Annotated in this window: 40 protein-coding genes and 2 pseudogenes; 13 read left to right on the plus strand and 29 right to left on the minus strand. The window is 48.9% G+C overall.

Annotated features, from left to right (window positions below; genetic code table 11):
* The coding region (locus IEW26_RS28735) for a Rossmann-fold NAD(P)-binding domain-containing protein (RefSeq protein ID WP_505846458.1) at positions 1-819 on the plus strand (819 nt) is incomplete at its 5' end.
* A gap of 1,371 nt (positions 820-2,190) precedes the next feature.
* Here IEW26_RS28735 and IEW26_RS28740 read toward each other — a convergent pair.
* The 10 genes from IEW26_RS28740 to IEW26_RS28785 form a co-directional block, all read right to left on the minus strand.
* The gene (locus tag IEW26_RS28740; protein WP_188594843.1) at positions 2,191-3,843 is read right to left on the minus strand and encodes a hypothetical protein; all 1,653 of its coding nucleotides are present in this window, start codon (positions 3,841-3,843) and stop codon (positions 2,191-2,193) included.
* 1 nt (position 3,844) lies between these two features.
* The gene (locus tag IEW26_RS28745; protein ID WP_111268478.1) at positions 3,845-4,630 is read right to left on the minus strand and encodes an ABC transporter ATP-binding protein; all 786 of its coding nucleotides are present in this window, start codon (positions 4,628-4,630) and stop codon (positions 3,845-3,847) included.
* 386 nt (positions 4,631-5,016) lie between these two features.
* Positions 5,017-6,522: an RICIN domain-containing protein gene (locus tag IEW26_RS28750; protein ID WP_373288605.1), complete on the minus strand. Its 1,506-nt coding sequence runs from the start codon at positions 6,520-6,522 to the stop codon at positions 5,017-5,019.
* Between the two features lie 286 nt (positions 6,523-6,808).
* The gene (locus IEW26_RS28755) at positions 6,809-7,456 is read right to left on the minus strand and encodes a PepSY domain-containing protein (RefSeq protein ID WP_188594844.1); all 648 of its coding nucleotides are present in this window, start codon (positions 7,454-7,456) and stop codon (positions 6,809-6,811) included.
* 128 nt (positions 7,457-7,584) lie between these two features.
* Positions 7,585-8,433: a PepSY domain-containing protein gene (locus tag IEW26_RS28760; protein ID WP_188594845.1), complete on the minus strand. Its 849-nt coding sequence runs from the start codon at positions 8,431-8,433 to the stop codon at positions 7,585-7,587.
* Between the two features lie 81 nt (positions 8,434-8,514).
* Entirely contained in the window at positions 8,515-9,906 is a 1,392-nt protein-coding gene (locus tag IEW26_RS28765; RefSeq protein ID WP_188594846.1) for a sensor histidine kinase, read from the minus strand.
* Positions 9,903-10,655, minus strand: coding sequence for a response regulator transcription factor (locus tag IEW26_RS28770; protein ID WP_188594866.1), 753 nt, complete (start codon positions 10,653-10,655; stop codon positions 9,903-9,905). The genes IEW26_RS28765 and IEW26_RS28770 overlap by 4 nt, the downstream gene beginning before the upstream one ends.
* Positions 10,656-10,709: 54 nt before the next feature.
* Complete coding sequence (locus tag IEW26_RS28775; protein WP_188594847.1) at positions 10,710-11,354, minus strand: SDR family oxidoreductase; 645 nt, start codon at positions 11,352-11,354, stop codon at positions 10,710-10,712.
* 257 nt (positions 11,355-11,611) lie between these two features.
* Entirely contained in the window at positions 11,612-12,793 is a 1,182-nt protein-coding gene (locus IEW26_RS28780) for an NAD(P)/FAD-dependent oxidoreductase (protein ID WP_111268467.1), read from the minus strand.
* Positions 12,794-12,816: 23 nt separating this feature from the next.
* Positions 12,817-13,263 (minus strand): DUF1641 domain-containing protein, encoded by a 447-nt coding sequence (locus IEW26_RS28785; protein WP_111268468.1) that lies wholly within the window; start codon positions 13,261-13,263, stop codon positions 12,817-12,819.
* A 750-nt stretch (positions 13,264-14,013) separates the two neighbouring features.
* Here IEW26_RS28785 and IEW26_RS28790 point away from each other — a divergent pair.
* Entirely contained in the window at positions 14,014-14,190 is a 177-nt protein-coding gene (locus IEW26_RS28790) for a CsbD family protein (RefSeq protein ID WP_188594848.1), read from the plus strand.
* A 191-nt stretch (positions 14,191-14,381) separates the two neighbouring features.
* Here IEW26_RS28790 and IEW26_RS28795 read toward each other — a convergent pair whose 3' ends face one another.
* The gene (locus IEW26_RS28795; RefSeq protein WP_188594849.1) at positions 14,382-15,383 is read right to left on the minus strand and encodes an NAD-dependent epimerase/dehydratase family protein; all 1,002 of its coding nucleotides are present in this window, start codon (positions 15,381-15,383) and stop codon (positions 14,382-14,384) included.
* A 153-nt stretch (positions 15,384-15,536) separates the two neighbouring features.
* Between IEW26_RS28795 and IEW26_RS28800 the strand changes: the two genes are divergently transcribed.
* On the plus strand, positions 15,537-16,070 hold the full coding sequence (locus IEW26_RS28800; RefSeq protein WP_229730093.1) for a cupin domain-containing protein: 534 nt from the start codon (positions 15,537-15,539) through the stop codon (positions 16,068-16,070).
* A 109-nt stretch (positions 16,071-16,179) separates the two neighbouring features.
* Here the strand turns inward: IEW26_RS28800 and IEW26_RS28805 are convergent, their stop codons facing one another.
* The 9 genes and pseudogenes from IEW26_RS28805 to IEW26_RS28845 form a co-directional block, all read right to left on the minus strand.
* Complete coding sequence (locus IEW26_RS28805) at positions 16,180-16,839, minus strand: TVP38/TMEM64 family protein (protein ID WP_188594850.1); 660 nt, start codon at positions 16,837-16,839, stop codon at positions 16,180-16,182.
* Positions 16,840-17,172: 333 nt separating this feature from the next.
* A pseudogene (locus IEW26_RS30890) lies at positions 17,173-17,619 on the minus strand (HNH endonuclease); the annotation flags it as partial.
* Positions 17,620-18,377: 758 nt separating this feature from the next.
* Complete coding sequence (locus IEW26_RS28815; RefSeq protein ID WP_188594851.1) at positions 18,378-18,527, minus strand: hypothetical protein; 150 nt, start codon at positions 18,525-18,527, stop codon at positions 18,378-18,380.
* Positions 18,528-18,741: 214 nt separating this feature from the next.
* Positions 18,742-19,917: an acyltransferase gene (locus IEW26_RS28820; protein ID WP_111268471.1), complete on the minus strand. Its 1,176-nt coding sequence runs from the start codon at positions 19,915-19,917 to the stop codon at positions 18,742-18,744.
* A gap of 219 nt (positions 19,918-20,136) precedes the next feature.
* Positions 20,137-20,625, minus strand: a complete 489-nt coding sequence (locus IEW26_RS28825) for a GyrI-like domain-containing protein (protein WP_145404750.1) — start codon at positions 20,623-20,625, stop codon at positions 20,137-20,139.
* Positions 20,626-20,893: 268 nt separating this feature from the next.
* Positions 20,894-22,246: a cryptochrome/photolyase family protein gene (locus IEW26_RS28830; protein WP_188594852.1), complete on the minus strand. Its 1,353-nt coding sequence runs from the start codon at positions 22,244-22,246 to the stop codon at positions 20,894-20,896.
* Positions 22,247-22,271: 25 nt separating this feature from the next.
* Positions 22,272-23,435, minus strand: a complete 1,164-nt coding sequence (locus IEW26_RS28835; protein WP_188594853.1) for a response regulator — start codon at positions 23,433-23,435, stop codon at positions 22,272-22,274.
* Positions 23,436-23,546: 111 nt separating this feature from the next.
* Positions 23,547-26,663, minus strand: coding sequence for an ATP-binding protein (locus IEW26_RS28840; RefSeq protein WP_188594854.1), 3,117 nt, complete (start codon positions 26,661-26,663; stop codon positions 23,547-23,549).
* 601 nt (positions 26,664-27,264) lie between these two features.
* The gene (locus IEW26_RS28845) at positions 27,265-27,681 is read right to left on the minus strand and encodes an SRPBCC family protein (RefSeq protein WP_188594855.1); all 417 of its coding nucleotides are present in this window, start codon (positions 27,679-27,681) and stop codon (positions 27,265-27,267) included.
* Positions 27,682-28,026: 345 nt separating this feature from the next.
* Between IEW26_RS28845 and IEW26_RS28850 the strand changes: the two genes are divergently transcribed.
* On the plus strand, positions 28,027-28,794 hold the full coding sequence (locus tag IEW26_RS28850; RefSeq protein ID WP_188594856.1) for a class I SAM-dependent methyltransferase: 768 nt from the start codon (positions 28,027-28,029) through the stop codon (positions 28,792-28,794).
* Between the two features lie 1,307 nt (positions 28,795-30,101).
* On the opposite strand, the gene IEW26_RS28855 is transcribed toward IEW26_RS28850, so the two are convergent.
* The gene (locus tag IEW26_RS28855; RefSeq protein ID WP_188594857.1) at positions 30,102-31,136 is read right to left on the minus strand and encodes an NADH:flavin oxidoreductase/NADH oxidase; all 1,035 of its coding nucleotides are present in this window, start codon (positions 31,134-31,136) and stop codon (positions 30,102-30,104) included.
* Between the two features lie 543 nt (positions 31,137-31,679).
* The gene (gene thmT / locus IEW26_RS28860) at positions 31,680-31,874 is read right to left on the minus strand and encodes a 2-hydroxymuconate tautomerase (RefSeq protein WP_110899102.1); all 195 of its coding nucleotides are present in this window, start codon (positions 31,872-31,874) and stop codon (positions 31,680-31,682) included.
* Between the two features lie 282 nt (positions 31,875-32,156).
* Between thmT and pepT the strand changes: the two genes are divergently transcribed.
* Positions 32,157-33,395 carry a peptidase T gene (gene pepT, locus IEW26_RS28865; RefSeq protein ID WP_188594858.1) on the plus strand — a complete coding sequence of 413 codons (1,239 nt, stop codon included), beginning with the start codon at positions 32,157-32,159 and terminating at the stop codon, positions 33,393-33,395.
* Positions 33,396-33,837: 442 nt separating this feature from the next.
* On the opposite strand, the gene IEW26_RS28870 is transcribed toward pepT, so the two are convergent.
* Positions 33,838-34,530 carry a Crp/Fnr family transcriptional regulator gene (locus tag IEW26_RS28870; RefSeq protein ID WP_188594859.1) on the minus strand — a complete coding sequence of 231 codons (693 nt, stop codon included), beginning with the start codon at positions 34,528-34,530 and terminating at the stop codon, positions 33,838-33,840.
* A gap of 290 nt (positions 34,531-34,820) precedes the next feature.
* Here IEW26_RS28870 and IEW26_RS30675 point away from each other — a divergent pair, with 290 nt between their 5' ends.
* Positions 34,821-35,660, plus strand: coding sequence for a methyl-accepting chemotaxis protein (locus IEW26_RS30675; protein WP_111273664.1), 840 nt, complete (start codon positions 34,821-34,823; stop codon positions 35,658-35,660).
* Positions 35,661-35,805: 145 nt separating this feature from the next.
* Here IEW26_RS30675 and IEW26_RS28880 read toward each other — a convergent pair whose 3' ends face one another.
* Positions 35,806-37,242 carry an alanine/glycine:cation symporter family protein gene (locus IEW26_RS28880; RefSeq protein WP_188594860.1) on the minus strand — a complete coding sequence of 479 codons (1,437 nt, stop codon included), beginning with the start codon at positions 37,240-37,242 and terminating at the stop codon, positions 35,806-35,808.
* 396 nt (positions 37,243-37,638) lie between these two features.
* Between IEW26_RS28880 and IEW26_RS28885 the strand changes: the two genes are divergently transcribed.
* Entirely contained in the window at positions 37,639-38,568 is a 930-nt protein-coding gene (locus IEW26_RS28885; RefSeq protein WP_145404847.1) for a response regulator, read from the plus strand.
* 233 nt (positions 38,569-38,801) lie between these two features.
* On the opposite strand, the gene IEW26_RS28890 is transcribed toward IEW26_RS28885, so the two are convergent.
* Complete coding sequence (locus tag IEW26_RS28890) at positions 38,802-38,978, minus strand: aspartyl-phosphate phosphatase Spo0E family protein (protein WP_111273654.1); 177 nt, start codon at positions 38,976-38,978, stop codon at positions 38,802-38,804.
* Positions 38,979-39,346: 368 nt separating this feature from the next.
* Complete coding sequence (locus IEW26_RS30680; protein ID WP_308423581.1) at positions 39,347-44,545, minus strand: rhamnogalacturonan lyase family protein; 5,199 nt, start codon at positions 44,543-44,545, stop codon at positions 39,347-39,349.
* Positions 44,546-45,036: 491 nt separating this feature from the next.
* On the opposite strand from IEW26_RS30680, the gene IEW26_RS28900 reads away from it, so the two are divergent.
* Together IEW26_RS28900 and IEW26_RS28905 are read left to right on the plus strand one after the other, a co-directional pair.
* Entirely contained in the window at positions 45,037-45,660 is a 624-nt protein-coding gene (locus tag IEW26_RS28900) for an acetate uptake transporter (RefSeq protein ID WP_111273656.1), read from the plus strand.
* Positions 45,661-45,909: 249 nt separating this feature from the next.
* Positions 45,910-46,422 carry an acyl-CoA thioesterase gene (locus IEW26_RS28905; RefSeq protein ID WP_110899134.1) on the plus strand — a complete coding sequence of 171 codons (513 nt, stop codon included), beginning with the start codon at positions 45,910-45,912 and terminating at the stop codon, positions 46,420-46,422.
* Positions 46,423-46,447: 25 nt separating this feature from the next.
* On the opposite strand, the gene IEW26_RS28910 is transcribed toward IEW26_RS28905, so the two are convergent.
* Positions 46,448-47,524 (minus strand): anthranilate phosphoribosyltransferase, encoded by a 1,077-nt coding sequence (locus tag IEW26_RS28910; RefSeq protein ID WP_188594861.1) that lies wholly within the window; start codon positions 47,522-47,524, stop codon positions 46,448-46,450.
* A 19-nt stretch (positions 47,525-47,543) separates the two neighbouring features.
* A complete protein-coding gene (locus IEW26_RS28915) occupies positions 47,544-48,137 on the minus strand; it encodes an ANTAR domain-containing response regulator (RefSeq protein WP_188594862.1) in 594 nt (197 codons plus the stop codon).
* A 603-nt stretch (positions 48,138-48,740) separates the two neighbouring features.
* Here IEW26_RS28915 and nirB point away from each other — a divergent pair.
* The 3 genes and pseudogenes from nirB to cobA all read left to right on the plus strand — a co-directional run bounded on the left by nirB (position 48,741) and on the right by cobA (position 52,383).
* The gene (gene nirB, locus IEW26_RS28920) at positions 48,741-51,182 is read left to right on the plus strand and encodes a nitrite reductase large subunit NirB (protein ID WP_188594863.1); all 2,442 of its coding nucleotides are present in this window, start codon (positions 48,741-48,743) and stop codon (positions 51,180-51,182) included.
* Positions 51,183-51,201: 19 nt separating this feature from the next.
* Complete coding sequence (gene nirD, locus IEW26_RS28925; protein ID WP_111273660.1) at positions 51,202-51,519, plus strand: nitrite reductase small subunit NirD; 318 nt, start codon at positions 51,202-51,204, stop codon at positions 51,517-51,519.
* Between the two features lie 62 nt (positions 51,520-51,581).
* Positions 51,582-52,383 (plus strand): annotated as a pseudogene (cobA, locus tag IEW26_RS28930) (uroporphyrinogen-III C-methyltransferase).
* Positions 52,384-52,464: 81 nt separating this feature from the next.
* Here cobA and IEW26_RS28935 read toward each other — a convergent pair.
* The gene (locus IEW26_RS28935; protein WP_111273662.1) at positions 52,465-53,103 is read right to left on the minus strand and encodes a TetR/AcrR family transcriptional regulator; all 639 of its coding nucleotides are present in this window, start codon (positions 53,101-53,103) and stop codon (positions 52,465-52,467) included.
* A 197-nt stretch (positions 53,104-53,300) separates the two neighbouring features.
* Between IEW26_RS28935 and IEW26_RS28940 the strand changes: the two genes are divergently transcribed.
* Complete coding sequence (locus IEW26_RS28940; RefSeq protein WP_111273663.1) at positions 53,301-54,068, plus strand: SDR family NAD(P)-dependent oxidoreductase; 768 nt, start codon at positions 53,301-53,303, stop codon at positions 54,066-54,068.
* Positions 54,069-54,292 lie beyond the last annotated feature (224 nt).

Genomic DNA, 54,292 nt, shown 5'->3' on the forward strand with positions numbered 1-54,292 from the left:
CCGGGCGTTGAGGCGAATCTAACGGGTGAGGGCAGGCGCGGGATGCATGATCAGGGGACTCAACCGGGCGTTGAGGCGAATCTAACGGGTGAGGGCAGGCATGCGGGGGAGGTGTTGGATGTGCGGGCGCTGCGCTTCCGCGCACTGGGTCGCTGTCTGGAGCGGCTGAACGGACGCTTCGTGACAGGTCTGGATCTGGGCACCACGGCGTCAGACATGGACCAGATCCGGGTGGAGACAGCATATGTGACGGATACTACAGGCTCGCTAGGCGCAAAAGATGACTTCACCGCCGACATGACCGCCTATGGCGTGTACATCGGCATTGTCACTTCACTGCGCCATGAGGGCGTAGCCGCTCTGCAGGGCATCTCCGTTGCCGTCCAGGGACTGGGCAAGGTCGGGTATGCCCTGTGCCGTTACCTGCACGCAGCCGGGGCACGGCTGATCGTGGCAGACGTTGTACCGGAACGTGTACAACGTGCCCTTGTGCAGTTCAGCGGCGCCATTTCGGCCGATCCGGCCCGTATTCACGCCGCTGACTGCATGGTGTTCGCCCCCTGTGCCTTGGGGGGCGTCATAACCCCGGCGCGCGGCATCCTGTACGCGCCTGACTATGTGCTGAACGCAGGCGGCATTATTAGCACCGCCTGCGAACTGCAGGGCGCCGGGCCTGACCTGATCCGCCAGAAGGTGGCGGGGATTGCAGGCACGCTCGGCAAGGTATACGCAGAAGCTGCGCGTTCTGACATCTCCACCCTGGAAGCAGCAGACCGTCTGGCTGAAGCCATTCTGAGCACAGGCCAGGCCAGCCAGTAAAAGCAGCACAGTCAAAGCATGCTCAAAATCCTATCTCACCACAGTTGAAGCACCCCAGCTACGGGTCACATAGGCGAATACCAGAGCTAGTGAAAATGCTATGTGCCACGCAATATGAGGAATGCCTGCTCCCCAACTTGTTACTACATCACTTCATACGCTATGGCAATCTCGGGGGGAATTATTAGGCACTTTCTTTTTATCGCTGACCGGCATTCTAACGAATCCTAGAAACCTTATTTTGCCCAAAATAGGCTCTTTGGAATTCTAACGATTCGAGGAGACGCTATTTCAGTAAATTAGCCCGTTTTCGCCCTGTTTCAGGCGAGTTTGGGTCAAATAGCGTCGCTGTGAATCGTTAGATTTTAAAAACCCAAAAAACTAGACAAATAAGCTCTCTCCGAATCGTTAGCGCATCGGGCGACAGGCTGCTCATCATGCACCTACCCGGCGGCGCTTTACTCTAATTACTTGACTTCATATACTCCATTCCACTACAATCCGCTTGCTTGCTTAGCTATTCGCTTTGCTTAACGACTTTGCATTTCGCTTTGCTTTTGCACTGTTTTCGCTCTGCTTTTCTTTTCCTCTACTTTTGCTTTGCTATTTACCCTACTTTTACTCTACCGCGCTCTGCTTTGACCCACTTTTCTCTGCTTTTGATATACTTTCCCATGCTCTTCCTCTGCTTCCGCTATACTTCCCTATCCTTATCCTCTACTTTTGCTTTGCTTCTGCTCTGCTTTTACTCTACTACACTCTACCTTGATCCACTTTGCTTTGCTCTGATCTTATTTTAAATTGCTTTGCCTCACTTTTTGCCTGTTTTTTCGTGACTGAGTTTACCCCACCGCTAACCTGTTATCTGAATTATCCATAGCTATTTGACGTTAGTTTTCAATCCTTACCTTTAGTACGCGTATGCGGTCCCTCGTCAATCTCCAATCTTTAATCTTCAATTTTTAATTTCTAGTCTTTAATCATCACTCTCCGGTCTTTTGTCTCTAATCTTCGTTCTTCTGTCTTCGTTCTTCTGTCTTCAGTCTTCGTTCTTTGGTCTTCAGTCTTTGATCTTTGGTCTTTGATCTTTGGTCTTTGATCTTTGGTCTTTGATCTTTGGTCTTTGATCTACAGCCTAGTCTTGCCTTGTCTCTAGACCTTGTCTTTCCTCCTCAACCTTCTGTCATTATCCGTTCCGCCCCCGCAAGGAGCTGCCAGAACAGGCATAGTAACTAAGAATAGTTTTCAAACATGAAACTATAGTCCTTATCCTTTATTCATTAATCTTTATCCTTTCATTCATTAATCCTTATCCTTCAGTCCCCAATCTTTATTCGTTAGTACTTATCCGTGCCCTTACCCACCAGTCGCTCAGACGTTCCCCGGCTTCTTCACCTGATAGAGCAACCTCCACAGCAGCACATTAGCCACAATTAAAATCACACCGTAAATCCAGATGCCCCCGGGCAGCGATTTAAACCACACATGAATTCCCCAGAGCATAATTAACACCGGTATAACGATAAGCGCGTACCAGCCGCCTGATTTCTGTGCCATACTGAAGGATTCGGAGAAGGGCGGTGTTCGTAACAGCAGCTTGCCGGACAACGGAACCAGTGCTGAGGAAGCAAACAAAATGATAACAAGGTCAGGCAGGATTCGAGCACCGAATACCCAGGTAAATACAACAGCATTAAGCAGAAACAGCGGTAAAAACAGGTTATACAGGAATGCCTTCAAAGTGCCTTGATATAATACGTTCTCATTGGCTATCGGCACCGCACGGAACACCCATGCCGCCTTGTACTGACCCGAATATCTCAGCACGGTTACCGCAGTTACCACCATAAACAACATAATATACAAGGTGTATGCAAACTCACTTTGACGAAATTCAGCCCAGGTGAACGTTTGCAGCGCAGTTAACCAGAACAGATAAGGAAGCACAAGGGCCAGAGCCAGTACAGGATATACCTGCAGCTTGAACTCACGTTCATTACGCATCAGGCTGGCTGCCAGACGAAAACAAGCCTGCTCCTCTCTGGAGCGGCTGACCAACTTCGCCATGATTCGATCCCATCCTCCCCGGCGACGGCTTGAGGTCTGGCTGACGTGGGCCATTTTTTCCAAGTATAATTCGAAGGATGGCATCAGCTTCACATAGATGATCAGGCATATCACCGGAACGACAACAGCCAGTGCAGTGAACGTATAGATCCACCCGCTGCCTCCACCCGCAAATAACCATTCATATGCGGCTGCGTACCAGATCGGAGGTAAAAACAGCTGCCACCATTCAGGCGTAAAGACCGCTTTAAAATCAATAATTTCGAATGAGCGGATAACAAATTGATATCCGATCGCAATACTTACCGATAACAGAATCTGTATCATATTGATGGCATCCTTCAGCTTTTCCCCGTCCATGAATTTCATCATTAACAGGTAGATCAGGGAAGTGGAGAACAGAATCAGCATATTGATCAGAATAAGTTCAATAAGAAAGACCAGAAAAAATCCAATTCCGTGTTTAACAAGTCCTGCCACCAGCGGCGCAGCTGTCAGTGAACCGCTGAGCAGCAGGAGATACACTCCTGTATGAATAGCCCGTGCCATTCCCACGGTCCGTGCATTCACCGGTTTGGTCATCACAATATTGCGATCCCGGATATCCAGCAGCACAGATGAGAAATCCGAAATCATAGAACTCATAATCATAAACATCAGGATGCCGTACACAAGTCCCATCTGCAGCATGAAATGACCTGTGTTCCAGATGACAAAAGGAACCATAATGATGCCCATCAGGGCATACAGCCAGAGGGAGCGGATATAGTGATTGCTATCTGCATTATCCTTGCTCTTGGCCCTTGCCGACATGATGGTAGGGACCCTGCGCTGATCCATCTGAAATTTCACTCGCAGAATAAGGCGGAGTACATCGTAATCTGCTCCTGTCCTGGCGATGATTGGCCGGAAGCGATCCAGTATTTTCAACGTACGGAAGTCGGAGGATTCCGCCATATCATTGCACCTCCTGTACAATGGACACAAAGCGCTCCGCAATCGCTCTATGCTCATTAAAACCTGTCAACTGATTGAACACTTCCTCAAGTGAGCCTTCCATCGACTGCTCCTGAAGCTGCTTGAACGTACCATCCGCCACCACACGCCCCTCGGCAATGAGCACAATCCGACTGCTGATCTTCTCCACAACATCCATAATGTGTGATGAATAGAAGATGGTTGTACCCTTGGCGGATAGCTGTGACAAAATCTCTTTGACCACCATCACACTATTGGCATCCAGTCCACTGAGCGGTTCATCCAGAAACAGCAGATCAGGATCATGCAGCAGCGCCGAGATCAGCAGCACTTTCTGACGCATACCTTTGGAGAAGCTGGCAATGCGGGAATGATATGATTTTTCCAGTCCAAAACAATCCATCAACCGCTTTGCTTTATAGTCCGCATCCTCATAAGACAAGCCATATAATTCTCCGATAAACGTCAAATACTCCGCCGGCGTTAATTGTTCGTACAGCTCTGCCACCTCTGGCACATAACCGATTCTCCGCTTGTACTCCACATCACCATCTGCGATATTTCTCCCAAAAATACGGACGTCACCAATATATCCCTCAACGAGCCCGAGCAAAATTTTAACGGTGGTACTCTTGCCTGCACCATTCGGCCCGATATAACCAATCATTTCTCCACGTTTGACTTCCAGATCGATGCCATTCAGAACGTAACGCCCGTTATATCTCATACGTAAGCCTTCAATAGACAACACATGCTGTTCAGTCACTTTATCCTCCAACCCCTATCTCTTTCTTCATGTTATAGTAAAGCCTAAGCTTCCGGTGTAGCTTTCTTGCAGAAAATTTTCAAACGAAAGCTCCGCTTTTTCAGTTTTTGTCTGGTTCGTTAATGTTAAAAAAAACAGTTCAACTTAGCTTATATTGATTTCAATAATAAAACTATTTTACCACTTTTCGGGTCAAACGGATGGGATTTATGCAAATCATTCGACTGTTGCTCCTCAAACAACAAAGATTGCTCCTTTTATGTACGGATACTATTAATAAACAAAAAGCTCCCCCTGACCTTATGGCAGTAGAGAGCTCATTCTTCATACTGATGAATGAATACATAAATCGTTTCAAGATGCACATGAGGGTGATAAAGTGCAGCTTACTGCACCTTCACGATCTGAAATTGCTGATTGGTTCCTCCGTTATCCGACCACTGAATAGCTGCTGCTCCATCTGCCAGAGATTGACCCGAGATGTCGAGTACTTTGCCTGTGCTTCGGTTCTTCAGCTTGTAATAACCGCCGCCAACATGCACAAGCTGCCAGTGCTGGCTTTCCCAGCCGCCATCGCTCCATTGCTCAATGACAGCTCCATCCGCGGTGGAGCCATTTTCTACTCCGATCAGCTTGCCGCTGGAGCGGTTAATTATTTTGACGTAACCTCCGCCTGCATCCGTAATCTGCCACTGCTGACTTGTTAATCCGCCGTCTGCCCGCTGCTCCAGGTCAGCTCCGTTGGCTGCAGAACCTCCAATGACGCTCAGCAGCTTATTGCTTTTCCGGCTGATCATCTGATAGGATGCGCTCGGGTCAAATACATCAGGCCCGTTCAGACCCGTCACGACCCCGCTTGCCGTATCCATGGTGATGCTGCTGGACCAGTTCATCGCAAGACTTGTTGTACTTGGGAAGGATAGAGGAAGCCACACATATTTGGAATCTTGTACAGGGCCGCTCCATGCTCCCGCCCAGCGATCTCCCATATAAAGATAGGATGTTGTCTGCGAACCCTCCACTGGAACAACATAAGCAGATTGTGATCCATACGTTGTACTGTCTCCAAAATTACTAAGGCCGCTCCAGGTTCCTGTTATACTGGAAGCTGTCGCATATTTAGCTTGATTCGGGCTCCATCCGGTTGCACCTGAAGTGATTAGGAAATAGACTCCGTTGCGCTTGAAAAGCGCTGGCGCTTCACGGTACTGTCCCGGCCACAGTGTGGTCACGAGAGACTCCACACCCAGAAAATCTGGTGTCAGCTTATAGATGTTCAGGTCGGCATTCACACGTGTCGCCGAAATCAGATAAGCGGTGCCATTGTCGTTATACACGGTCATATCTCTGGAATCATATCCGAGCGGGCGAAAACTGCCTACGTAAGTGTAATTGCCATCTACCGTGCTGGATGTAGCGACCGCCACTTTAGCTTCCCCGTAATCAACGCCATTCTCTTTGTGCATCCAAAGGACATACTTTCCTGTTGTACTGTTATAGATGACTTTAGGACGTTCAATGTTGGAAAGGTTCAACTCGGATGCAGAACTGCTGGTAAGCACATCGTTGCGATACTCCCAGTTTTTCAGGTCTGATGAACGATAGACGGATACAGCCTTGAATGTACCATTCCCATTGCGATTCTCACCGAACCAGTAATAATATCCGTTTGCCTTGATCATACCTCCCCCATGGGCATGAATAACATTCCCATTCGTATCCTTGAACTGCACACCATTGGTTACTTGTACTGGAGCTGCCGATACATCAGAAACCTGGGCAAATAACATGCCTAGTGATTGCAGCACTAGTACCAATGCAAGGATATAACACCATAGCCGGGTCAAACGACGTATATCTTTATTCTTTGGTTGATGGCTGTAAACATCCATATAAGATACACCTCCCAATTTATAAAGCGCTTACAAAAAAAGAAAAATGATCACTTTACTTTTTACGCTCCCTTTGCCTCCAATCATGATGCGATTCATCCTGTGCACTATATACTGTGGTATTCCTCAAACATCACCTCCATAGTTCCAATTGTATCCAACCGCTCTTGGCGTGCATAGTGAACAATTCGCCGATTGATGTACAATCTATCCATTTAATATAGACGCACTGAAAAAAAGCACTTCATATCGAAGTGCTTCCTGCTATACCCGCTATAGAAAGGCATCAATCCTCATCATCAAAATCCTGATCTACCGAGAGCACTTTGCCCGTGTTCGCGTCGATATCTACATCCGCCTCACCCTGAGCCGTTCTCAGCTCGATCTCATACATATAGCGTCCATGCTCACGGTCCAGTTCAACCTTTGTCACTTTGCCGCCGCTCACCTGTTTCAATGCGATATCGGAAGCCTGGGCTGCTGTCAGTTTAACCTGATTGGAAACTGCCGTGCTTGAAGAACTGCCTGCTGCCCCACGATTCTCATTATCGTTATCATCATCATCGTCATTCACAATTGCCAGGATTTTGCCTGTATACGCATCCAGTCGAACATTCACATCAGGACTGCCTTTCCGATCAATCTCGACTTCATAGAAGGTCTGTCCATTTCTGCGCTCCAGATCGACATCGTCAACCTTACCCTCCACCGCTTTCAGAGCGATTTCTTTCGCTTGTGCTATAGTGAGCAGTTTGCCTGTGCTGCTCTGATTTGAAGTAACAGACGGTGTCGTTGAGGCTGCAGACTGCGTAGTAACAGATTGCACCTTCGGAGCTGGCTGTCCATTTATATTGCCGCTGGCTGCCACGGCCGATCCACCAAGCAGCACCGCTGCGGACAAGCTGCCGATCCATAGTTTATGTTTGTTCATCATCATCATTCATCTCCTCGGTTATGTTCTCGTTCTTGGCTACAGGTATATCGTACCCTGCCCAGATGAGAGCTTGGCGAGAGAAAGATTAGAATTAGATGAGAAAATCAGGTGTTCTTTTAACATATTTGTTAATCATCATCTTTGTCCCATGTCACCGATCGGATGGCACCGGATATGGCATTGACCTGAACAGTAGCCTCTCGCCCATCCTCCAGATCAATTTCGACCAGATAATAGGGATTACCGCTGTTTGTGCCACGCAGCTCTACATCGTCCACTTCGCCAGGCACTCTGGACAACGCCTTCTGCTTGGCCTGCTTCTCGCTTAGAAACTTCGGCTCACTTGTCGTGCCTCCCGCTTCAGATGAGGGGTCAGCCTTGATCGCATTGGAGGACAGAACCTCACCTGTATATGGATCCATCGTCAGCTCCTGACGGCTGTTATCCTTGGCTTTGACCACGGCGGAGTAAACAGGACTGCCCTGCTGCTCCACCAGCTCCAAGGATACCAGCTGCTCGCCTGCTCTTTGCTTCAAGAGCTCGGACTTCATCTGCTCGCGGCTCAACAACGTCTTCTCTTCAACCTGCGGACTTGTCTCCAGCCGCTGGATAGATTGAACTGCTGCTGTCGTAGCATTAACCTGCACATCATATAATCCCGTCTCCGAACGAAGCTGAATCATATAGGCGCCGTCCTGCAACGTAGAATGGAGAATCTCTCCCGGATATTGGGCCAGCACAGCTTGTGCTGCCGCATCAGCAGACAACTGCTCACGACCAGGCTCCCACGGCTTCCACCACACAACTGCTACAAGAAGCCCCACTGCCAATACCCCGGTCCCCCACCACAGCAGCCTTCGCAATCCTGTTCCTGTGTTACGGCTGTGACGAGCATCATCTCTATTCCCTTGCCCCTGTTTCTGCTCACTTCGTTTCATCTCTGGCCGCTGTCCCTGTCCCTGTCCACGTCCATCCATCCATACTCCCCCTCACATTCTTCCGCTGTGCTCAAGTTATTGATATCGTTCCCCCGATTATAGAAGAGAAGGATTAGAATTTCATGAGAGCGGACGGTCAGGGCTGTCTGATTCGGATCGTGGCAAAATAATACAAGCCTCCGTACCCACACCCTCGGTACTGGTTAGTTCAATCTGTGCTCCCACAGCGCCTGCCAGCTCTTTGGCAAGAGATAAACCAAGCCCGGACCCGCGAGCACCGCGGCTGCGCGTTCTGGACACATCCACCTGATAGAAACGATCGAATACCTTCGCCAGTTCTTCCTCATGAATACCAATGCCTTTATCCACGATCCGTATCCGGCATCTCTCACCCCGAGTATCCAGCTTCACCTCAATAGCATCCTCACTATATTTCCGCGCATTATCCAGTAAAATAAACAGCATCTGCTTCAGCTTGCTCTCATCGCTGATTGCCCAGATTGAACCCGGAGTATCCGAGTAACACCGCACTTCACGGTGGTACGCTTCACGGAATGCACGGGTGGACGCTGTAGCCAGCTCTGCAATATCCACAGGCTGCAGCTGCACGTTCCATTGCTCCGACTGCTTTGCCAGCATCAGCAGCTGCTCCGTCATCTCCCGCATGCGTACCGATTCAGACAGAATCGCCTCCACGGCCTCGTCGAATACTTCTGGCCGCTCCTTGCCTCGGCGCTTGAGCAGACTGGCGTAGCTTTCGATAATGGTCAGCGGTGTTTTCAGTTCATGCGAAGCATCAGATACGAAACGCTCCTGCCGTTCAAAGTTCGATTCAAGCAGCTCGATCATCCGGTTGAACGTCTGGCCCATCGTATGTAATTCATCCTTTGACTTTTCCTCCAGTGGAAGCCGTTTGAATTGCCCACTAGCTTGAATATCACTCATCGTACGTGTCATCTGCTGAATAGGTCTTGCCATCCTGTTGGCCAGAATACGGCTGGACACCGCAGCAGGAATTAACGCAACAATAGTAACGATAACCAGCACAGTGCGCAAAGTAGCAAGCCCGCCCTCTGTTTCAGCCACGCTCTGCGTCACCTGTAGATTGACCACTTCTCCATCTGGCCAGATTAGCGGCATCGAAACCCGTACATAACCGATCTGATCAACCTGTACATACTCCGATTTCGTCTTGTTTTCATACTGATACGGCAGCTTGCTGAGCCGCTCCGATGTTCCTGTTGTCGTTACTGGCGAACTGCTCCCGTCTTCATGTACGATACGAAGCATGCCGTTGACAGGCGCATAGGCCCGCAGCAGATCATCGGGTGGAATCGAGTCGGCAGACTGACGCACTCCTGTCACGATGGACTCCGCCTCCGCTTCCACACGGCGAATCTCATTATTTATGGATATCCGCTCAAACACGAGGTATACAGACAGATTCACTGCAATTAACAGCACGGCAAATAAAACCGACGAGTATCCGTAGATTTTACTGCGCAGGCTCATGATTGCTCCTTCAGGACGTATCCTACGCCCCTCACCGTATGTATCAAGGGCGGTGTGAATCCGTTATCCACCTTTTTGCGCACATAACGGATATACACGTCCACCACATTGGTGTCCCCATAATAATCGTATCCCCACACAGACTGCACTATCTGCTCACGACTCAGCACCTGACGCTGGTTGCGCAGCAGATACACCAGCAGATCAAACTCACGGGGGGTAAGCTCAATGGCTTGTCCATCCCGAAATACCTCGCGTGTGCCTTCATGCAGCTTCAAGTTTGCAGCTGTCAGCCACTCCTCCTGTGCTTCATGCAGCTGACTCACTATTCCCTGCTCTGCTTCCTGCCCGGAAGCAGCAGCCGTCAACCTTGCAGAGACGGTTGCGGCAAGGCGCAGCGCAGCTCGCACTCTCGCCAGCAGCTCTTCGATCTGAAACGGCTTGGTGATATAGTCATTGGCCCCGAGGTCCAGACCGGACACTTTATCTTCAACGGAATCCTTGGCTGTCAGCATAATAATCGGGACTGCCGCGTCTCTGGACCGAATCCGGCGCAATACCTCGATGCCGCTCAGTCCGGGCAGCATAATGTCGAGCAGAATCAGATCCCACTGTCCTTCTGTGTACTTCTCCAGCCCTTCCGTTCCACTTCCTGCCTTTGTGACCTGATATCCCTCATACTGTAATTCCAGTTCAAGCAGCCTTGCAATTTTGGGCTCATCCTCGATGATCAGCACAGCTTCATTCATGCCGCTCCCCCTTTGCCACGTCATATCGTTCTCCCGTTATCTTACAACATCTATCTATAAATTGCCCAAAGCATCCGATATGGATTGCCCACCTGCTACCAGATCAAAGGCCATGCGATAAGTCTTTTCTTCTTGCAAAGAGGCTGCGATCACACGTGCCACATCTTCACGAGCAATACTGCCCGGCTTCAGATCGGTACCTGTGGTCACCTTGCCGGTTCCTGGTTCATTTTTCAAGCCCCCAGGACGAATGATGGTATAGTTCAGTTCACTGGCAAACAGCGCCCGGTCTGCAAAATGCTTCGCCACGTAATAGGGTTTGATCTCTTCCGGCCATTTGCTTCGCTGATCTGCCCCATAGGCACTGACCAGAATATATCTGGAAATACCTTGTTTCTCTGCGGCCTCCATCGTTTTTACTGCACCGTCCAGGTCGATGAGCAATGTTTTGTCCGGGCCAGTCGAACCCCCGGAGCCTGCTGTAAACACAATGACACTCTGATCTTTCATGACCTCGGCAAGCTCATCCACTGTACCCTCCAGATCACCCATCACCACCTGTGCGCCCAGTTTCTTTAATGTGTCTGCCTGCTCGGGTTTACGAATCATAGCCGTAACCTGATGTTTGCCTTCCTGTGCCAGCTGTTCAACGAGATGTTTACCGATCTGTCCGTTCGCTCCAATCACCAGTACATTCATCTTTCATTCTCCTCCCGGGTGTACAAGAGAACGGCAAATCGCTCTCCCCAACCTGTTTTTTATGTTTCCATTGATTGGCCTTCGACATCAAAGCCTCGTTCTATCTTTTAAACGAAAGCAGGGGCTTCTAAGCGCAAAAAGCTTGTTCCTCGTATCTATAGTTCTGATTAATATCTGTATGACAGCCCATGTTCATACTCTTATATGCATACCAAAAAAGGACGCCCGACGGGCGCCCCTTGATGTTGTGTTATAGATTAATAAGCCAGTGCGAACAAGCCATGGATGTGGGACAGGTAGCGGATGTTACTTGCTTCCTTCATCATGGTTGCAGGCAGACCTTTCAGGCGAGTCTGGTTGCCACCGATCATGCCGACAGCGTCCTTGCGACCCAGGCTTCCCAGTGTACCGGAGAATACCGGTGTGAAGGATTCCATTGCTCCACCTTTGAACATTACGCCAAGGTTGTGACCAATGGTTTCACCCATTTGCCAAGCCAGCTGTGCTGTTGGAGGGTATGGACGAGCGCCTTCGCTAGGGAAGACCACTGCGCTGTCACCAGCAACAAACACGTCTTTGTGGGATGTGGATTGCAGAACTTCCGTTACTTTCGCACGGCCGCGATCCACTTCAATTCCGCTGTTTGCAACAACCGCATTACCTTGTACGCCACCCGTCCATACGAGTGTATTCGTAGGGATCGAGCTGCCGTCTTTCAGCAATACTTCGTTTTCTTTCATCTCGGTAATCGCTACGCCAACGATGAAGTTTACGCCGCGTTTTTCGAGACTGGATTTTGCACGATCAACCAGCTCTGGCGGGAAACCAGCCAGAATGGAAGGACCTGCTTCTACAGTGTAGAGGGAGATATCGTTGAAATCGATACCTTTCTGTTGGCATACGCCCGGCAGAAGGTCTGCGAATTCACCAACAAGCTCAATACCAGTCAAACCGCCGCCGCCAATAACAAACGTTGCGTCTGCTTTGTTGCCGGATTGTTTGTAAGCATCAAGACGTGCCTCAACGTGTGCACGAATGCGATTAGCATCGTTCACCGATTTGAGGGTGAAGCTGTACTCTTGCAGACCCGGAATTCCGAAGAATGCTGTTTCGCTGCCCAGAGCAACGACGAGTGCATCATAAGAGTATGTGGAGCCACTGGTCATGAGAACTTTTTTCTCGTCAGGCTTGATTGTATCCACCGTATCGATTTTCAGGTTCACATCTTTACCGCGCAGCAATTTTTCCAGTGGAAGAGCAACTGCCTTCTCAGCAATGCTTCCTGCTGCAAGACGGTGCAGTTCCGTAATAATTTGGTGCGTAGGGTACCGGTTCACAACTGTAATTGTTGCTTCTTCCGGTGTCAGGTATTGACGTGCAGTCAGCGCTGTGAGAAGACCGCCGTAACCTCCGCCCAAGATCAAAATTTGCTTCGACATATCCATCCTCCGTTCTTCTAATCTTAACGTTGCTGTTGCCCACGCTCGTTCAGAATGCTCAGGAAAGATTGAGCAAAACGAAGCGTTTGTTGTACGTTTGGATCTTTAAGCATTTTGAGCATAGCGAACAAGCCAACCGAAGCTTGCTCGGTTTGCGCACGGTCATTGGCCTCGATGGCAGCAGAAGCTACCCCTTTGGCTTTTTCTACAACTGGCTTAGCGAATTCACCCATTGCACTCATCGTATCGCTGATCAGAACTTTGTCTGATGCGATGCCTTGTGCAAAGTCATAAGCTTTCGTCATTGCAGTAACCATTTCAGCCAATTTAGGCAGGTTCTCCACCAGTACAGTTAAAGACTCCTGTACCTCGGGCTTCATCAGTTGATCCAGCACGTCCAGGGACTGGCGCTCGGATACGTTGGCGCCTTCTGTTACTGGCACCTCTTGTTGAGTAGGCGATTGTGACATAAGAGAAAGTCCTCCTTTACTTTGGGATAGAAGTCCGCGACTTTCATGATGCCTGTCAAGCTGAGCCGAACCACAAATACATCAATACACTAAATGTACCAAATTTCACACATTAGGATAAGCGTAGCCAGAGACCATCCTCACCTATGCATGGTATGTTGGGTCTGTTGCGCACAACACATGTTGACGCACTAAACGACAAGCAGGCCGAAACCGAACTCTATACCCTTATATTACACCTCTTACACATGAACATGAAAAAGAAATTTTTTACACTTGTGAAGATATTGTGAACATTGTAACAAAATCGATTTTTTTGTCAAGGTGTGTAGACATGTCTCAACCAGTCAGGCATCGTTTTCTAACGTTCAGGTCTACCACATATGGTGTTAAGACATGATCACAATAAACCATATGTACGAAAAGCACATATGAAAGGTGCAATTGAACGTTTTTTCAGAAAAATTTTCCGAAAATATACCGTCCGTGCAACGAATTTGGTCACTTTGGTTATTATGCGGCGTCAGTCCCGGGCTTATACTTCAGGTTAGAACATCTTACTCATTCAAGTATGAACCTGTTCTGACCAGAATGCAAAAAAATACAAAGCAGGCTTATATGCGATGTGTTTCATCTCTATGTTACTTGTGTGGGCAAGTGTCTTAGGAGTGCCTTTTAAAACTATGGCGTTTAAATGATCTTCAGCCCGGTTAATAAACACTACACCAGACAACGAAGGAGATGTTCGATATGAGTAATTCAACTAGCGATAAAATCAAAGCAGGCATTAACAAGGCCAAAGGCGAAGTGAAGGATCAGGTCGGTAACGCAACGAACAACAAATCCCTTCAGGCTGAGGGTAAAATGGATAAGGCCAAAGGGGCCGTTCAGGATAAAGTGGCCGATGTGAAAAAACATCACGAATAATGTACACGGTTTGCACACTCGGTGTATCCGCACGCCTATGGCGTGAATGAATAGGTGCCGCGTGTAAAACTGGCCTGACCGTCCCGGTTCTATCCGTTTGGAACTGTTCTGAACTGCCGGGCCCGGTGACGGAGGTGCAAAAAAGCCAAGGAAGGTGTTGATTGAACCACCCTTCCCTGGCTTTTTTTGTACTACACCGCCGGCACAGCATATCTCGCCATATCAATGATAAAACTTCTGTTCTCGCGTGTTGCGTGATACTCCCGGCTGAATTGCCTTACCCACTCGGCATGCTCCTGATACCACTGGAATGTTTTCTCCAGACCCTGTTCCAGGGTAATCTCTGGATACCATCCAAATGCTGCACGCAGCTTGCCGGAGTGAACCACCAAACTAGATCCTCTGGATTGCGTTGGCTCCTGCTGCCGAATTTCCATCGCTTCAGCGGAACGAGCCAGCGGCTCCATCAGCATACCGATCTCCTGCATCGTCGTCCCGATACCGGTAGAGATATTGTACGTTTGTCCATTCTGACCACTGAGCATAATCTGTTCAATTGCGCGCAGTGCATCATCGATATACAGGAAATCGCGTACGGCCGATCCCTGGATATCCAGTGGCAGTCCATCCAGCATACGTCCAAAATTCCGCGGAATAATGCGATCAGGCAGCTGCCATGGCCCATACAGATTAGTGAGGCGGAATATGTTGACCGGAAGCTGATAACATTGAGCATAAGACATGGCCAGTGTTTCGCAGGCTACTTTGGAAGCAGAGTAAGGGGAAACGGGGCTATATGGGTCTGATTCACGGTAAACTCTACCCCATTCACCGCCGTACACCTCAACGGATGATGCCAGTAAAAGAGGTATGCCATGGGTCAAAGCATATTGCAGGATAGCTTGCGTGCTGAGGGTGTTGTTACGAAATACCTCTGAGGGTTGATGGTACGAATAATCGACGTGAGGCATGGCGGCAAGATGAATAATGTGATCCGTGTCGGGCGGCAGATGAAGGCGATCCTCTGCGAGATTACACTTGATATAAGGCATGTCATGCAGCGGAGAACCGTGAACAAGCCTCTGACAATAGTCGTCCTGATCCAGTAAAGTGACTTGATGTCCCTTCTGCATCAAATAGTGTGACAGATTAAATCCAACAAACCCAGAAGCTCCCGTAATTACAATATTCACTCATGTTCCCCCTATCGAAAAAATGCTGCGAGTACAAGGAAGAAGGTCTATGTATTGAGTATAACCTTAAAATGATACAATTTGTATCATTTTACAGCAATTTTGTTTTATTATATGTATTGAATTGCTTGTTTATACAAAAGGAGGTTATTGATGATGAGTGAAATGCACAATGTGAATGAAGAGTATAGCGGTATTCTGAGCTTTTATTTTCAAGACGACGGTATCATTCCAAATCATCCGCATTATCCCGTTCTGTTGTACAAAGGAGTCTGGCTCGCTGAACCACACTATGCTGAAGCACGTCTGAACCAAAATGGGTGGGGAAACAGTTGGGTTAACGGTGTATTTAACTATCATCATTATCACAGCAACGCTCATGAGGCGCTTGCCGTAATTAACGGGTTTGTCAAGGTAACTCTTGGCGGGGAAAAGGGACAGAAGGTGTACCTGGAGAGCGGGGATGTCGTTGTACTTCCTGCGGGAACTGGCCATAAACGTCTGGAGGCCAGCTCCAATTTTCGGATCGCAGGCGCTTATCCGGGTGGCATGAGCTATAACACCAGAACCGGGGAGCAGGGAGAACGTCCAAAAGTGTTGCAGGAAATTAAGGAGGTTCCTATACCTGTTACAGACCCCGTTTATGGTATAGATGGACCCTTAACCAAGCTGTGGTCAAAGCCCTGATGCTTACTAAAGTACAAAAACAACTGATCTGGAGATTTGGAGTTAGCCCTCTCCCGTTAGTCGAACGCGGTAAAAACGCATGGCCGCGGGGGCTGCCCTCCAGATCAAGCTATGAAGAGATGGAATTCCCTGAGCTCTGATGCACGGATTGCAGCTCATCCTGATCGGGGTTGAAGCGTGTGAAGTGACGCTCGAGCTTGCGGCTGGCCCAAAGGGAAACGGCAATGAACAGAATTACGCCGATCCAGCGTATCGGGTGTTCAAGGAACTGCTCCACGTTGGAACCGATATACGTGACAGAGAAAATCATGATGGCTTTCCCAAGACCCACCGCGAGCAGGAAGGATAACAAGCGCATTCGCGCAATGCCTGCGACAATGTTAATAATGACAAACGGCCCTACAGGGAATATGCTCAGCAGAAAAACATAGCTGAATGCGTTTCTGCGAATCCATACCATACTGCGCTGTACACGCGGTTTGCGGGCCCATTTTTCCACAAAAGCCGATTTGCCAATCTCCCGTACGATCAGAAATGTGACAGTACAGCCCAGAACCATGCCGATCCAGGAGTACAAAAAACCAGCCCATAAGCCGTATACGGCTCCATTGACACCCACGATAAGCAGCGTAGGCAGCGGCGGAACAAAGGACTTCATAAACGTTAGCAAAATGCCTGGCAACGGACCAAGAGAACGGAACTTCTCCAGCCAGAACCGAATATTTTCTTCTGTGATATATGACATAATATCAAGTGCTGCCGTTGTCATCCGCATCCATCCAATCTATATCAATCTGTTACAGCTGTTTGAACTACCTCAAGTCATCCTTTTTGTGAACCTTTAATAGTTACCCCACAAGTATAACGTAGATTGGGCTGCCATACCGTTGTCAATTTGAAGAAATATGATATGCAAGCTGGTCCAAAAGCATTGACATACAAATAGATGAGAATCAGACAATACCAAAAAAGCACACCATGATCGTATGATCTCGGTGCACTTTGCTTGTTTGTAAACGGCATTGAAATGGCTGCATTTCAGCGGCACATATCTAGGGCGTGTCTTGAAATCTGCTTCCTCCGGAGTTGACACGCCCTAATTTCAATGCGTATCCTCTAGCCCACTCTCCTGCAGCTCAAGCTCCAGCAACTCCGCCTGATGCGCGGCATTCCATTCTGGAATTCCTGAACGCATGAACTCATCCGCATCCATAGCCGCCTTCGACTGGTTACACAGGTTGCAGGCACAGACACAATTAAGCGGTGTCGTATGCCCACCCTTCGCCCGCGGAAGGAGATGGTCAATGGTATCACCGTAGGAGCCGCAAAAATAACAGGTATAGTTGTCCCGATCCAGAATAAAACGCTTGAAATCCTTGTTGCTGAACAGACGGCGAATGGTATACCGATTGACAACAACAGCGGCTTTTTCCTTCACCAGGGTGGCCGCCAGCTCCAGATCCACTTCCTGATGCCAGCGGCGGCCCTTGTCGGTTTTGCCGCGCATGCGCACCATACCCTGCCGGTTGGTCCGAAGCGAAGCTGGATCTTCCGGATCAATGGCTGCTGGCGGCGCATGATGACGTCGCGGCCTGCCATCCATCCCAGACGCATGATTTCGGCTGGAATGATGGGTGGACTCACGGCCCGGTGCAGCTGGTGGCTGAGCCTTCGCCGCAGCTACGGGGCGCGCAGGCCCCTTGCTGGCGCCGCCACGTGCACTGCTACGCCCGCCGCGGACACGGTCCGACTCCGACGCAGGAGCATCGGCAGAAGCATGAGCATTTACAGCTTCTACAGGCTTCCGTTTCCGCCGTCTTCGTCTTTTCTTGCGCAGACTGCCTACGGAAGACATTGTCGCCGCATCCTTTAACTGCTGTGAGGTCTGCTCAGCGAGCTTGGCCTTCACCTCTGAAGCTGTCGACCTTGCTGATGGAGGGGAGTTCAACTCGCCTCCTGAACCCTCGCCCCGCTCGCTCCCTTCAGCAGTACGCAGAGTCTTAGTCGCTTCTGTCTCAGGACGCTCAAGCTTGGCAGCATCGATGGCCTGTCCCGCTTGACTATCTTCTGCATGGCGTTCCCGAACACCGTGCTGTCGACAGCGGCGGCAGGCCCCGCGTCTGGCTCCGGGACCCGCCTTTTTCCCGGTCCTGCGCCGAAAATCAGACGCAGGCCGCGACTCTCCGCAATACATACATGTCTTGGTTCGCTGCGTTCCTTGTGCTGTCGTACCTTCGCGGGAAGGGGCTGGTCCCGTCTCCATGTTGTCACCTCGGTTCCGAATGTATCCGGTTTCTTTCTATTGTATCACATCTGCTCGCGAACACCCTCATAGCTATAAGCTTTGTATTCCTCTGAGCTGTACTCGGGAGTCTGCTCATTGCATTCGTGAAGAATGTGCTCTACATATTCCAATATATCCTGCATCGGTTTCCCGCATTGTTCACATCTAGTCATGTTGATCACCTTGATCCTGTCTTTTAAGTTTGCCTTATATTATGTTCCGCCTTATGATTACCCCGGTATTCAGCAGAAGAAACATTCGTTCCCATGAGAATGATATGAATATCCGGCAATCTCAGGCAGCAGCAAATAGAATAAAAGCCGTCCCTGGACGCCCGCAGGCTGACCAAAAACGGCTGATCTTCATCTTTACGCAAAATTGTAACCTCTAATGCATATCCACTTGTCCAGAATTCTGCTGGGGCACAAGACGTGGCTTCGGTTTGGGCAGATTGCCAAAGATAACCCAGGCATAAGGCAAAAACCTTGCGGCAAGTCCCACCACAATCCACGAAGCGATCAGGGCAATACCGAATCCGCTGGCATACCATAGATGAATTAACCAGGAGACCCCGGTTTGTGGCGGATACTCACGATAAAATAACAGGAAAAACGGATGAATCAGATAGATGCCGAAGGACAGCGTACCCAGCCGGTTCAACGGTTGAACAATGAATGCAGGACCATGATGATAGAGCCAGTATGCAATCTGGATAATGACCAGAGCACAGGCAAACGTATGAACATTCCATAACAGCTCGTACCATAACGTGTTATATGTGGCAATCTTCAAACGGAGCAGATAGTAGATATAGACGTGCGCCAGCCCGGCCGTAATCCATACAGCCCATAGTAAAATCCATGAAGCAACTCGACCTTTGGTTGCATTAGCCCTGCTAATGACAAACCACTGCTTGATCTGTGGGAAATACACCCCCATAAATGCTCCTAACATAAAGTAAGAAAAATAAGAGAAGGCCCAGCTGCCCTTGTTGGGAACTTGAAACCCGTATTTATTACTTACGATGAAGGCCCATTGAATGAGCAGCCCGATCGGCAAAGACCATTTTACAACAGAAGGATATTTCTTCAGAAGCCAGAGCACAAACGGGAAAATAAGATAAAACTGCATGTTAATAAACACAAAATACAGATGTGTGTAGGCTTTGCCTGTAAACAGCTTCTCAATAAAGCTGATCAGCGATTCATTAAAGGGTCGGCCCTGATAATACATGTTATGCAGAACGACAAAATACATAATAGAGAATAGAAAATACGGCAGCAAAATATAAACAAAGCGCTTTTTGTAAAAATTGCTGACGAGCTTTTTGTCCAGCGGACGGGTGTAATAATTATAAAACAACACAAAGCTGCTCAGAAAAATAAAGGTCGGCGTACCATATTTCATAAAAATATTAATAAAGTTGTACAACCAATAGTAATTTGAGCTGGTCATATCGACCGTCGCATAAGATGTAGAATGCACGGACAGTACTCCGATAATGGCTATTGCCCGTACAATATTCAATTCCGGGATTCGTTCTCTTTTCAGTGTTTGATTCATGTTAAGAGGATCTCCTTCATGTATTCGTCAATATGTTAAATATGACGTAGTCCATTTAGCTCTCTATCTATTAAAAGCCATATTGCTTAACATGTGTAGTCCAATTTCTTAATATTTTTTTAATTTTCAAGTGAATTTCACATTATTTGCATGCTTGAGCATGCCAAAAAGACCGCAGTAACGCGGTCTGGGATAGATTTCGTGATCTTATGCAATCAATTAATTTTTTTCGTTCACCGGCACCAAAATTAACAATTCCGGCTCGAGATCATAGGGATCCTGTTCCATCGGATAAATTTCATAATGTGTAAGCGCCCCGTTGGAAAGAGCATATCCCTGCTCTTTAATCCATGAATATATCCGGTGATAAGAAGATTCTACCGACTGTCCTTTGAGATGGTTGTACCTCACATAAGCATGTGAAGGAACATCGATCCGAACCATTCCTTCCGGGATAGACTGCAGGGCTGCATCACTAACTTCAACAGCCACATAATGGATAAAGCCGTTCTCTGTCATATGATAAGACAACCCGAGTAATTCTTCCGAGTGAAGCACATTCTTTATTTCATGAACCCGACGTTTGAATTCAGTTTGTATTGCTCTTATGCCTCCTGCCCCGGCTTCAGCAAAGGTCCCCTCCCATTTCAAGCCAATTGCAACCCTCGCATCTTTATAGACCAGTTCCTCCTGCTGAACGTTTTCCATGCACCTCATCCTTCCTCTGCTCAATGATATACATAGCCAGCCTGCCATTTCATATCTATCGTCGAATCTGTCAGTTCTGTCATCTTGGATGCTGACTTTATTCTAAACCAAAATAGTTACAAAATCTGTATTAAACACACAATTTAATCAGCTGAGTTAGACTAGATTCAACGCAAAAAATCCCCCATTAAACACAAACAGGGGGATAAGAAATACATAATTTAGAAGCCGCCTATGTTCATTTGGAAGGAGATCTGAGTAGGATTTTCTACCGGCTCGCCAGAATTTGCTTATAAACATCGATAGCAGCTTGTCTGGAGGTTTTCAGGTCAACGATCGCATCTTTCCTCGGCTGATGAATATCTTTGCTGTGCTCATGCTTTAAATCAGGCAGCCACTTGCGAATGTAATCTCCTTGAGCATCATACTTCTCGGACTGTGCAACAGGGTTATTGACACGGAAATAGGGCGCAGCATTCTCGCCCAGCGAGGCGCACCACAGCCAGTTCCCTCGATTCTGAATGTTATCATAATCCTTCAGTTTACGTCTGAAATATGCTTCACCCAGCGTGAAGGGGCACTGAAGGTTTTTGGTCAGAAACATCGCCGTTAGAATACGAAGCCGATTAGGCATATGCCCGGTTTCATTCAGTTCTGTCATAGCCGCATCAATAATCGGGATGCCTGTCTCCGCTTTGCACCAGCGCTCAAAATGAGTATCGTGAAGAGCGGATAGGTCGTATTTTTTTTCATACGTAAAATAATGCTCCTCATAAACCGCCCTGTACAAATAAAAATCGCGGAAGCACAGCTGCCTGATCCACTCTTCGGCTTCGCCAGCACGCTGCGCGGCATCAAACATTTTGCGAATGGATACTGCCCCCACTGCAATATAGGAGCTGAGATGACTCGGCTCATACGCCTCGAATTCATCCCGATGCTCCCCGTAATCTGCCACTCGTTCGGACAAGAAACGATCCAGCAGCATATGCGGGTCTTCCCCTTGATCCTCCTGCTCCCCAGAAGCTGCCTGGTGCAAAGTAGACGGTACCTTCATTCCATCCGGCCATTCCAGCGGGTAGTCACTGACGTTCACATCCTGAATGGTTACGGACGATGGCGGATTCGGATATTCATGCATAAACTCCAGCCAGCGCCTGTGAAACGCAGCAAACACTTTATAAGGCTCTGACTTGCCCGTAAATTCAGCAAAAGCTTTCAAATCGATTAACAGATGATCCGTCAGCTGGGTAAAAGGAATTTCACAGGATTCACATACTTTACGCAGCCCTCTGTCTCTATCTATCGCATACGGCGTCATGTCCCGATGAACCACGACCTCGCTGATCTTGCCTTTCATATGGCGCAGCACCCATTCAAGCACCTCGGCTGGCTTGCCATAAGCCGTATGTAGCTGCCGCCCTGCCTCTTGATACGTTCTACCCAATGCTGCTGCATGACGCAGGAAATTCACACCGCTGTGGTCCTTCTCCCGGCCCTGCCGCAGCAGGAATGGATCATAGATCAACATATGCAGGCTCTCTTCCTCCTGCTCTCGCAAATAATCAAATGCGCTCAGATCATCTGTACGCAGGTCTTTACGGTGTATGAATAATTTCACGCGTCACGCCCCTCCTGCCTGAACATTATCGCTTCGTCAGACTTTGATATAACTTGCTTGTTTCAGGCTCTGGCTGATGACCCAGTTCTTCCTTCAGGACCAGCGTAAATGAATGATAGAGACGCAGTATACCTTGCTGGTCATCCATAGAAGCATACACTTCCATCATCAGTCTGCAGATTTCTTCCGAATATGGCTCACGCTCCTGCAGTTCCATCAGCAGCTCAATCGCCTGCCCGCCTCGTCCCTGCATCATATCCCATCGGGCAATATCCATGACAAGTCCCGTATATTTTCGCCGGAGCTCCCTGCTCTTGGCCCTGGACCAATCATAATCATGCTCTTCCAGATAATCACCACGATAGAGCAAAACAATCTGTCTCAGTTCCTGCACATTGGCCGAAGTGATGGCAGCATAAGACATCGCCTGCTCAAACTGTTCAACATCGCTCACCAGATTGCCTGTTATTAGACGATAACGGTTCATGTTGTACTCCAGCTTGCCTGTCATGCCCCATTCCTTCAATAATTTGCGAATCTGATATACAGACGTGTGCAGCAGCGTGAGCCCTTTATCCTGAGATAAATCTGCCCAGAGCTTATCAAGCAGAATCTCCTTGCTTACCCACTCCCCGCGATGATGAAACAGAAAAGCAAACAGTTCCTGTGATTTGGTTGTACGCCACTTGTGTTTCTCCGCACTCTGCTCCAGACTTCTGAAAATATCCAGATGTTTAAAGGTTAGCAGCCCCGGCGCCTTCAAATCCAGCTCCTCCTCATCAGGCTCCGATTCCTGCACTTCTGCCGTGGCGGCAGCTTGATTGTAAAAGGACATGACACCTGCCATACGGTCAATTGTCTTGGTTATTCTGGTTGGACTGACCGGCTTTAATATATAATCCAGAGCCTGCAGCTCAAATGCCTCCACAGCATGATCTGCATAAGCGGTTACAAATATGACCCGAATGCTCTGATCCAGCTGCTGGATGTATTCGGCTGCTTCCAGTCCATTCATCTCCGGCATGCCAATATCCAGAAACACCACATCCACACGATGATGGGCCAGAAAATCCAAAGCCTCGCGGGCTGTTGAAAAGCATTGCACAGGATCGATCCTTCCGTCCGACTGAAGCAGACGCTGCAGGTGGAGCTGCGCCGGCTTCTCGTCATCTACAACTATGGCTCTCACCGTTCCTCTAACCTCCTGCCATGAGAGATTCAATTTATATGGATACCGACTATATCGGTATCCGCTTATTCGTATGTTAACCATAATTACCCAAAATTCTAATTTGCGTTGTCATGTAAAATGATGAACCTGCTTCAACGGCACGCGGAACTGGATTTGTGTTCCACTTCCGACATGGCTCTGAATCTCCAGCGCGGTTCCATAGAGCGACATGAGACGACGATTAATATTATGCAGACCAACCCCTCCCGGGCCTTCCGTTCGACCTGACTTGACCTGAGCCATCCGCTCCGGAGGAATGCCCACACCGTCATCCTGTACCCGAATAATGACATCATCGGACTCCTGGAAAATGTGCAGCCTTACCGTTCCTCCGGCCGTCCTTTCCATAACCCCATGGCGGATTGCGTTCTCCACAAGCGGTTGAATGGTGAGCGGGGGAAGAAACAGGCGGATGTCCGGCTGCACATCATATTTGACGACAAGCCTGTCCTCAAATCTTGCCTGCTCCAGATGTACATAAGATTGAACCAGTTCCAGCTCTTTGTATAACGGAACCAGCTGCTCCCTGTTCTGAAAGTCAAAGCTTCCCCGCAGATAATGACTCAATTCAATGAGCAGATCGGTTGCCTTGTCCGGGTTAACGGCACACGTCGCAATAATGACATTCAGCGCATTGTAGAGAAAATGGGGTTTGATCTGCGCCTGAAGAAAAGCCATCTCCGTTCGTATGGCATCCTGCACAGAACTGCGCATAGCGATCAATGTACGAACCCGCGCCCGCAGTTCACCCGCATCGACCGGCTTGCTCAAAAAGTCGTTGGCTCCCGCCTGAAAACCATGGCGGATATCTTCAGGCAATCCGCGAGCAGTGAGCATCAGGATCGGCAGCTCGGACAAAGACCGGTGCTCGCGCAGCTTCCGGCAGAGCTCCGGCCCAGACATTTTGGGCATCATCCAGTCCGTGATAACCAGGTCTATGGAAGGATGCTGTTCATATAGTTGCAGAGCCTTGAAGCCGCTGTCTGCTGCAAGTACCCGGTAACGTTCCGTTGACAGCAGACTTAGCAGCACATGCCGATTCACAGGATCATCATCCACAATGAGAATCGTATGTTCTCCCTCCTGTGCCTCTTCCTGAGACGAGTTTGTACCTAACATGTCTATCACGTCCATTGAAGTCGGGCTTGCTGCATTCTTCATCTGGGCCGGCAAATAACGTGCTGGCACCGGGCTCTTCTCTTCCTGCAATAACGGCAGTTTCACAACAGGTAAAGTAAAATGAAATGTTGACCCAACGCCTGGCTCTGAATCAACCCAGATTTCCCCTTCACTTAGCTCAACCAGCTTTTTCGTTATACTGAGACCGAGTCCTGTTCCTTCATAGGTACGTTCCATCGTGCCATTGGTCTGCTCATACGACTGAAAGATATCCTCCAGTTTATCCGGTGCAATACCAACGCCAGTATCCGCAACAGATATTTTCACCTTGTCGCCCTCAACGGCAGCATACAGCTTGATCTCACCTTGCTCGGTAAACTTGTAGGCATTGCCAAGCAGATTATAGAGGATCTGCCGAAGCCGATCCTCATCTGCCTCTACCAGCGGCAAAGCATCGGGCCAGTGCTGATGCAGCACAATGGGTTTGTCTCCAAACGTAAATCCGGAAACCTCAACTACCGATCGTGCAACGGATTCCAGATCGACAGGCACGCGTTTTAGTTCAATCTCACTGTTTTTCAATTTCGAAAAATCAAGAATATCGTTCACCAGCAGGGATAAGCGTTTGCCCGTTGCTGTAATCATTGACAGATTTCTGGCCTGCTTTGGCGTCACCGCTCCGGTCGAGCCTTCCAGCATAGACTCGGCAATATTAATGATGCCGTGCAGCGGTGTCCTCAGCTCATGAGACGTGTTGGCCATAAATTCATCCTTGAGGGTATCAATCATTAGCAACCGCTCTGACAGAGCCTCCACCTCACGGAAAGACTGCGCAAATCGAATCACAGTGACAACCAGTTGAATCAATACAAATAACAAAAGCTCAAGCAATGCGAGAAAAGCGGTATCCAACGATACAAACGCTCCAATCGTATGCAGCACAACCACCATAATAATGCTCATCATGCCTATCAGCGCAAAATGGCTGTCGTTTGTCTGTTTACGCGCCCAGAGAAGCATCGTTCGAATTGCGTAGATCATCACAGTGAAGGAGATGATCAGCATGGGCAGTTCAAATGTGGAGAAAAGTGCAGGTGGAAGTACAATACCTACAAGGATTTGAGCTATTAGAAGAAACATACCCAGACGCACAAACCACCCATGAACAGCACCCGCCACCAAGGCAGCCAAATACCGAAGCAAAAAGTAGTACGAAAATGCCCCACTAAGAAGCTGAATTCGAAGCATCACATCATGTGTTAGCAGCGGAATAAGCATAGCCAGCAGTTTCTCTCCATGCGTGAGGGTATACACGGCTCCCGAGAGGCTGAATAGTCCCAGAAATTTCAGTTCCTGCTCATTACGCCGCAGCCTGAACAGCAATAAGAAAAACATGGCTGGCAGAATAAAGCCGAGCAGTGTCAACATATCCTTTACCCAGCCCTTCTGCTGGCTGGCAAGAATACAACGCTCATCTCCGAACAGAACGGATGCAACAATGCCTCCCGAGGCATAGCTGTAATTGGATACCTGTATGATAATGTCAGCTGTATTCCCCTGAATCGATGTAAAGCCTGTATAAGGCAAGTTCTTCTGAATATCCACGCTTCGGGTTTCGCCGGGCGCACCAACGCCACCGATCAGATTACCATTGATATAAATGCGATGGGACATCCGTATGTTCTGTGTACGAATTCCATAGCGATCGTTCAGCTGATGTGGAGGAAGCTGTACCTGCAGATGATACGTTGCATATCCTTGGGCTTGTCCCATTGCCGTATTCCATCTGGCAGGCACATGAACGTGCTTTGAAGCAGGCATTGGCCTGTTCCTCTGTGTACTGGCTTCAAAATCCTCCGGCCCAAGCAGCTGGTTCGGGTAGAAATCCCAGGTCCCGTTAAGCGAAGCAGCCCCTTGCTGGCTGAAATTCCATTGGCGCAGATCTATATGCCCATCGGTCACCTGCGGATTATTCCGCTCACTAATCCATGTCTGGGCAATCCAGGCCAGTGGAAGCAGAACGACGAATATGAAGCTTAAAGTCAGCACGATCCAGTTTTTTTTCATCTATGTATTCCTTCCATACTTATCCTGAGAAAGAGAAAAGGACTGACTTCAAATAAAGAGTCATTTTTTGTCGATTTATTCCTATAATCCATGTTACACGTTTCTGGTGTCCACGCAAATAGTTCATCCAATCATTTCAGCCCATTTTTAGCAAAATAAAGCGAATATCTGCACGCTGCACTACATGCTATTAGCCAATACAACCAAAAAAGCCCCAGCCTCCTCCCCTTCAGATGTAACCGGAGAGAAGCCTGGGGCCTGGATGAGGCAGCCGGAGCGCATACTCAAAATACCCTATTAGCCTTACATGGGACACAGCCTTGCAGGTAAGTCAATCCTGCTACTGCATTTCACAGATCTGATCTACACCGCTCTGCACTTCGCCAATGTTTATTGCTCCATCCCTACACTCTTTTTTTACTGAGTCTTGTACATGCTCTCTAACTCTATCTTCTCCCACCCACACTTCGCGAACCTTCATCGCTCATACTTTACCAATCTTCATTACTCATACTCTACCAATCTTCATTACTCATAGTTTACGAATCTTCTTCATTCGCCTTACCAATTTCCCACAAACGCTATTTTTCACTATTTCGCATTAACTGACGACTTGTGCAAGCTTCTGCACAAGACCCGCCCAGCCCTGTGCCATCCGTTCGCGAATGATGGCATGGGCCTGTCCGAATTCAGTCAGTTTGTCGGCATCCCAGCCGCTGTGGATCAATGTAAAATGGGTGCCTCCATCTTTTTCGGCAAGCTCGAACGTTAACGTCCAATCCTTCCCCCAGCGAAAGGCCAGCTTCCGCAGCGGATGCACTTCAACAACCACGCAAGGAGATTGCCCGAACGGCCCCGCTTCCAGCGTGAATTCATAACCCTCGACCGGCTCCAGATTGCTGGGCATGAACCATGACCCCAACCCTTCGGCAGTCGAAACTTTAGGCCATACCTTTTCCACAGATGCTGTCAGTGACAGCTCTTCCTTAATATCCGGCAATGCTGTTGATGATTCCATTTGTTAACCTCCTTGACGCTATTCTCAAATCCAATCTATACTGGATCTATCTTACATATAAGGGACTCAACCCCTTCGGTAGTCTGCTCCGAGAGATCCATTTTCAACCACCATTACTTATAACATAAATTGTAAATCCTTCTCCCGATTGCAGATCTGCCAATTCAGACATGTCTGAAAACGCTGAACGCAGCCCATTCTGCCGAATTTTCGTTCCAAACCAGGAAGTTCCCACAAGCGTGCCGGGACACATCAGAGGAAAAGTGACACATTATGGTCGAAAAGCAGTACAAGATGCACTTCAGCAGGTTTTAATACAAGCCTAATCTTAGGAGGAACTATATATTGTCATTTAGTTATTACGGCCCTTTATGCACCAAAGTTTACGACATAACCAAACCTGTCGGACACTCCCTGAGGGGAGATATTGAGTTTTACCATAATCTGCTGGAGCCTTGCCATGGGCGCATCCTCGAAGCGATGTCAGGTTCAGGGCGTATGCTCATCTCGCTGCTGGAAGCAGGTATGAAGGTAGATGGTGTTGATTATTCAGAAGCTATGCTCCAATCCTGCCATGATCGATGCGTTGAACGCGGACTGCCTATACCTGAGTTATTCGCAGCCGATCTGGTGACGTTACAGCTACCTTATCGCTATGAAATGATCATTATTCCCAGTGGCTCACTGATGCTTGTTCAGGACCGAGATGCTTCCATACAAGTTCTTCAGAACCTATACAATCATCTGGAGCCGGGAGGCAAGCTGGTCTTTGATCTGTTTGTGCCAGACGTAACTCAGTCCGCCTCTAGCGAAACGTCAACTGTACCTTTGACCGATGGTGACACGATAACCGTTGAAGTGAAAACAACCGAAGTTAATCTGCTCCATCAATACCAGACTAAACTGATTCGTTACGAGCAGTGGCATCAGGGCAATCTTGCCAACACCGAGCTGCAGCAGCTTACATTAAGATGGTATGGATTAGAGGAGCTTCGTCTCGTTCTCGAAAAGATAGGCTTCGTGGATATTCAGGTCTACGCTGATTTTAATCCAAGTAAGCTGCCCACACAAGCCGATCAGAAGCTGGTATATGAGGCATCACGACAAGCTTAGATGTAAGGATAGACAACTTTGAAACGATGTAGGGTCAGATAGCTTGGTTGAGGTTTAAATTGGATAGTTTGGTAGGGTGCAGATCCAGCTTGAAATATTGATACAGAGTATAGATAACACCCTAAATCCTGCGATAGCTATGTTTGCCTTAATCCCTTAAACTATTCGTTTAAAATCCATACATATGACCCTACTTATCGCAGCTCCCGAACACTAACGTTCAGTCTACCTAATGCTTCCAAAAAACACTTCTGCAGCCAAATTAAAGGCTCAGGGAGAGAAAAGTTTTAGAAGCTTGAAAAGAGTTAGGCAGACCATAGTTAGTTGATGGTTGGGTGGGTGGTCGCTTGATTGGATGGGGGGACGGGTGAGTGATTGGTTGCGTAGGTGGGTGTTTGGATGGGGGACGAGTGAGTGATGAGTGATTGGTTGGGTGGATGGTTAGTTGATTGATTGGGTGAGTGATGGGTCAGTGAGTAATTGGTTGGTTGATGAGTGAGGCAGATGGTTAGCAGGGAGTTATTAACCTGGTTGCTGCTCTAACGCTCCCCACGAACCTTATTTGCCACCAATTAGGACTTTCCGAATTCTAACGATTCCCAGAAAGCTTATTCCGTCAAAAAACCGGAAAAACGATCCTAATTGCAGCAAAATAAGCTAAATAACGTCTCTGTGAATCGTTAGAAATGTGAAAGGCTATAAAACGCCTAAATAAGGCTTCTCCAGATCGTTAGCGCTCACCACATCAACTCCACCTGTTACCCCTCACTCATATCATCCACAATAATACATATCATTCACACCGTATCTATCATTCGCACCATTCAAACCGTATATATCACTCATATCATTTACATAATGAATATCTTTGTATCATTCACACCACATCCATCAGTGGCATCATCAAAAAATAAACTATCCATACATACATTCATCCGCACATCTGCACATGCAACCATCCAGAAATCTATACATCCTATCCGTACAGGCTACATCCGTACTTCCATCGGTGCTCTTCACATATGGATCATAATAGAGAACAACCGCATCTTCGAAGATAATTTCCGCATTCGAACATGCTCACTGCATTTCAATACAAGCGCCACCTTCCAACATGCCCCTACCATTCAACAGCCCCTATCTTCAAACAGGATCCTTACCTGGATTGAAAAATGACGCATTCTCCAGCCTCAGTCCTTCCAGCATCAGTCCACATTCAACTTCTTTCCAAACTCAAGCCCTTTCGGTTTAAGCTCATTCCTTCATCTTTCGATTTAAGCTCATTCCCTCATCATTCACTTTCAGACTTAATAACCGCGGGAATACTGCTCGGCAATGGCCGCATGCTCCTTGCTGACACCCAGTTCAAGCGCAGCATGGTTCGCCCAGTACGGGTCGCGCAGCATACCACGGCCGATGGCAACCAGGTCAGCATCTTCATTACCGATAACGGCCTGAGCCAACGCCGCATCCTCCAGCATGCCGACAGCAATGACAGGCACATGCAGCTCTTCACGGAAACGGCGGGCAAACGGAACCTGATACCCCGGATAGTTTCCAGGTTTACGCTGACCGGATGGCCCTTCTCCGCCGGAACTGATGTGGAATATGTCCACGCCTGCTTCTTGATAGGCACGGGCGACCTGGAGCGTATGATCGATGTCATATCCGCCATCAGCATATTCTATAGCAGAGATGCGCATGATCAGCGGCATGTCTGCGGGCATTTCTTTTTTCACCGCATGAATGACATCCACGCCAAATCGCGACAGCTCCTGCCCATACACATCCTCACGGTGATTCATCAGCGGAGAATGAAATTGGTGAATCAGATAACCATGTGCACCATGAAGCTCGATAGCATCTACGCCAGCCTGAACAGCCCGGCGGACACCAGCTGCAAATTTGTGCACCATTGCCACCACTTCCTCAGTTGTCAGCGCACGCGGTTCCTTATACGCTTCTCCTGGGAACGTAACAACAGATGGAGCAACTGGCTGCGAAGCATCCTGGGCTTTGCGGCCTGCATGAGCGATCTGGATCGCCACTTTGGAGCCATGTGCGTGCATTCCATCTACCAGCTTCGCGAATGCCGGAATGTGATCGTCTGACCATATGCCCAGATCCTGATCCGTAATCCGCCCATCCGGTTCAACATCCGTCATCTCAATGATAATCAGTCCTGTTCCACCGACTGCACGGCTCACATAGTGAACCTGATGCCAGTCATTCGGGATGCCATCCTTTGCCGTAACGGAATATTGGCACATTGGCGCCATAACGACACGGTTCTGCAGCTGCAGGCTTTTGAATTGATATGGTGAAAATAACTTCTCTGTCATCGTAGTTACAACTCCTGTTCATGTTCTGTATTTTCAGCTTTGTGATCTTGTCAACAATCAACCCGGTTCCAGCTCTAACGATTACCACAAGGCTTATTCGCCCCCATTTAGGGCTGTCCCAATTCTAACAATTCCCAGAAAGCTTATTTCATCAAGAAACCGGAAAAACGATCCTAATTGCAGCAAAATAAGCTATATAACGTCTCTGTGAATCGTTAGAAATGTGAACGGCTGCGAAACGCCTAAATAAGACTTCTCCAGATCGTTAGCGCTCGACACGCTGCATCATTTGCACCTTTCACAACATCCGTGTCTTTCACAACCTTCACAGCATTCACGCGCAAGCATTCTCCTTTTCACACCGTATACACGGCGTTTAAGCGCACATCCTGTTTGTTCACTAATCCATTCTTTATTTCACTTTGCTTGGATTTTTATTTTTCCCTCTCTTGGCTATCCTTACTTTTTGCTATTTTCATTGCTTGCCTTACTTCACTTCTTCCATCCCTTTGCATTCGTTGCTCGGCTTTACCTTGCCTTGGCTCAGTTTGTATCCAGATCAGAGAACATTTTGCCGTTCTTGCCGTAGTTATCCTTCTCCAGATCCTCTATGAAAATAAAAACCTTGCTCGCTTCCACACCCAGCGTCTCACAAGCAACCTCGGTCATTCGTTCGATCAGTTGACGCTTCTGCTCTTTGGTTTTGCCTTCCAGCACCTTCACTGTAATAAATGGCATCAGATCAACACATCCTTTCTTCATAGCTATTATGAACCTGAGATGAGAAAATTCAAGTACGCACTTTTTTGTGCCCTCCCGTTCATATCTTTGTCTAGCTACATCATGACAATACAATTATGCATTGCACACCGAGCCTCTCTTAACCGGGCAATCATGCAAGGAAAACAAGCACACCTGATTCCGCAGCCATACCAACATTCTAAGTATCAGACCCAAACGTGATATGATATGGTTACAGTAGTTACAATAGATATATTACCCATAGAGGAGCGATTACTCTTGAAAGACATATTAATTCAAAGACTTAGCACTTACGTGCAGATGGATACCCAATCCGATGAAAATAGTGACACCTGCCCATCCACACCTGGACAGCTTGCCTTAGGCCGCCTGCTTGTAGAGGAATGCAAATCCATCGGACTGCAGGAAGTGACGATGGATGAGAACGGTTATGTGATGGCTTCACTTCCAGCCAATACAGATCAAGAGGTGCCTGTCATCGGTTTTCTGGCCCATCTGGACACCGCCACCGATTTTACAGGTAAAAATGTGAAGCCGCAGGTGATCGAAAACTATGACGGTGAAGATATCGTACTGAACCGGGAACTGGATGTCATTTTGTCCACTAAAGACTTTCCTGAGCTGCGGGAGTACAAGGGCCATACCTTAATGACCACTGATGGTACAACGTTGCTGGGTGCAGATAACAAAGCAGGCATTGCCGAGATTATGACCGCCATGGCTTACCTGATCGAGCACCCGGAACTGAAACATGGCAAGATTCGGGTTGCCTTTACCCCGGATGAAGAGATTGGACGAGGCCCCCACAAATTCGATGTGGGAGCCTTTGGCGCCAAATATGCCTATACGGTGGACGGCGGACCGCTCGGTGAACTGGAATACGAGAGTTTCAACGCCGCGGCAGCGAAAATTACGGTGCGAGGTACCAACGTGCATCCTGGAACAGCCAAGGGAAAAATGGTGAACTCACTCAAAATTGCGATGGAGCTTAACGGATGTCTGCCTGTAGAGGAAGCTCCTGAATCCACAGACGGTTATGACGGCTTCTACCACTTGCTTTCCATGGAAGGTGATGTCGAACTGACGAAGATGCACTACATTATTCGTGATTTTGACCGAGAAAAGTTTGAAGCGCGTAAAACCAACCTGTTAAACATCGCAGATCAGCTAAAAGCAAAGTACGGAGAGAAAAATATTACCGTCGAGCTGAATGATCAGTACTACAACATGCGTGAGAAAATCGAACCGGTTCGCCAGATCGTGGATATTGCTCATGAAGCGATGACACGTCTGAATATCGAACCGGTGATCCGCCCAATTCGGGGCGGGACAGATGGCTCACAGCTTTCCTACATGGGCATGCCCACGCCGAACATTTTCACCGGCGGTGAAAATTACCACGGCAAGTTCGAGTATGTATCGGTAGATAACATGGTGAAAGCAACACAGGTCATCGTTGAGATCGCACAATTATTCGAGCAGCAAGGGAATATCTGACTCCAATAGCAGAGGAATTTTTGACTCGATCGAATCGTCAAGCGTTTTACAGAAGAATACCTCAAAACAAGAACAAGAGCATCCTTTACAGTAAAGGGTGCTCTTTGTTGCATGCGCTATTTAGGACGTGTCTTGAATCCTACTGAAGTGCATCTTTTACCTCCTTTTCGCCCCCTGCTGCGTCACTTTCCCTTGACGTGCCCCGGCACGCCTGCAGTAAACTTCCTGGCTTGGAACAAAATTCAAGAAAATCTGCCGTCTTCAGAGTTTTCAGACACGCCCTAATTTGTTCATGTGTTTGGTCGCTTCATTTATGTGACAATTGCTTCCTCCATTTATATATCCAGTCATTTCAATCCTTTGCACGTCGCTTCTCTCATTCATGCATCGGTTATTTCTATCATTCATACGTCTTTATTTCCTCTTTCGTGTGCTCAGACATTTACTCGTAAATATTGCCGCCCGCTATCTCGCGCAGCTCCTCAATGTTCTCAATAACAATCTTTCGTCTCACTTTGCGAATGATGTCCCGTCCGCACAGGTCCTGAATCACCCGATTGAGATGTCTGTAGCTGGTGCCCAGCAGATCAGCCAGCTCCGTCAGTTTGGAGGTCTGAATCTCTTCAGATGCTGCTGCATCCTGCTCTATGATGGACAGCAGATAACTGGCAAACCTGCTCTCAACAGGGTAAAGCATGTTCAGGCTCGACAGATTCGAGAACGTGTGCAGCTTGTGTGTCACCTGACTCAGCATAAAATAGAGGAATTTCGGGTTCTCCACGTACGTGTTCTGAATAGCGCGATAACTGATGGCAAGCAGCAGACTGCGACTGACAGACTGCACCGTATTGTTAGCCTCTCTCCCGTTAACGAGCTCCAGATCACCGACAAGAGCAAGCGGGGTGCTGAACCGAAGCAGCAGAGATTTGCCATTCGGCAGTGTTGTAAAAATTTTGAGCTTGCCTTGAACGAGAAAGTACAGGCGCTCAGGACGCTCCCCTTTTTCACATATTGTTTCACCCTTATCTGCCTCCAGCAAACGCAATTCGGTCATTGCGCTCTCATCCAGCACCTGATCCAATCCGTACTGCCTGGCAAGCTTGTGCATTAGCTCAAAGTCCAGAACTTCCTTCATTCAGACTCCCCCCATCATTATCTCAATGATACGAAAAAATGGACATATGTCCCATAAATTCAACCATAATCGATCCTTAATTTGACACAAAGACAGTTACAATTAGAACAAATATCCAATATCAAGATACTTTTGGAAAATAGTTTGAAAATGATTCTGAAAATATATCAAAATTTTGTAATCAGGCATTCAGGATATTTGTTTTTTGTCCGATGAACAATAGAGATTCTATTTAATTTTCCTATTTTAAAATTTAAATATTGAGAGGATGATTCCGTTCCATGAGTTCTATAAACGTTGTTGACGCCTTGTTAAAAGTTCTGCCTTATATTAGCCAAATTCTCCGGGAGCCGGCAAGCCTTTCCGTATACGATCACGAAAAAGTATTAGACGTTCTGGCAACCGATCGATTCGATCTCGGCTTCGAAAGAGGAATGAAGCTGATTGACTCGTATCAGAATTTTGCCGTGCTGAAAAATGGAAGAGAAGCCACGCTCTCCACAATTCCTAAGGAAGTGTTTGGTCTTGAGCTCGATACACTGAACATTCCGATCTTCGATGAGCAGCAGAACGTGGTTGCCGTATTCTGTGCATCCTATGACCAGTCCAACCAGAATCATCTTGAGGAGATTATACAAGAGAATCAGCATATTAACGCCAATCTTGTCGATATGGTGCAGCACGTCGCTGCTCACGCAGAGGAATTACAGGCAACCAGCGAGCAAATTCTGGAAAACACACGGGTCGCTGTACAGAATTCATCCCAGATTAACAAGGTTGCCGGCTTCATTCGTGAAATCTCCGAACAAACCAACCTGCTTGGTCTGAATGCTGCAATAGAAGCAGCTCGTGTCGGTGAAGCTGGTGCCGGATTTGGTGTCGTTGCAGCCGAAGTTCGCAAGCTCTCTGTTGATGCAAAACAAGCAACGACAGATATCGATGCCAGCCTGAAGGATGTGCAGCAGGTCATCCAACAGATGTCCGTTGAAGTATCCCAGATTGCAGCTTCTTCCCAGGAACAGGCTTCACTCGTTGCATCGTTCACAGATGTCATTGAGAAGCTGAATGATACAGGCGCACGCATGAAAGCTCTGTCCGAACAGCTGATCAGCTATTCTGTACAAAAGTAATCAAGCACGGATCCGTTATAAGACGCCGGATAATAAAAGGACTTGGGATGCCATGTTTAATGGTATTCCAAGTCCTCTTTTATTAAATAAATAATGATTAACGATTTCATTCTTGCTCATGGGGAGCAATTAGTCTATTTTTGACTTACCCAGTCGCATCAAGCTTTTTATTCCCCATCACCGCTTCTTCCGACTCCCAGCATTCAATCTCGCCCGGAATATGAATGCGATCACGAGTGAAGACAGGATCACGTCCCTCGGACTTCTGCCGCTTGTAATCCTTGAGCGCCTCGAAGGTTACTTTGGAGAGCATCAGAATGGCAATCAGGTTTACCACAACCATCAGTCCCATGAACAGGTCGGCGAGATCCCATACCAGCTGCACCTTCGAAATAGCCCCGAACAGCACCATACTGATAACGGCAATACGATACACCCACAGCCACACTCTGCTCGATTTAATAAATTCAATATTCGTCTCGCCATAGTAATAATTGCCGATCAACGTACTGAAGGCAAACAGGAAGACCATCACAGCCAGGAAGCCGGAAGCCCATGAACCGATATGAACACTGAGCGCAGCCTGAGTCAGCTCGATTCCGCCCAGATCGGAGCCTTGATATACCCCGGATAACAGAATGATCATGGCTGTACTCGTGCAAATAACCAGGGTATCTGTCAGGACACCAAAAGCCTGTATCAGTCCCTGCTTGACTGGATGTGATGTATCGGCTGTCGCCGCGGCATTAGGTGCACTACCCATACCGGCCTCATTCGAGAAGAGTCCGCGTTTGACTCCGTTCATCAGCGCGGCGCCCAGCGTACCGCCAGCCATCTGTTCCATGCCGAAGGCATTTTTGACAATAAGCGCAATGATGGCCGGAACCTCAGTAATATTCACCAGCACAATAAACACAGCCACACCAATGTACAATACGGCAAGCACAACGACAATATATTCCGACGCCTTCGCGATTCGTTTGACACCACCCATAATAATGCCTGCAAAGACCACAGCCATAATGATACCTACGGTTAGACGATCGGTGCCAAAGGAATTCTGGAACGCCACTGTAATCGTGTTGGACTGCACAGCGTTAAAGACCAAGCCGAAGGAAAGGGTGATCAGAATTGCAAACAGGACCCCCATCCATCGTTTACCAAGCCCACGTTCCATATAATACGCAGGTCCTCCGCGGAAACCGCCATTGTCCTTGATTTTGTAGATTTGAGCGAGCGTGCTCTCGACAAAGCTTGATGCCGACCCGATCATGGCGATAATCCACATCCAGAACACAGCCCCGGGTCCGCCCAGTGCTATAGCCAGTGCAATGCCCGTAATGTTTCCCGTACCCACACGTGCGGCCATACTGATACAGAAGGCCTGAAACGGTGAGATTATGCCCGGCACCTTGCTCTTTGGTTCTTTGAGCACCTTGACCATATCACCAATCATGCGGAATTGCATAAATCTCGTTTTAGTTGTGAAGTACACACCACAGACGACCAACAGAATAATTAACAGCTTGGACCAGAGAAAATCATTGAAAAAGACGACAACATCTTGTATTGTTTGCTCCATCGGTACGCCCCTTTATATGATGTATGATTAAAATAACCGAACATTTGCAACATTTTGCACAATTTCGGAAACAGACTGATGCATGTTACTTATACTACAATTGAATCTACCGAAAACGACAAATACCTACATGATTACTGCACATTTTTTTCAAAAACGATCCTCTCTTATCCAGTCATTGTCATTTAAGCTAACATATCAGCTTCTATGCAGAAAAGCGGGGAGGAAGTATGATAGAAGTAGCGTTTCACGTCGTGCTGGAGATACATCGAATGAACCGTAAACCAGCATAAAGGAACATCAAACATGATGAATACAGCGGGATATACCGCGTGACCATATAACATCTTATCTCGGGATTAACGAGAGCAAATGGAAGGAAAGGACTTGAAGCTTATGCGTTATTTTATCGTGGACGATGATGCAGGGATTCGTTCGATGCTGACGGACATCATCGAGGATGAAGCATTGGGTGATATTGCCGGAGAGGCCGAGGACGGGGCACATGTGAATGCCGAATTACTGGAGCTGCACAAGGTGGATGTGCTGCTGATTGATCTGCTGATGCCGCAGCAGGACGGGATTGAAACCGTACGTGCACTCGCAGGGAAATTCAAGGGCAAGATCGTGATGATCTCACAGATTGAGTCCAAGCATATGATTGGAGAGGCCTACTCTCTTGGCATTGAGTATTATATTACGAAGCCTATCAACCGACTGGAGATTCTGTCGGTGCTGCGGCTGGTGGAGGAACGCTTGCGGATGCAGCAGTCCATCGCCGACATTCAGCGCACACTTCAGGGGCTGTCGGGATTGCAGTCTGGCGAGCGCAAGCCGGTGCACGAGCCGGACAAAACGATTGCTACCGCAGGTCATTTCCTGCTGTCCGAGATGGGCATGATCGGCGAAGCTGGGAGCCGCGATCTGCTCGATATGTTGGAATATCTGGAGCTGCTGGAGACGGACGAGCATAAGCTATCACCGTACACATTCCCGTCGCTCAAAGACATTTTTCAGAACGTGGCTCAGCGCAAGCTGGGACAGGATGCAACGGCGGCCGATGTGACCAAAGAAGTGAAGGCTGCGGAGCAGCGGGTCCGCAGGGCGATATTCCAGACACTCAGCCATGTTGTATCGCTCGGGTTGACGGACTACACACACCCCAAATTCGAGAACTACGCCTCCAAATTTTTCGACTTTACCGAGATTCGCAAAAAGATGCTGGAGCTGCAAAACAACGTGGAGCCTTCCTTGTCCCAAACACGCATTAATACGAAAAAGTTCGTGCAGGTGTTATATCTGGAAGCCAAGCGCATGCTTCATTAATTATTAAAAAGCAGCTTATCATAGGCGGCGGCAGCCGCTGATAACTGGTTCTCTGATAGACAAAAAGGGCATGAACGATCCGCCGACAAGATTCACCTCGTGCTTGCTTCGAGGTGAACCCTTTCGGTGGTCGTCATGCCCTTCTGTTGGTGTAATCATCCTGTACGACCCAAGCCATACATTTCGATAAATACTGTATTGTTATTTATATTTATTTCCCATCCAATTCGCTTTCACGTTCGCGTCTGAGTCCGGGATATCCGATTATATTCATTGATTAATTCATCCAGCGCCATTGACTGTCGAATGACATCAGGATGTCCAAGCCCGCCCTTATTGCGCTCTACCAGCTTATGAAGGTTATGCCTGGCCTTTTCTATTTTATTTTTCAACTCCAAACTCATAACCATGGCCCCTGATACCTCCTTCATTTGTGATACATTGTAGTGTTTCCTGTCAATCTGCAACTGGATTAACATATGGCATAGGAGACATGGATGTTTTGTATGCTTCTCCATATTTTGAGAGGGCTAGTTCCATTTTAATAGAGATTGGTGAAAAATACCAGATGTAACACGGCCTTGTCACATCCCTCTAATGATCTGTACGTCAAAAATCCGCAGATACATCGCCTCAAAGCAGTTTGTGTCGTAATTGTGTATTTTATGAAATACACAAAAAAGCACCCTTCTAATCTCAGACGTCATAACTTAAACCGACGCTCTTGATTTGGAAAGGTGCCCATGCATGCATTACTGTAATATTAATCGGTAAGACGTTATCGGGTAACGTTCACCCGTATCGGTTCACTTGTTGTTTTCCCACTTGCATTGATCCATTCCACCACATATTCGTATTCTCCGATTGCACGGGCCTTGATTTCAAGCCTGGCTGTCTGTGCATTTGGTGAAGACACGGTGAGCGGCTGGCTATCCACCTCTGTACCATTCTCGTACAACCGATACGATGCTGCATTGGTACCCCACCACATATTCATTGTAATGGTATAGTTCCCATCTCCATCCCAATTGTCATGGGACAGTTCAGGCTTTGAGGGCGCAGCATCTCGAACGATAACCGTGAGCGGCTGACATGCCGTTGTGCCTTTAGCATTCGTCAGCTCACACGTATACACATACGTACCGTTGGCCCGCCCCTCAATGGAAGTGGAGGCCTTCTGTGCAGCGGGGGTGGATGCGGACAGCTTCTGAGTATCCAGCAATTCTCCGTTCTCATACAGCTTATACTCCGCAGCATTGTTGCCCCACCACATATTCATCGTAATTGTATAATTCCCGTCACGGAGCCCGTTCCCGTGACCGTGATTGTCGGACAGAACAGGTGTCCCGGGTGCTCCCGCTGCCTGGTCACCTGCTGTAACAGCCACCTCTACAGCAGCTTCGGTGACCAGACCGACACCGTTCACTGCACGAGCTGTGAACATATGCTTGCCCGCAAGCCCGGTCAATGCGATCTCATCACCTTGCTGCACCGTCTCACCATCCCAGGTCAGCTCCAGACGCGCAATGCCTGATTCAGGATCTTCTGCCTTTACTTTAACCTGAAGCACCTCTTCCTCACTCATCTGCTCCGCAGGCATACCTGTAATGACTGGAGGTGTCGTGTCTTCCGGCTCCTGCGGGCCGCCAACATAACGAATGTTCGGCGCTTTTGGCTGCTCCATACCAGCACCAAGATAGAAGCTGGTATGCGGCGGCTGGTTGTAGGCCACATTTTGCCAAGCCACACCCAAACGATAGACCGGATCATGCATCAATGTACGCAGACGCACATCCGTCTCATCGGTTGTGGTATAGATACGCAGCTCGGAGCTGTCCTGACTGCGCCAGATCACTTCCTCGCGCCAATCGCCAAACAAATCGGCTTGCAAGCTTGGATTGGCCTTAGTGCCATTGTTGGAAGCAGCACCCGCTGCCGTCAGCAGATTAATCGTAGTCTGATTCTCGTAATCCCACTTGTCGATGCGAATGCCGTCCTGCAATTCGCGCAGCAGATCACCATCCCACCAGATGCCAAAGTTCGTGGAGGAGGGAATCTTCGTCGTGATTAGCTCTCCCTTGGCACTGTACAGCCCGGTAATCGGGATGTGCTGTTCGTTGGTAATGGTAGCAGCCCACACCTCTGCCCCAGGGTAATTAGGATCAATATCTGCTGCCATGCCGCGTCCAGTATCCATTCCCGTAAATACCCCCCACAACACCTCACCTGTAGCTGCATCACGCATCTCCATGCCATACTTCGAGCTTTTGTCCTCATGAACTCCGAATACTTCCAATCCCGGACGGGTCGGGTCAAGATTGCTCAGATGCATCGCATCTCCATGTCCCAGCCTTGTATTGTAGAGTGGTTTGCCATCATCGTCGATAGCCATGGCTCCAAACGTAATTTCATCCTTGCCATCCCCGTCTACATCTGCAACAGACAGGTTGTGATTCCCTTGACCTGCATATGATCCGTACCCTTCATCATTGGAGTCAAAACGCCAGACTTGACTGATCCTGCCATCCCGGAAATTGTAGGATGCAAGCACGGTACGTGTATAATATCCACGGCTGAACATCGCACTCGGATGCTCTCCGTCCAGATAGGCTACAGCCGCAAGGAAACGGTCTACCCGGTTTCCATATCCGTCACCCCAGGCAGCAACGTCACCGCGCGGCGGATCATAGTTCACCGTATCCAGTGCCGCCCCTGTCTCTCCATCAAATACCGTCAGGAATTCATCACCCAGCAGCACATACCCCGAGCTGTTGCGGTGATCTGCATTTGCATCTCCAATCACCTTACCCTGGCCGTCGATCGTGCCGTCTGCTGTTCGCATCATCAGCTCAGCCCGGCCGTCTCCGTCAAAATCATAGACCAGAAATGGTGAATAATGTGCTCCGGCGCGGATGTTAGGGCCCATGTTAATACGCCAGAGCCGGGTTCCATCCAGCTTGTAGGCATCCATGTACACAATACCCGTAATGCCTGCCTGAGAGTTATCCTTGCCGTTATTAGGGGACCACATCAATACAATTTCATACTCACCGTCTCCGTCCACATCACCTACACTGGCATCCCCGGCATAATAGGAATAGGGCTGCCCGTCTTTGGTATAAGCATCAGCTGGCTTCTGCAGCGGGACGGAAAGGTACTGCTCCTGCCAAACACCGAACTCCTTCGTTGCTGGCTTCTCCAGCCCATTTTCCACCGTCATTACACGGTATTTAGAGGTTTCTGTCCCCTCCGCATCCGTATAATTCGTGCTGCCCATTAACGGTTCTGAGTTGAGCTTCACCCCGTCACGATACAGATTAAATGCAATTGAATCGGCATCCAGGCCAAGCATACGCCAGCCGATGTAATTGCCCTGCTCCGTTTGCACTGCAACCGGGGCCCGATCCAAATACTCCATCGCCCGGTTCAGCGTTGTTGCTGCCGGAGTTTCAAGCGCACTGGACAGCTCGGATATACCGCCCGCGTTCACTGAGGCAACTTTATAGTAATAATGAATCGTACTAAGAATGGAAGAGTCCTTATACAACGTATCCTTGGTGCGACCGATCATCTCGTAAGGTCCATCCTGCCTTTTGGCACGGTAAATCTGATAAAAACGCGCTCTGGCAGCTTCACTCCATGTGAAGGTCACATCATTTTTGTTTATTTCCTGCATGCTCAGGCCGGAAGGCACTTCCGCCTTTGTGACGCTTGGATCAACGGTAGATACGCTCAGCGCATTGGACGCCAGTGATTCTGTACCTGTCTGATCCACAGCCGTCACCGTGTAGACATAGTCCATGCCCAGTTCAACCTGTTGATCTGTATACGTCGGTGTGTCCACGGCAGCCAGTAATTCCGGCTTGGCAGCTCCCGCAGATTGACGATAGACCTTATACTGTACGTCTCCTGCAGCCGCATCCCAGGATAACACCGCACGAATTGGGTCGCTATCCAGATCAAGGTTATCCAGTTTAAGCTGCGAAGGTGCCATAAACGTTGGTGTAATCTCCAGGCCGTTGAGATGTGCCGTTTGACCGCTAAACACCAGATTCATCTGACCATCCTGAACCTCAACCTGATTGATGACTTTTTCAGCTATATTTTTGGCACTTGAGGATACGGTCCCGTAATCCTTCCCCTCGATATTGATGTTGGTCCGAGCCGAGCCGATCCAGTCGCCAATGTAAGCTTTGACCGAATAACTGCCATTAGGCAGATCCACCTTGAACTCATAACTACCGCCAAAATAAATAACAAAATCGCGGCGAAGCTCATCCGTAGCATTACCCCTGTCCCGATCCGCCATGTTCGCCGAAGAGGTCAAGCCGTATCCACGCTCTGACGTGTATAACGTGTTCCGGTTCACTTCGCTGTACCCCTCTGCAACAGGGGAACCTACCGGACCAAAATCATATCGGTACGCAGCCGACTTCGTGGTGAAGCTCACTTCATCTGACGGCTCGGATTCTCCGCGACCATTCACTGCTGTTACACGCACCGTATAGGTTTCCCCTTCCGCAAGACTGGTTAAGGTCATCGTTGGCACGGTTGCCGTTCCGGCAAGCTGATACGCAGATTCCGGCTCGGTGGATAACTTACGATAGATTTTGTAGATATCCGCCGTATCATCTGCCGTCCACTTCAACACAGCACCCGCATTGCTGATACTGCCCGCCTTCAGCCCACTCGGCTTCGCCGGTAGCTCAGCTGGCACGTCTGCATCCTTCACCGCGTCTGCCAGAGGAATATCCAGCTCACGCACCGCACCTGCGACCAGTCTGGCGATCTGGATGGCACCATACTCCTGAAAATGCGTATTGTCTGTCGCCCCATTAGGGAAAGCCTGATATATGCCTGGTGCCACATGCAGGAATACGGATAATGTAGCCTCTGGTCCGATCGAGTCATAATATTCAATGCTGAGCCTGCTCAGATCAATCAGGAGCACGTTATTTTCACTCGCCACTTCCTTCGCGGCCTGAACATACTCAGGGAAGGAAACGTTGAATTTGCCCGTGCTTGCATTAAAATCCCTGCGCCCCATCGGCGTCACCAGAATCGGTGTTGCCCCCCGCTGCCGCACACCGTCGATGTAGGTTTTCAGATATATTTTGTAATCGGCTGGCGAAGCGTAACGTTCAGGCACACTGATCGTGGCATCATTATGCCCGAATTGCACGAACAGGTAGTCTCCCGGACGAATCATTCTCAGAATCTCATCCAGGCGCCCTTGGAAAATAAACGATTTGGAGCTGCGCCCGCCAATGGAATGATTTTTAATCTCTACACTTTCATCAAAAAAGGAAGGAAACATCTGGCCCCAGCCCGCTTGCGGCTCCCAGTAAGGGTTGTAGGTCTGCATCGTGGAATCACCCGCCAGATACAGGGTAGGCTTGCTTCCAGCTTCACGTTCCGTCTGCTTCGTAATCACCAATGCATTCAGATTCGCTGCCGCTCCTGAGAACACAAGATTCATCTGGCCATCTACAAGAGCAAGATCGAAGCTCATCTCCAGATACTCACCTGCAGCCTTGCTGTTCAGCTGTACCTTATTCATGCTCTCCACATCAATGGCAATCTCTGTAGCTCCGGCAGCATCTCCTGCAATCAGCGAAACCGTGTAATCTCCATTTGGCAGATCCACGTTGAATTGCCCACCCGCAGCAAACGTTGCAAAATCAGACTTGATCGGATCACTGATTTTACGATCCTGCACAGTCACTTTGGAGACATCTGCGAAGCCGTATCCTCGTTCTGAGGTATACGCTGTATCTGCATCTACACCCGTATAACCGTTCGCCACCGGTCCTGATCCAAAATCATATCGATATACAGCATCCTCTGCAGCAGATGAATCCAGCTCCGCCGCGCGCGCCTCGGTTACACCGAACACAGAACCCCACCCCAGACTGGACAAGGTAAAAACGAATATAAGCAAAATCAAGCCGAGCTGACGCATCTGTTTGACGATCATCAACACCCATCCCTTCGCTTCTTCATCATGGAATACAAATTGACTTTCCTGAGACACCCTCTCAAAGTAAGCGCTTGCAAAATAATCTGGAACTTGATATCTCTAGTATAGTTACTCCGGCAAGCAACCTGCTCCTTGTTTTTCGCTCACTCCCTCCTACCGCAATTCACACTGCGGTCGTCAGATCATCAACACCCGGACAGCGGATGTGATTTCCACTCGATACTAACCTTTATCCTCTGGGAATAACATGTAATTTTCCGTCTTTTTTCACCACAAACCCGATATCTTGCATTACTGTTCAACTGGCTGTTACAGAAGTAACCGTTTTCGCGAGTTTCAGGTAATAAAATCCCTTTCCATAACCGGGGCATTCGGGTACAATAGGGCGATATGTGTGTCCGGGTCCGGCGGATGCCAACATGCAGTGCGAGGATAACCTATGCAGGTCTATCATGCAGATTTGATATTATTGGAGGCTAATCAACACCATGCAAACCGAGTCACAAACTAAAGTCAAAATCATAAACGCCGATCCCAGCGCGATGGGATTATTTGGGCTGGCCATTGTAACCCTTGTCGCCTCGTCCCAGAAGCTCGGCCTTACCGAAGGGCTGAGCTACGCTATTCCATGGGCTATCTTTCTGGGTGCATTTGCTCAATTATTCGCATGCATTCAGGATTCCAAACGCAACAACACATTCGGTACCACCGCTTTTGGCGCGTATGCTTTCTTCTGGTTCGCCATGGGTGCTAACTGGATGATCAAAATGGGTGTGTTTGGCTCTACACTGGCTGAGCAGACCGATGGCAAGCAGCTTGGATTTGCTTTTGCCGGATATCTGATCTTCACCCTGTTCATGACGATCGGCGCTGTTGAAGCGAACAAAGTCCTGCTCATTATTTTCATTCTGATCGACTTCCTGTTCCTGGGTCTGACCTTTGACGCTTTCGGCGTAGCACCTCACATCTTCCACACCATTGCAGCATACGCTGAGATGGCGATTGGCATTGTGTCCCTGTACGGTACAGGTGCTTCTGTGCTGAATGCTCACTTCGGTTATACATTCCTGCCAATTGGCAAACCTTCTGGCATCTTCAGACCTAAGGCTTAATATACAGTTGTAGCAACAACCGCCTGCGCGCCGGTCCGCGCCCGGCGGTTTTTTCTTGTAACGGAGCCCTGAAACACTTCATTTGAATATACATCTGACCGAAACCTATACTTAGGGAGAGACGCTTTTCAATCTGGCCGTTCCCGCAGAAAGCAAAAAGGCTTCATGTTATGCAGCACAGCAGCAGCGACCATACTGCAAGGAGGAAGAACAATGAGAGAGATACCGAAACCTACGGAGATGGATCAAATGGAGAGAAAGTATGTACGTGAAACACGCTGCTTCAAAACCGCCCGGGTATTCCCGACAGATGTCAATAACCATAACACCTTGTTCGGCGGCAAGCTGATGTCCTATATTGATGATATCGCTTCGATTGCCGCATCCAAGCTATGCCGGGTCAATACGGTTACGGCTTCAACCGACTCTGTCGATTTTCTGTACCCGATTAATCCAACCGATTCGGTAACATTGGAGTCATTCGCAACATGGACGGGACGCAGCTCCATGGAGATTTTTGTGAAGGTAATTCGCGAGGATCTGATGACGGGAGAGAAAAAGATTGCGGCAACGGCTTTTCTGACCTTTGTGGCCCTGGATGAAAATAACCGCAAATTGATCGTGCCCCGGATTATCCCGGAGACCGAGGAAGAAAGAAAATTGTACGAGACTGCTCCAGATCGGGCGGCCATGCGGAAAAAACGGCGGGAAGAGAGCAAAAAATTCGCTGACTTCCTGACCGTCTCCTATCCGTGGGAATAAACCGCACACGAACTGGACCGTACCCTCATCTGGACGATGCCGGATAGCTCGAGACCGCTCTGCTGTCCGGCAGCTCTCCACCCATAGATACACACCACTGTTGATAAAGACGATATGCAGCCCCGCTGTCCAGAAGCTCCTTCGAAGCGTAAATCCCCTGCTCAATGGAAGGCACTCGCCCCGCAGCGTATAAACGGAACCCGGCATTAAGCAGCACCTGATTGACAAACGTAAGATGCCCATCACCGCGCAGCACCTGCTCTGCCATCTGAACCTGCTTTGCCGCGGTCCAGTCCATCTCCGGTACGGGCATATCCAGTTCGTAGGCAGAAGGGTCTATCAGTTCCAGCTTCATTTCTCCGTCCTCCACGGCATATACACGTGTTGGCCGATCAATATACAGATCCTCCGACCCTTCCATGCCTTGAACCACGTAAGCACGTTTATACTCAAAGCGTGTGAGCAGCTTGGCGATTCGGTCAAGAAACGTATTATGAAATACACCAAATACGAGGTAAGATGACTTATTGTAATCAATCAATTTCTCGGCTGTATTCAGCACCGTTCGAAAACCGAGCTCCTCTCGTAAAGGACGAAGCCTGCCCAGTGGCTCACACCAGTCCTCCGACGAAACATACATTACCCCTGTACGAAGGGCGGCGCTCCGGGCATCTTCCCGGTTCATTCCGCGTATGTCCATTCCTGCTTCTCTTAATAATACAGGCAGCGTAACGCCCCACTTGGGCGGTAAAGGTTCACTGCCATGCAGCGTAACCGGCAGTCCGGCCGCCGCCAGCACAAATGCTGCGGGATACGTCGCCATAAATGACTTGGTACGCCCGTCATATGGCCCTGCGCAGTCCAGACCATCCTGAAATACAGGCATTCGATCGGCGTTATTACGACAAGCATGCACAAAGGCTTCCAGCTCTTCAACATTCTCCATCTTCATCCGCTCAGCCATCAGAAAAGCCGCCGTCTGGGCAGGAGAGACTTCCTGATTCAAAATTTTCTCGGCTACAGCAAGCGCTTCTGCATAATTCAGATCACGCGAGCCGCGCTTACCGCGCCCAACCTCTCGAAGGATATGAGGCATATCCATAGAGCATTCCCCTCTCTGATTAAGACTGGAGCAGTTGATGAGCCTTTACAATGGCAGTGGCTACATCAACCATCCGTTTGCGCTCATCCATTGCCTTTTTCCGCAGCAGATCGTAGGCTTCCGACTCGGATATTTGCTTCAGATCACACAAAATCGCCTTGGCCATATCGATCCACTTCCGATCCTCAAGCCGGGACTGCAGCTGCTTTCGCTCCTGCTCCCACTGCTTGCGCTCCATGTAACGCCTCGCCGCAAAATGCAGTGTCCAATGTATCTCCGGTCCAGTCATGGACGGTGTAAGTATCCCGTCAAACGAGGTCTCCACTTCACAAACCTCTAGCGAAGAAGAGGCCGTATCGGGAGCGCACCACCAGAGCAGCGGAGCATCTGATTTCCCCTTTCCCAGGCAGTTCACCCAGTAGGTCACATCTGCAAGAGACAGATGCAGTATAAAGGCTTCCGCTTCACGGGCCAGCTTTGCCACCTCTGCTTCACGATCTGTGACCTGTACATGATAACCATTCGCTCCCAGCACCTTCTCCGGCGTCAAAGGGATCGCACCCGGCGAATCGGCTGCAATGGGTTGTACACGGATGACCAATATGGATCGCATGATAGATCAATCCCTCCTTGTATTTATCCACCGTCGGCACATTTTCTTTTAACACATTAACACGAAAAAGTAATTTGCTAAATGAGACTAAAGACATGTTATGTTACCTAACAAAAATATATAAGTTTCTCTGGTCCGCTCTCGAATCATGCCATGTGATATACATACCATTTCGGCTCTGCTTTTTTATAGTTCGTCGTTTATCATTACAGTTATAGAGTGTGGTGAAAAGCGAATGATTGCTGTGCACACAGCCGTTTATGATTGAGACAGCGGACCCGATATTCCGATTCGGACTTCCAATAAACTCATGTAAACATAATTAACTTCAAATTTCAAATACTTTTTTATGTTAACTATATTGACATGTATTAAGCCGTATTTTATAGTTAACCCATAACAACTCCATAAATTTCGATCACAGTTACAATGGCGTAGCTGGTGGAAACGGCAATGAAGCCTGTTTTGCAATCTCGGATAGTAGGGATGCGTATGTTTATACGCAGTCATCCGAGGCATGACAGGCTTTTTCGATTTTCCAAGAACGTGTTCGGGCAGGTAAATATGCAGTATGTAGAAATGGAACCAAGGGGGCTAACCACAATGAGTACAACGAAAAAACTGGTGCTGGTCGGCAATGGCATGGCAGGAATCCGTACCATTGAGCATATTCTGAAGCTTGCTCCGCATGCGTATGAGATTACTGTGTTTGGTGCAGAGCCGCATCCGAACTACAATCGGATCATGCTGTCCTCCGTACTGGCTGGCGGAACGTCCATTGAAGATATCGCCATCAACGATTGGAGCTGGTACGCAGATAACGGCATTCAGGTCTATCCAGGGGACCCGGTGGTGCAGATTGATTCGGAGCGCAAAGAGGTTGTATCCCGGAATGGCGTGCGCGCAACCTATGATGAGTTAATTCTGGCGACAGGTTCACAGGCATTCATTCTACCGCTCCCCGGTGCCCGGAAAGAAGGCGTGATCGGTTTCCGTGATATTCAGGACTGTGAAACGATGATGGCTGCATCACAGAATTATCGAAAGGCTGCTGTCATTGGTGGGGGTCTGCTCGGCCTTGAGGCCGCTCGCGGACTGCTGAACTTGGGTATGGACGTTACCGTCATTCATATCAACGGACATCTGATGGACCGCAATCTCGATTTGCCGGCAGGCTTGATGCTCCAGCGAGAGCTTGAAGCGCAGGGTATGAAGTTTCTTTTGAACAAACATACGGAAGAGATCACGGGCAAGGGCCGGGTCAAAGCACTTCGTTTCACAGATCAAACGATGCTTGAAGCTGATCTGGTCGTGATGGCTGTTGGTATCCGTCCTCAGATTGAACTGGCTCGGAACAGCGGTCTCGAGGTGAATCGCGGTGTCATTGTAGATGATTACATGCGGACCAGTGTGCCAGGCATTTCGGCTGTCGGCGAGTGTGCAGAGCATCGCGGAATTGCATATGGACTCGTAGCTCCGCTGTATGAACAAGGTATGGTGCTCGCCAAACGTCTCGCGGGTGCGCCAACAGAAGGATACGAGGGCTCCGTTACCTCGACCAAGCTGAAGGTATCGGGGGTCGATGTATTCTCCGCAGGACAATTCAAGGATTCTCCCGATACACGCAGCATCCGCATTCAGGATGATGTAGATGGAGTATACAAAAAGTTGGTGATGAAGGACGGCCAATTAATTGGCGCTGTATTGTTTGGGGATACAAGCGACGGAGCCTCCCTGTTCTCTCTCATCAAAAGTGGCGAAAATGTTAGCGGCCGCGAGAAGGAAATTCTGCTCGGTGTGCCTTCTGGCACCTCAGATGCTGGTCCGTCTGCAGCTGAACGTATGGCCGCCATGCCGGAGGACGAAATCATCTGCGGCTGTAACGGTGTGACCAAAGCAGCAATCGGTGATGCCGTGCTGAATAAGGGCTGCAATACGGTTGGAGCCATCAAGTCCTGCACCAAGGCGTCGGCCTCCTGCGGGGGCTGCAAACCAATTGTCGAATCGCTGCTGACCCATTATGCAGGCGATAATGTCGGGGAACAGACCAAAGAAGGCATCTGCGGCTGCACCTCGTACGACCGGGATGAGATTGTCGCACAGATCAAGGAGATGGGATTGAAGACCGTCAAGGAAGTGATGAATGTGCTTGGCTGGGAGGAGCCTGAAGGCTGCTCCAAGTGCCGCCCTTCCCTCAACTACTATCTCGGTATGATCTGGCCGACCGAATACGAGGATGAGCGTGCATCCAAATTCACCAATGAGCGTTATCACGCCAACATTCAGAAGGATGGCACATATTCCGTCATTCCGCGTATTTATGGCGGCGTAACTTCTCCGGCAGAACTCATCAAGATCGCAACCGTCGCAGAGAAGTATGACGTGCCGATGGTTAAGTTCACAGGCGGACAGCGACTCGATCTGCTTGGCGTACAGAAGGAGAATCTGCCGAAGATATGGGAAGAGCTTGATATGCCGTCCGGGTTCGGATATGGCAAGGCACTGCGAACCGTCAAGACCTGTGTAGGGAATACGTTCTGCCGCTTCGGTACACAGGATTCCATCGAAATGGGCATACGTCTGGAGAAAAAGCTCGATAAAATGGTTGCTCCCGCCAAAGTAAAACTGGCTGTCTCTGGATGCCCGCGGAACTGTGCCGAGGCAACGATCAAGGATCTGGGTGTTGTCGCCATTGACGGAGCATGGGAGCTTCACGTCGGGGGCAACGGTGGTGTGAAGGTTCGCGCAGCCGAGCTGCTGTGTACGGTGAAAACGGATGCCGATGTGGAAGAGTGGACCTATGCATACCTGCAATATTATAGAGAGAATGCAAGATGGAATGAGAGAACGGCGGCCTGGATTGAACGGGTAGGACTGGATCATGTGAAGCAGGCACTCGCTGACCGCGAGGTACGCCTTGCCCTCGTGGAACGGCTGGAAGTGACACTGGGCCACACGGTTGATCCTTGGAAGGAAATTATTGAAGACGAGAAGTTACGCAAAAACTTCACTCCGCTGTCCGGCGCAGAACCGGTGGCCCACTAGAAGAGGAGGAGGAACAGCGATGAAGAAATTCCGAATTGGACATCTGGCCGATATTGATGAAAAGGGAGCAAGAACCTTCCTCGTACAGGATACGGAAATTGCGGTTTTCAAACTGAGTGATGGCAGCCTGCACGCTGTCGAGAATCGCTGCCCTCACAAGGGCGGCAAGCTGTCGGAAGGCATGGTATGCGGCACGGCGGTTCACTGCCCGCTGCATGACTGGAAAATTGATCTGCGCAGCGGCAAAGTACATGAACCGGACGATGGATGTCTGAATACGTATCCGACAGAAGTGGATGGAAACAGCGGTGACATCTACGTATTGATCGCTGGATAACGAACTGGGTAAAGGTCTGAGATAGGTTTATTTACGAAAAGAGAAGAAAGAGGGTGTGCGCTATGAGGCCTGCTGCAGGTGAGAGCAAGGTGACGAACCGGGGTGTGGTCAGCATTATTGGCGCTGGACCTGGAGATCCCGAACTGATTACAGTAAAAGCACTGAAACGCATTCAGGCAGCTGATGTCATATTATATGATCGGCTTGTCGGTGATGCCCTGCTTGCTGAAGCTCGGGAGAATTGCCCTTTGCATCTACTGCGGCAAAGCCCCAGGTCTTCATTCCATGAGTCAGGAGATGATCGGACGTATACTCGCCTCCCATGCTGCTGAAGGAAAACAAGTGGTTCGTCTCAAGGGCGGTGATCCATTCATTTTTGGCCGCGGTGGAGAAGAAGCGCTCGTCCTGGCTTCCTCCGGTATCCCATACGAAATCATCCCGGGCATCACCTCGGCAGTGGGGGCTTCCGCCTCCTCACTGATTCCGTTGACACATCGCGGAGCAGCATCTTCCTTCGCTTGTGTAACAGGCACTGGCCGTGATGGATGTGTGTCCTCTGTCCGCTGGGACCTGCTTGCCCATAGCGTAGATACGCTGGTGATCTATATGGGGATCAGCCAGGTGCCGCAGATTCAGCGCGAGCTTCTCCTGCACGGTAAATCGGGGCATACCCCCGCAGCACTTATTGAGCGTGGAACCACAGCCGAGGAACGAATTGTCACCGGAACTTTGGCAGAACTGCACACTCTCGCCGTTACGCACCACATTACAAACCCGGCACTGATTATGATTGGCGAGTGCGTACTCGTCCGCGAACAGCTGCTTCAGATGCAACGGACAGCGAACGCTTCAATGACAGGTTAATCGACGGAATGTTCGGGGAAATTACCACATACATCTTCTACATTACCTCTCCGCTTCTACCTGCCTGTTCCTGAACAGGAATTAATCTGACAGCATACGCTCGTGCACTGTCCGGCCCTTCTGCCCTGGCTCGATCAGCAGACGGGTCGGTTTAATGTTGATGAGAGCAGTCAACTGTTCCCCCATATAGTGTGCAGAATATTTAAATCCAACCTCCGCCCAATGCATAATAACTCCCACCGTTGCCGACACCAGATAACTTAACATAATGTCGTAATTGATCACTTGCTCACTATCTTCAGTTACCAGAATGAATTGTTGGGTCAGGTAATTTCGGAACACATTGTTGATCCTGAGCGCCATATCTCCATGCATCGTCATTAAAGCCCGGAATTGATCCTGATGTGCTTCGATATATTCAAATACCGGCATCGTTGAAGGAAGTACCCCGGTCATGTCTACTTCTGTGAGATTGGAGTAAGGTTCCGCATACGCTTGTCCCAACCCTTGCAGGAAATCATCCAGAAGGAATTGCAGCAGCTCGGGCTTGCCGGGAAAATGCAAATAAAAGGTGCCCCGATTATAATCCGCCCGTTCCGTGATATCCCGGATCGTCAGGGCATCGGCTCCCTTTTCCAATATTAATGAAACTGCCGCAGCGATAATCGCATCCTGCGTTCTTCGTGCTCTACGATCCTGAGGATGTTCAATAATCAACATTTTCGCCCCCTTTGTCTATTATTGTATCCTAAATGAACAACGCTTACATCTATGTTCAATAGCTGACATTTACGCTGTCAATGATTATTGTCACATGTTTATGTATATCTTAACATTAAGACAGGAACTAACAACGACAGGTTTTCTTCTTATGGAGATTACCTGCCCACTATATATTATAAGGAGACGATTCAATCATGAGTACATCCTATACACAAACCGCTGTAATTACAGGAGCTGCCGGAGGTATCGGTAAAGAGCTGGCACGCCGCCTGGCTGAACGCAAAATCAATCTGGTGCTGGTGGACTTGAACGAAGAAGCCATCGAGAAAACCATCGCGGAGCTGAACCTCGATAAAGAGCATGTCATTGCGGTAAAAGCTAATGTGTCCGACGAAGCAGACGTCAAAAACTATGTGCAAAAAGCGCTGGATGCCTTTGGACGCATTGATTATTTTGCCAACAATGCCGGCATTGAAGGACCAACGGGCCTAATCGAAGACCTCAGTGTTGAAGCACTCGACACCGTATACAATGTAAACATTCGCGGGGTATTCCTCGGTCTGCAGAACGTTATTCCTGTCATGAAAAAACAAAAATCCGGTGCGATTCTGAATACCTCTTCCCTGGCAGGTCTGATGGGCGCTCCGGCTGTATCTCCATATATTATGTCCAAACATGCCGTTGTTGGCCTCACTCGTACGGCAGCCAATGAGCTGGCGCCTTTCAATATTCGCGTGAACGCGGTACTGCCAGGCACCATCAATACTCGTATGATGCGCCAGATCGAAGCGAACTCCGGCAACGTTGAAGATTACCAATCGGCTACGGTAGCTGCGATCCCAATGGGCCGTTACGGCGAACCGGAGGAAGTGGCCGCTGTAATGAACTTCCTGCTGTCCGAGGACGCATCGTATGTTACCGCCTCTCTCTACACTGTTGATGGCGGTATGATGGGGCAATAATGAGGTAGCTTAGGTAATAGCGTAATGGACACGGATGTAGGCGCAGTGCAGGTGGGCTACACATGGAGACTATGCATTTGGTTATATTAGCCCGATTGTAGTCGCAGCATCACATCCTTACGTGTGCGTGTGCGTGTGCGTGTGCGTGTGCGTGTGCGTGTGCGTGTGCGTGTGCGTGTGCGTGTGCGTGTGCGTGTGCGTGTGCGTGTGCGTGTGCGTGTGCG

It is taken from the genome of Paenibacillus silvae (genome assembly GCF_014639235.1).
GTDB lineage: Bacteria > Bacillota > Bacilli > Paenibacillales > Paenibacillaceae > Paenibacillus > Paenibacillus silvae.

Bases quoted from the DNA above. Each gene is read 5' to 3' on its own strand.
- IEW26_RS28740 (WP_188594843.1), bottom strand. From the start codon at position 3,843: ATGGCGGAATCCTCCGACTTCCGTACGTTGAAAATACTGGATCGCTTC.
- IEW26_RS28750 (WP_373288605.1), bottom strand. From the start codon at position 6,522: ATGGATGTTTACAGCCATCAACCAAAGAATAAAGATATACGTCGTTTG.
- IEW26_RS28755 (WP_188594844.1), bottom strand. From the start codon at position 7,456: ATGATGAACAAACATAAACTATGGATCGGCAGCTTGTCCGCAGCGGTG.
- IEW26_RS28760 (WP_188594845.1), bottom strand. From the start codon at position 8,433: ATGGATGGACGTGGACAGGGACAGGGACAGCGGCCAGAGATGAAACGA.
- IEW26_RS28765 (WP_188594846.1), bottom strand. From the start codon at position 9,906: ATGAGCCTGCGCAGTAAAATCTACGGATACTCGTCGGTTTTATTTGCC.
- IEW26_RS28770 (WP_188594866.1), bottom strand. From the start codon at position 10,655: ATGAATGAAGCTGTGCTGATCATCGAGGATGAGCCCAAAATTGCAAGG.
- IEW26_RS28775 (WP_188594847.1), bottom strand. From the start codon at position 11,354: ATGAATGTACTGGTGATTGGAGCGAACGGACAGATCGGTAAACATCTC.
- IEW26_RS28780 (WP_111268467.1), bottom strand. From the start codon at position 12,793: ATGTCGAAGCAAATTTTGATCTTGGGCGGAGGTTACGGCGGTCTTCTC.
- IEW26_RS28785 (WP_111268468.1), bottom strand. From the start codon at position 13,263: ATGTCACAATCGCCTACTCAACAAGAGGTGCCAGTAACAGAAGGCGCC.
- IEW26_RS28790 (WP_188594848.1), top strand. From the start codon at position 14,014: ATGAGTAATTCAACTAGCGATAAAATCAAAGCAGGCATTAACAAGGCC.
- IEW26_RS28800 (WP_229730093.1), top strand. From the start codon at position 15,537: ATGATGAGTGAAATGCACAATGTGAATGAAGAGTATAGCGGTATTCTG.
- IEW26_RS28805 (WP_188594850.1), bottom strand. From the start codon at position 16,839: ATGACAACGGCAGCACTTGATATTATGTCATATATCACAGAAGAAAAT.
- IEW26_RS28815 (WP_188594851.1), bottom strand. From the start codon at position 18,527: ATGACTAGATGTGAACAATGCGGGAAACCGATGCAGGATATATTGGAA.
- IEW26_RS28820 (WP_111268471.1), bottom strand. From the start codon at position 19,917: ATGAATCAAACACTGAAAAGAGAACGAATCCCGGAATTGAATATTGTA.
- IEW26_RS28825 (WP_145404750.1), bottom strand. From the start codon at position 20,625: ATGGAAAACGTTCAGCAGGAGGAACTGGTCTATAAAGATGCGAGGGTT.
- IEW26_RS28840 (WP_188594854.1), bottom strand. From the start codon at position 26,663: ATGAAAAAAAACTGGATCGTGCTGACTTTAAGCTTCATATTCGTCGTT.
- IEW26_RS28845 (WP_188594855.1), bottom strand. From the start codon at position 27,681: ATGGAATCATCAACAGCATTGCCGGATATTAAGGAAGAGCTGTCACTG.
- IEW26_RS28855 (WP_188594857.1), bottom strand. From the start codon at position 31,136: ATGACAGAGAAGTTATTTTCACCATATCAATTCAAAAGCCTGCAGCTG.
- thmT (WP_110899102.1), bottom strand. From the start codon at position 31,874: ATGCCATTTATTACAGTGAAGGTGCTGGAAGGCAAAACCAAAGAGCAG.
- IEW26_RS28870 (WP_188594859.1), bottom strand. From the start codon at position 34,530: ATGAAGGAAGTTCTGGACTTTGAGCTAATGCACAAGCTTGCCAGGCAG.
- IEW26_RS28880 (WP_188594860.1), bottom strand. From the start codon at position 37,242: ATGGAGCAAACAATACAAGATGTTGTCGTCTTTTTCAATGATTTTCTC.
- IEW26_RS28885 (WP_145404847.1), top strand. From the start codon at position 37,639: ATGCGTTATTTTATCGTGGACGATGATGCAGGGATTCGTTCGATGCTG.
- IEW26_RS28890 (WP_111273654.1), bottom strand. From the start codon at position 38,978: ATGGTTATGAGTTTGGAGTTGAAAAATAAAATAGAAAAGGCCAGGCAT.
- IEW26_RS30680 (WP_308423581.1), bottom strand. From the start codon at position 44,545: ATGATCGTCAAACAGATGCGTCAGCTCGGCTTGATTTTGCTTATATTC.
- IEW26_RS28900 (WP_111273656.1), top strand. From the start codon at position 45,037: ATGCAAACCGAGTCACAAACTAAAGTCAAAATCATAAACGCCGATCCC.
- IEW26_RS28905 (WP_110899134.1), top strand. From the start codon at position 45,910: ATGGAGAGAAAGTATGTACGTGAAACACGCTGCTTCAAAACCGCCCGG.
- IEW26_RS28910 (WP_188594861.1), bottom strand. From the start codon at position 47,524: ATGGATATGCCTCATATCCTTCGAGAGGTTGGGCGCGGTAAGCGCGGC.
- IEW26_RS28915 (WP_188594862.1), bottom strand. From the start codon at position 48,137: ATGCGATCCATATTGGTCATCCGTGTACAACCCATTGCAGCCGATTCG.
- nirB (WP_188594863.1), top strand. From the start codon at position 48,741: ATGAGTACAACGAAAAAACTGGTGCTGGTCGGCAATGGCATGGCAGGA.
- nirD (WP_111273660.1), top strand. From the start codon at position 51,202: ATGAAGAAATTCCGAATTGGACATCTGGCCGATATTGATGAAAAGGGA.
- IEW26_RS28935 (WP_111273662.1), bottom strand. From the start codon at position 53,103: ATGTTGATTATTGAACATCCTCAGGATCGTAGAGCACGAAGAACGCAG.
- IEW26_RS28940 (WP_111273663.1), top strand. From the start codon at position 53,301: ATGAGTACATCCTATACACAAACCGCTGTAATTACAGGAGCTGCCGGA.